At 47.4% G+C, this 52069-nt stretch carries 43 protein-coding genes and 2 pseudogenes; 28 read left to right on the top strand and 17 right to left on the bottom strand.

The features are described 5' to 3' along the window. Both LPW36_RS10870 and LPW36_RS10875 read left to right on the top strand, forming a co-directional pair. Positions 1 to 112: IS1 family transposase (locus tag LPW36_RS10870; RefSeq protein ID WP_230607651.1), on the top strand; the 112-nt coding region annotated here is incomplete at its 5' end. Positions 113 to 341: 229 nt separating this feature from the next. Then, a complete protein-coding gene (locus tag LPW36_RS10875) occupies positions 342 to 2852 on the top strand; it encodes an autotransporter outer membrane beta-barrel domain-containing protein (protein ID WP_230609680.1) in 2511 nt (836 codons plus the stop codon). A gap of 80 nt (positions 2853 to 2932) precedes the next feature. Here LPW36_RS10875 and LPW36_RS10880 read toward each other — a convergent pair whose 3' ends face one another. Then, positions 2933 to 4024 carry a GGDEF domain-containing protein gene (locus LPW36_RS10880; RefSeq protein WP_230609681.1) on the bottom strand — a complete coding sequence of 364 codons (1092 nt, stop codon included), beginning with the start codon at positions 4022 to 4024 and terminating at the stop codon, positions 2933 to 2935. A gap of 389 nt (positions 4025 to 4413) precedes the next feature. On the opposite strand from LPW36_RS10880, the gene acrD reads away from it, so the two are divergent. The 7 genes from acrD to recG all read left to right on the top strand — a co-directional run bounded on the left by acrD (position 4414) and on the right by recG (position 14547). Continuing rightward, on the top strand, positions 4414 to 7533 hold the full coding sequence (gene acrD / locus LPW36_RS10885; protein ID WP_230609682.1) for a multidrug efflux RND transporter permease AcrD: 3120 nt from the start codon (positions 4414 to 4416) through the stop codon (positions 7531 to 7533). A gap of 262 nt (positions 7534 to 7795) precedes the next feature. Beyond that, the gene (locus tag LPW36_RS10890) at positions 7796 to 8332 is read left to right on the top strand and encodes a GNAT family N-acetyltransferase (protein WP_230609683.1); all 537 of its coding nucleotides are present in this window, start codon (positions 7796 to 7798) and stop codon (positions 8330 to 8332) included. Between the two features lie 338 nt (positions 8333 to 8670). Then, a complete protein-coding gene (gene gmk, locus LPW36_RS10895; protein ID WP_230609684.1) occupies positions 8671 to 9294 on the top strand; it encodes a guanylate kinase in 624 nt (207 codons plus the stop codon). A 54-nt stretch (positions 9295 to 9348) separates the two neighbouring features. Next, positions 9349 to 9624 carry a DNA-directed RNA polymerase subunit omega gene (rpoZ, locus tag LPW36_RS10900; protein ID WP_230609685.1) on the top strand — a complete coding sequence of 92 codons (276 nt, stop codon included), beginning with the start codon at positions 9349 to 9351 and terminating at the stop codon, positions 9622 to 9624. Between the two features lie 15 nt (positions 9625 to 9639). Next, entirely contained in the window at positions 9640 to 11751 is a 2112-nt protein-coding gene (gene spoT / locus LPW36_RS10905; protein ID WP_230609686.1) for a bifunctional GTP diphosphokinase/guanosine-3',5'-bis pyrophosphate 3'-pyrophosphohydrolase, read from the top strand. A gap of 5 nt (positions 11752 to 11756) precedes the next feature. Beyond that, positions 11757 to 12464 carry a tRNA (guanosine(18)-2'-O)-methyltransferase TrmH gene (gene trmH, locus LPW36_RS10910; RefSeq protein ID WP_230609687.1) on the top strand — a complete coding sequence of 236 codons (708 nt, stop codon included), beginning with the start codon at positions 11757 to 11759 and terminating at the stop codon, positions 12462 to 12464. Between the two features lies 1 nt (position 12465). Continuing rightward, complete coding sequence (gene recG, locus LPW36_RS10915) at positions 12466 to 14547, top strand: ATP-dependent DNA helicase RecG (RefSeq protein ID WP_230609688.1); 2082 nt, start codon at positions 12466 to 12468, stop codon at positions 14545 to 14547. Here the strand turns inward: recG and LPW36_RS10920 are convergent, their stop codons facing one another. Next, the gene (locus tag LPW36_RS10920) at positions 14548 to 15345 is read right to left on the bottom strand and encodes an aspartate dehydrogenase (protein WP_230609689.1); all 798 of its coding nucleotides are present in this window, start codon (positions 15343 to 15345) and stop codon (positions 14548 to 14550) included. A gap of 197 nt (positions 15346 to 15542) precedes the next feature. Here LPW36_RS10920 and LPW36_RS10925 point away from each other — a divergent pair, with 197 nt between their 5' ends. Next, positions 15543 to 16952, top strand: a complete 1410-nt coding sequence (locus LPW36_RS10925; RefSeq protein WP_230609690.1) for a uracil-xanthine permease family protein — start codon at positions 15543 to 15545, stop codon at positions 16950 to 16952. 167 nt (positions 16953 to 17119) lie between these two features. Beyond that, positions 17120 to 18904 carry an AsmA family protein gene (locus LPW36_RS10930; RefSeq protein WP_230609691.1) on the top strand — a complete coding sequence of 595 codons (1785 nt, stop codon included), beginning with the start codon at positions 17120 to 17122 and terminating at the stop codon, positions 18902 to 18904. 90 nt (positions 18905 to 18994) lie between these two features. Here LPW36_RS10930 and fabY read toward each other — a convergent pair whose 3' ends face one another. From fabY to yihX, 4 genes are all read right to left on the bottom strand, one after another. Beyond that, a complete protein-coding gene (gene fabY, locus LPW36_RS10935; RefSeq protein WP_230609692.1) occupies positions 18995 to 19903 on the bottom strand; it encodes a fatty acid biosynthesis protein FabY in 909 nt (302 codons plus the stop codon). Between the two features lie 64 nt (positions 19904 to 19967). Further along, positions 19968 to 20402: a D-aminoacyl-tRNA deacylase gene (dtd, locus tag LPW36_RS10940; RefSeq protein ID WP_230609693.1), complete on the bottom strand. Its 435-nt coding sequence runs from the start codon at positions 20400 to 20402 to the stop codon at positions 19968 to 19970. Then, the gene (locus tag LPW36_RS10945; protein WP_230609694.1) at positions 20399 to 21298 is read right to left on the bottom strand and encodes a virulence factor BrkB family protein; all 900 of its coding nucleotides are present in this window, start codon (positions 21296 to 21298) and stop codon (positions 20399 to 20401) included. The genes dtd and LPW36_RS10945 overlap by 4 nt, the downstream gene beginning before the upstream one ends. Before the next feature lie 122 nt (positions 21299 to 21420). Next, a complete protein-coding gene (gene yihX / locus LPW36_RS10950) occupies positions 21421 to 22014 on the bottom strand; it encodes a glucose-1-phosphatase (protein ID WP_230609695.1) in 594 nt (197 codons plus the stop codon). Between the two features lie 335 nt (positions 22015 to 22349). Here yihX and LPW36_RS10955 point away from each other — a divergent pair, with 335 nt between their 5' ends. Then, positions 22350 to 22754, top strand: a complete 405-nt coding sequence (locus LPW36_RS10955; RefSeq protein ID WP_230609696.1) for a YidB family protein — start codon at positions 22350 to 22352, stop codon at positions 22752 to 22754. A 75-nt stretch (positions 22755 to 22829) separates the two neighbouring features. On the opposite strand, the gene yiaY is transcribed toward LPW36_RS10955, so the two are convergent. Then, positions 22830 to 23981 carry an L-threonine dehydrogenase gene (gene yiaY, locus LPW36_RS10960; protein ID WP_230609697.1) on the bottom strand — a complete coding sequence of 384 codons (1152 nt, stop codon included), beginning with the start codon at positions 23979 to 23981 and terminating at the stop codon, positions 22830 to 22832. A 288-nt stretch (positions 23982 to 24269) separates the two neighbouring features. Next, positions 24270 to 26096, bottom strand: a complete 1827-nt coding sequence (gene typA / locus LPW36_RS10965; RefSeq protein WP_230609698.1) for a ribosome-dependent GTPase TypA — start codon at positions 26094 to 26096, stop codon at positions 24270 to 24272. A gap of 365 nt (positions 26097 to 26461) precedes the next feature. Between typA and glnA the strand changes: the two genes are divergently transcribed. From glnA to LPW36_RS18080, 5 genes are all read left to right on the top strand, one after another. After that, complete coding sequence (glnA, locus tag LPW36_RS10970; protein ID WP_230609699.1) at positions 26462 to 27871, top strand: glutamate--ammonia ligase; 1410 nt, start codon at positions 26462 to 26464, stop codon at positions 27869 to 27871. 148 nt (positions 27872 to 28019) lie between these two features. After that, positions 28020 to 29069 carry a nitrogen regulation protein NR(II) gene (gene glnL / locus LPW36_RS10975; protein WP_230609700.1) on the top strand — a complete coding sequence of 350 codons (1050 nt, stop codon included), beginning with the start codon at positions 28020 to 28022 and terminating at the stop codon, positions 29067 to 29069. 8 nt (positions 29070 to 29077) lie between these two features. Continuing rightward, a complete protein-coding gene (gene glnG / locus LPW36_RS10980; RefSeq protein WP_230609701.1) occupies positions 29078 to 30502 on the top strand; it encodes a nitrogen regulation protein NR(I) in 1425 nt (474 codons plus the stop codon). A 206-nt stretch (positions 30503 to 30708) separates the two neighbouring features. Beyond that, complete coding sequence (locus LPW36_RS10985) at positions 30709 to 30831, top strand: YshB family small membrane protein (RefSeq protein WP_230609702.1); 123 nt, start codon at positions 30709 to 30711, stop codon at positions 30829 to 30831. Positions 30832 to 30883: 52 nt separating this feature from the next. Next, the gene (locus tag LPW36_RS18080) at positions 30884 to 31006 is read left to right on the top strand and encodes a GFA family protein (RefSeq protein ID WP_476738494.1); all 123 of its coding nucleotides are present in this window, start codon (positions 30884 to 30886) and stop codon (positions 31004 to 31006) included. Positions 31007 to 31106: 100 nt separating this feature from the next. Here LPW36_RS18080 and hemN read toward each other — a convergent pair whose 3' ends face one another. Together hemN and yihI are read right to left on the bottom strand one after the other, a co-directional pair. Further along, on the bottom strand, positions 31107 to 32480 hold the full coding sequence (gene hemN, locus LPW36_RS10990; protein ID WP_230609703.1) for an oxygen-independent coproporphyrinogen III oxidase: 1374 nt from the start codon (positions 32478 to 32480) through the stop codon (positions 31107 to 31109). A 204-nt stretch (positions 32481 to 32684) separates the two neighbouring features. Continuing rightward, positions 32685 to 33233 carry a Der GTPase-activating protein YihI gene (gene yihI, locus LPW36_RS10995; protein ID WP_230609704.1) on the bottom strand — a complete coding sequence of 183 codons (549 nt, stop codon included), beginning with the start codon at positions 33231 to 33233 and terminating at the stop codon, positions 32685 to 32687. Positions 33234 to 33929: 696 nt separating this feature from the next. Here yihI and yihA point away from each other — a divergent pair. After that, the gene (yihA, locus tag LPW36_RS11000; protein ID WP_230609705.1) at positions 33930 to 34580 is read left to right on the top strand and encodes a ribosome biogenesis GTP-binding protein YihA/YsxC; all 651 of its coding nucleotides are present in this window, start codon (positions 33930 to 33932) and stop codon (positions 34578 to 34580) included. Between the two features lie 360 nt (positions 34581 to 34940). Here yihA and polA read toward each other — a convergent pair whose 3' ends face one another. Continuing rightward, the gene (polA, locus tag LPW36_RS11005; protein ID WP_230609706.1) at positions 34941 to 37736 is read right to left on the bottom strand and encodes a DNA polymerase I; all 2796 of its coding nucleotides are present in this window, start codon (positions 37734 to 37736) and stop codon (positions 34941 to 34943) included. 718 nt (positions 37737 to 38454) lie between these two features. Here polA and LPW36_RS11010 point away from each other — a divergent pair. Continuing rightward, complete coding sequence (locus LPW36_RS11010; RefSeq protein ID WP_230609707.1) at positions 38455 to 39360, top strand: acyltransferase; 906 nt, start codon at positions 38455 to 38457, stop codon at positions 39358 to 39360. Positions 39361 to 39468: 108 nt separating this feature from the next. Here LPW36_RS11010 and LPW36_RS11015 read toward each other — a convergent pair whose 3' ends face one another. The 3 genes from LPW36_RS11015 to glyQ all read right to left on the bottom strand — a co-directional run bounded on the left by LPW36_RS11015 (position 39469) and on the right by glyQ (position 44282). Continuing rightward, positions 39469 to 40941, bottom strand: a complete 1473-nt coding sequence (locus tag LPW36_RS11015; RefSeq protein ID WP_230609708.1) for a DASS family sodium-coupled anion symporter — start codon at positions 40939 to 40941, stop codon at positions 39469 to 39471. 344 nt (positions 40942 to 41285) lie between these two features. Beyond that, positions 41286 to 43358 carry a glycine--tRNA ligase subunit beta gene (gene glyS, locus LPW36_RS11020; RefSeq protein ID WP_230609709.1) on the bottom strand — a complete coding sequence of 691 codons (2073 nt, stop codon included), beginning with the start codon at positions 43356 to 43358 and terminating at the stop codon, positions 41286 to 41288. Positions 43359 to 43367: 9 nt separating this feature from the next. Then, positions 43368 to 44282, bottom strand: coding sequence for a glycine--tRNA ligase subunit alpha (glyQ, locus tag LPW36_RS11025; protein ID WP_230609710.1), 915 nt, complete (start codon positions 44280 to 44282; stop codon positions 43368 to 43370). A 120-nt stretch (positions 44283 to 44402) separates the two neighbouring features. Here glyQ and LPW36_RS11030 point away from each other — a divergent pair, with 120 nt between their 5' ends. From LPW36_RS11030 to LPW36_RS11045, 4 genes are all read left to right on the top strand, one after another. Continuing rightward, a complete protein-coding gene (locus LPW36_RS11030; RefSeq protein WP_230609711.1) occupies positions 44403 to 44972 on the top strand; it encodes a DNA-3-methyladenine glycosylase I in 570 nt (189 codons plus the stop codon). Next, a complete protein-coding gene (locus LPW36_RS11035; protein ID WP_420844771.1) occupies positions 44969 to 45412 on the top strand; it encodes an N-acetyltransferase in 444 nt (147 codons plus the stop codon). Before LPW36_RS11030 ends, LPW36_RS11035 begins: the two co-directional genes overlap by 4 nt. Positions 45413 to 45691: 279 nt before the next feature. Next, positions 45692 to 45961 (top strand): YMGG-like glycine zipper-containing protein, encoded by a 270-nt coding sequence (locus tag LPW36_RS11040; protein ID WP_218467554.1) that lies wholly within the window; start codon positions 45692 to 45694, stop codon positions 45959 to 45961. Between the two features lie 19 nt (positions 45962 to 45980). Beyond that, the gene (locus LPW36_RS11045) at positions 45981 to 46640 is read left to right on the top strand and encodes an OmpA family lipoprotein (RefSeq protein ID WP_230609713.1); all 660 of its coding nucleotides are present in this window, start codon (positions 45981 to 45983) and stop codon (positions 46638 to 46640) included. Positions 46641 to 47024: 384 nt separating this feature from the next. Here the strand turns inward: LPW36_RS11045 and LPW36_RS11050 are convergent, their stop codons facing one another. Both LPW36_RS11050 and LPW36_RS11055 read right to left on the bottom strand, forming a co-directional pair. Beyond that, positions 47025 to 47645: a cysteine hydrolase family protein gene (locus LPW36_RS11050; RefSeq protein WP_230609714.1), complete on the bottom strand. Its 621-nt coding sequence runs from the start codon at positions 47643 to 47645 to the stop codon at positions 47025 to 47027. Further along, positions 47611 to 47778 carry a hypothetical protein gene (locus LPW36_RS11055; RefSeq protein ID WP_230609715.1) on the bottom strand — a complete coding sequence of 56 codons (168 nt, stop codon included), beginning with the start codon at positions 47776 to 47778 and terminating at the stop codon, positions 47611 to 47613. Before LPW36_RS11055 ends, LPW36_RS11050 begins: the two co-directional genes overlap by 35 nt. Here LPW36_RS11055 and LPW36_RS11060 point away from each other — a divergent pair. From LPW36_RS11060 to LPW36_RS11070, 3 genes are all read left to right on the top strand, one after another. Then, entirely contained in the window at positions 47777 to 48766 is a 990-nt protein-coding gene (locus LPW36_RS11060; RefSeq protein ID WP_230609716.1) for a GlxA family transcriptional regulator, read from the top strand. The two genes, LPW36_RS11055 and LPW36_RS11060, sit on opposite strands and share 2 nt — an antisense overlap. A gap of 81 nt (positions 48767 to 48847) precedes the next feature. Beyond that, positions 48848 to 49822, top strand: coding sequence for a glyoxylate/hydroxypyruvate reductase GhrB (gene ghrB, locus LPW36_RS11065; RefSeq protein WP_230609717.1), 975 nt, complete (start codon positions 48848 to 48850; stop codon positions 49820 to 49822). Between the two features lie 287 nt (positions 49823 to 50109). Next, positions 50110 to 51360 (top strand): valine--pyruvate transaminase, encoded by a 1251-nt coding sequence (locus tag LPW36_RS11070; protein ID WP_230609718.1) that lies wholly within the window; start codon positions 50110 to 50112, stop codon positions 51358 to 51360. A 31-nt stretch (positions 51361 to 51391) separates the two neighbouring features. Here the strand turns inward: LPW36_RS11070 and LPW36_RS17975 are convergent. Further along, positions 51392 to 51543, bottom strand: a pseudogene (locus LPW36_RS17975) (CHC2 zinc finger domain-containing protein); the annotation flags it as partial. Here LPW36_RS17975 and LPW36_RS11075 point away from each other — a divergent pair. After that, positions 51534 to 51734 (top strand): annotated as a pseudogene (locus tag LPW36_RS11075) (helix-turn-helix domain-containing protein); the annotation flags it as partial. The pseudogenes LPW36_RS17975 and LPW36_RS11075 sit on opposite strands and share 10 nt — an antisense overlap. Positions 51735 to 51792: 58 nt before the next feature. Beyond that, a complete protein-coding gene (locus LPW36_RS11080) occupies positions 51793 to 51948 on the top strand; it encodes a SymE family type I addiction module toxin (protein ID WP_230609720.1) in 156 nt (51 codons plus the stop codon). Positions 51949 to 52069 lie beyond the last annotated feature (121 nt).

Below are 52069 nucleotides of genomic sequence, written 5' to 3' on the forward strand. Positions count from 1 at the left end.
TTTGCGAACCCATCTTAAACGGTTGACCCGCAAGACTATCTGCTTCTCAAAGTCAGAAGAAATGCACGATAAGATCATCGGATGGTATCTGACGATCAATCATTACCACTAAATCTGCGTCACGACCGAATTTCAACAAAGCATTCGTTATTGCCGTTGAAGGTTCAAATTCCAGAGTAAACATTGAAGATAGCAAAATTCTCGCCAATCTTTCCATTACCGGAAATAGCAACACATTAAATTTTAAAAATAGCGAGGTACTTTACAATATCTCATTGAATGGGAATAATAATACTTATAATTTTGACAATCTTACCTCGTCGGATCAAATACCTAAAACGTTGATTATTTTTGGTGGAAATGCATTAGAAAACAATAATAATACCACAACAGTATCAAACACCATTCTGAATACATCCAACGAATCCACTTTCGATGTCCTTTATTTAAATAAATCAGGCAGTAACAATACGTTCAATATCATCAACAGTACTTTCCATGATGATAACCCAGCTACCTCTAATGATTCTGCACTGGTTGTCGTATCCGGAGGCAGCGGTTCACATAATAACGTGACCAACTCCACCATCAATACGGGACAGGGTTATATCTTTCTCGATTTAACACCACAGGGAGGAAACTCCTTTATTACCAGTAATAGTACCCTGACCGGTGCCATCATGGCGGAAACCGATCAGTCCTCAACGGTTGGTTTGACTGATAACAGTATTTGGAATTTAACCGGAGAAAGATCAGCCAGTAGCCGGGTACACATCGAAGATAGCCAGGTTAATATTGGCAGCTCTACGTTAACGACAAATGAACTTAAAGCGACCAACAGTAAAATTGCGCTGGGTAATGCTGGCTCGCTTAAAGTTACTACTGATAGTTATATGCGGACTTCTCAAGTCACTATGGCAGATAACAGCCTGTTTGATGTTAGCGGTCTTCTCACTTTAGATAGCGCCACGCTGACCACCGGAACCGGCAGTAAGATCAATTCAGGTACGTTGAGTATTATCAATGGGGGAAATCTGACGCTAAACAGCCAGTCAACCCTCAGCTCTTCCGGAGGATTTGACTTAAATGACGGTACATTAAATGTTCTGTCCGGTAATTCACTTAGTACCACCGATGTGGCATTAGCGGCAAACAGCAATCTGAACCTGACCACCGCAACCCTGGCTGCAACGGGAAATGCGTCGCTAAATAACTCTGCGCTCACCGCCGTCTCAGGCAGCACGCTAAATACAGTAGCATTGGCATTAGCAGAAAACAGCAAGTTGAATTTAACCGGCTCGGCCCTTAATGCTCAGGGAAATCTTAGTCTGGATAACAGTGGAATAAATGCACAATCTGGCAGCACGCTGAATATTGCCGATCTGGCAATGACAGCAAACAGCCGCCTGAACTTGAATGCCTCCACGTTGAATTCTACCGGGAATATCGCACTGAATAACAGTTTGCTAACCATGGATTCCGGTAGCCACCTCACCACCAATAATGTGACGTTAACCAATAACGCCACCCTGCTGATGTTAAGAACATCTGACGTTACGGCCAAAAGTATTCAGCTCAATAACGGTAATCTGGCTATCGGTAATGGTCAGGTCACCACTGAGTCATTGAGTAGCGGAAGTGGTGAAGCCAGCAGCCAAATAGCACCACAGGCACTTAGCGACAGCAATGCCAGAATACGTATCAACGTTGATGGTCATCTGACCGCTAACAGCGCAACCGGCACTTACAATACCACTATCGCCAGTATTGGTTCCGTTGGTCAATATGATGGGCGAGAAATGATAACTACCAATGGCGGAGGAGCCATTTTTGATGATGGCGATGGCTACGACCTTGGTATCTTCCGCTACGATTTAGTACAGCAGGGCAATAGCTGGTATTTACAGGAAAGAAAACACGATCTTTCCTCTTCGGCCCGTACGGTTACCAGTTTAAGTCAGGCATCGTTAACCAGTTGGAATGCCGAAACTGACTCTGTTCACCAGCGTATGACCGTCTCCCGCCGAGATAACGATCAAGGATCCGCCTGGGGCAGCTATCTGGGAGCACACACCAGCACTCAACTCTCTAACGGAGAAAAAGCCAGCCAGAGCGTTAATGGCTTTAGCCTCGGTGTAGATAAACGCCTTAACACAAATTTAGGTTCCTATTTACTGGGCGTGGCCGTCAGCCGCGGTATTTCCAATATTGACCATATGGTAAACAGCAGTTACGGCAACAGCCATGACGTCAATATGCAGGCTTACTCTTCTTACAGCAATCAGTTGGGATTCTTTGTTGACGGGCTGTTTTCCTACTCCATTATCAACAGCAAAATTACCACCGTCTCGCTGGATGATGAGCATTCTGATGGCAGTCTGGACACTCACGGATTTGGCGCATCGCTGAAAGGGGGATACCACTATATTTTACCGAATACGGCGTTTATTGAGCCTTACGTTCGCGCTTCAATGCTTAACATCGCTGATAAAAGCTACTCGTTGGATAACGGCCTTCGTGTTAGCAACAACCAGTACAAATCGTTACAGGGAGAGTTAGGTGTAGATATCGGTAAAAGTTTTGCACTGGGCGATGCTCTGGAGCAAACCCTGCGCCCTTATGTAAAAGTGGCTTATCAACAAGAGTTTAAAGACAATAACACCATCGATGTTAATGACTATACCATCAGTAATAATATTGATGGCTCCGGTGGAAAAGTCGGTGCAGGGCTGGAATATACCATTAAACGGAATTTCGGCGCTTATGTCACGGCTAACTATGGCTCTAAAACTGGCGATACCGGAACCGACACCCATTTAACTGGTACCGCTGGCCTGCGCTATAACTGGTAGTAAGAAAACATCCGGGTTACATACGAATCAGCCCATCGTTTAAATCCGACGGGCTGATTTTTATTACACAGAAATGACTTTTACATTCCGTCAGATACCGCCACCTGATTCTTGCCCGCCTGTTTAGCACGGTATAACTGCTGATCAGCAGCTTTATAGAGTTGTTCCGCCGTTAATAAATTGCCCGGTAAAAACATCGCGACACCAATACTGATAGTCACCGGAACATGCTGACCATCGGCGCTGATAAACTGATAACCATCAACCTGCTGACAAATATTCTGCGCCCGCCCCACCGCTTCCTGAACGTTAATATTGGGGAAAAGCAGACCAAACTCGTCACCGCCCAACCGACCAATAATATCGCCGAATCGTACCTGCCCTTTCAGCATATGTACCAGATCTATCAGTACCTTATCTCCCATATCATGACCATACCGATCGTTAATGCTTTTGAATGCATCAATATCCATCATCATCATGGCAAACGATGAATTCTGATAGCGGGTAATTTTATGTACCCGCTGCACCTCTTCAAAGAAATGGCGGCGATTAATGGAATCAGTGAGTACGTCAGTTTCAGCAATGGTTTCGATGGTCTGGAAGGTTTCGCCGCGAATACGCTCACCAATAAACCCCCAAAACAGGGCCAGTACCAGCGCCCCTAACATATTGACCATCGCTGCGGGACTATAGGAAAACTCTGACCAACTTTTCAGGTGAATCAGCACAATAGTAACGATGGTTAAGCTATATCCCAGGCCAAACAGCGCTCCCTGACGACGCCCTAACAGCAAAAAAGCAAATCCGGGCGGAATGATCAGAAAAGCACTGATTTGTGCCCGCCCCTGAAACAGCCAGAACAGCGAAATCACTAAGGCAGAGGGCAGTAAAACCGTAATCCACAGCGTCTGATTCAGGTTTCCCCTAAACCATAGATCGGCCAGCGACAACAAGCACAATGCAATACAGATCGTATTAAACAGTGCCCCCAAAGGCAGATCGCTGATAAAAAGGTGAATAGGGATAAAGATCAATGCCCCGATGATAGTACAGGCATGCGTGCCAATAACATGCCGGGTCTTCCTTTCATCATCAAGACAGCTGAACGACGTCGGGTATTCAATTCGGCCAGAGAATCGTTTAGCAATTTTAATGATGAGCTCTATCATATTCACGTTATCGGTAAGAGATGGATATATTCAGGGCTACGGGCTACGTCACTCATCCTTAAGGCGTTTTATTATCATAAGTGTAGCCTCAAAGGAGTAGAAAAGCATTTCAATGCAATGAGCTAGCTTAAACGCCGCGCTGACTTATCAATATCAAAAGGCCACACCCAATACCAATCAGGCATTAGTTCGAAGCAACATCCCCGATTATTGATTCTCACCTCCCTTCTATCATAAGCACGCTACCCAACACTTCTTTACAGTATCTCCATCTTTTCTCCACCTTTCCCTCTCATTAACAGGTTAAAATACATTAATATTGCCGTTCTTTTCCTCACGGTTCACCAGATTCAGAAAAACAGAGAGTAGACGTATGAGAGGCGCTGTTCATGGCTAACTTTTTTATCGATCGCCCAATTTTTGCCTGGGTTATTGCGATTATTCTCAGCCTGTCAGGACTGCTTGCACTCAATTCTCTGCCGGTGGAGCAATATCCTAACCTGGCACCGCCAACAGTAAGAATTTCTGCCAGCTATCCCGGCGCCTCCGCCCAAACGCTGGAAAACTCGGTCACTCAAATTATCGAACAGAGCATGACCGGGCTGGATAACCTGCTGTATATGTCATCACAAAGTAGCAGCACCGGTAGTGCCTCAGTGACCTTGACCTTTATGGCAGGGACTGACCCCAATGAAGCCATGCAGCAAGTGCAAAACAAGTTAGAAAGTGCCACCCGAAAGCTCCCTCAGGATGTACAGCAACAAGGGGTTACCGTATCAAAATCTGGCGACAGCAGCCTGATGACGGTGGCATTTGTCTCCACGGATCACAGCATGGATCGGCAGGATATTTCCGACTATGTCGCCAGTAATCTGCAAGACCCTCTGAGCCGAATTAACGGGGTTGGTAGCGTGGATGCCTATGGTTCGCAGTACGCCATGCGCATCTGGCTCGATCCCAATAAGCTGGTCAACTACAGTCTGACCACCAAAAATGTGGTTGATGCCATCTCATCCCAGAACCAGCAAATCGCCGTTGGTCAGGTTGGCGGAACGCCATCAGTGAAAGGGCAGGCATTAAATGCCACTATGAATGCTCAGGCCCAGTTAGAAACTCCGGAACAGTTTCGCGCCATTACCTTAAGGGTTAATCAGGATGGTTCTGTTGTTACGCTGGCTGATGTCGCTACCGTAGAGTTAGGCTCAGAAAAGTACGATTATTTAAGCCGTTATAACGGAATGCCCGCTTTTGGTATGGGGATTAAGCTGGCTTCCGGTGCCAACGAATTAGAAACGGATAAGCTGGTAAAACAGAAAATAGAGGAACTGGCACCTTACTTCCCTCACGGTTTAAAAGCCGAATATGCCTATGAGACAACACCCTTTGTTCAGGCATCAATAAAAGACGTGGTAAAAACGCTGCTGGAAGCTATTTTACTGGTGTTCCTGGTGATGTATCTGTTTTTGCAGAACTTTCGCGCCACGCTGATTCCAACTATCGCCGTACCGGTGGTATTGCTGGGTACGTTTTCCATTCTGTATGCCTTTGGTTTTAGCGTAAATACCCTGACTATGTTCGCCATGGTGCTGGCCATTGGATTGCTGGTGGATGATGCCATCGTCGTGGTGGAAAACGTAGAGCGGGTAATGGCGATCGAAGGGCTATCCCCCAGAGAAGCGACCCGAAAATCGATGGGACAAATTCAGAGCGCACTGGTTGGTATCGCACTGGTACTGTCTGCCGTTTTCGTTCCGATGGCCTTTATGGGAGGCACTACCGGAGCGATTTACCGGCAGTTTTCCATCACTATCGTTTCCGCTATGGTGTTGTCCGTACTGGTTGCCTTAATTCTGACCCCGGCCCTTTGCGCCACCATGCTTAAATCGATTCCTCAGGGCCATCTTCACGCTAAACGCGGTTTCTTTGGCTGGTTTAACCGCTCCTTTGACCGTACCGCCAGTAAATACGAGCGAGGTGTGACCAACGTTATTCGACGCAGCAGCCGCACTCTTCTGGTTTATATCCTGATTATTGGTGGTATGGCCTGGTTGTTTATGAAGCTTCCTACCTCCTTTCTGCCGCTGGAAGACCGCGGCGTGTTTATGACTCAAATTCAGCTACCGGTGGGTGCCACTCAGCAACAAACGTTAAAAGTGGTAGAGAAAGTTGAAAAATACCTGCTGGAAGACGAGAAGAAAAACGTTCGCTCGGTGTTTTCTATTGTTGGTGCCGGCCCGGGTGGCAACGGACAAAACGTAGCGCGAATGTTTGTTCGCTTACAGGACTGGGAAGATCGAACCTCCTCAGAAGACAGTTCTTTCGCCATTATTGAACGCTCTACAAAAGCCTTTAGCCAAATTACCGAAGCGCGGGTTTTCGCCAGTAGCCCTCCGGCAATCTCCGGATTGGGTAGCTCATCCGGTTTTGATATGGAGTTAGAAGACCATGCCGGTCTGGGCCACGATGCATTAATGAAGGCCCGCGATACCCTGTTGCAACTGGCCGCTAAGGAGCCCAGCCTGACCCGGGTTCGCCATAATGGTCTGGATGACAGTCCACAATTACAGGTTAATATCGATCAGCGAAAAGCTCAGGCGCTGGGGGTTAACATTGATGATATCAATAGCACCCTGAGAACCGCCTGGGGCTCCACCTATGTTAACGATTTTATCGACCGTGGGCGGGTGAAAAAAGTCTACGTTCAGAGTGATGCGCCCTATCGTATGCAACCAAGAGATATTAACCATTGGTATGTGAATAACAGCAATGGTGCTATGGTTCCCTTTTCGGCGTTTGCTTCCACCACATGGACCTATGGTTCACCCCGGTTAGAACGCTATAACGGCAGTTCCGCAGTAGAAATCGTTGGTGAGGCATCACCGGGTATCAGTACCGGTACGGCGATGGATACGATAGAGAAGTTAGTTACTCAACTACCGGAGGGTTTTGGTCTTGAGTGGACCGGTATGTCCTATCAGGAACGTTTATCCGGTTCTCAGGCTCCGGCGCTGTATGCTATTTCACTGTTAGTGGTATTCCTCTGTCTGGCTGCGCTGTATGAAAGCTGGTCAATTCCATTCTCCGTTATGCTGGTGGTTCCGCTGGGGGTCCTCGGTGCCGTTTGCGCTACCTGGCTGAGAGGGCTGGAGAACGATGTTTACTTTCAGGTGGGGATTTTGACCATCATTGGGCTATCGGCGAAAAACGCCATTCTGATCGTCGAGTTTGCTAATGACCTGAATCGTAGCGGTAAAGATCTCATTTCCGCGACCCTTGAAGCCTGTCGCTATCGGTTACGCCCTATTCTGATGACATCGCTGGCCTTTATGTTCGGGGTTCTGCCAATGGCTATCAGCAACGGCGCAGGTTCCGGCAGCCAGCACGCCGTTGGTACTGGCGTATTGGGTGGCATGGTAACCGCTACCTTTCTGGCCATATTCTTTGTACCGGTCTTCTTTGTTCTGGTGCGAAAAAGATTTCCTGGAAGGAAGTCAATCACTGAAAAGTAATGAGCCTCGGGGCGACGGTATAAGATACCCTGATTCAAAAGATGCTTTATCGCTCTTAATGAGCCAGATAAATCAGCATGCGAATATTCCGACCGTAAAAGCAATGAGCTCAAATCTACTGCGAGTACGGTCGGAACCCATATTTAGCGGCAAAGTACGCTCTATGGCGACATAAAGATAAACTCCCGATCCAAACCTCTGCCATAATCGGGTATACTGGTTCCTGTGTTTACCCATCAAATTAATTTATATAGGCTTTTTCGTGTTTTACCATATTCGCAGTATGAATCCGTCTGATTTGGACGCCATTCTTGATATTCAGGCATCGGTTTACCCCTCCGATATTCTGGAAAGCCCCGAGTTCTTTGAAAACCGACTGGAACTGTCCGCAGAAACCTGCTGGGTTGCCGCTACGCCAGAGCGTTTGTTGGGCTATCTGATCTCTTATCCATGGATTCGCACTTTCCCCCCATCTCTTGATGGCATGTTAAATAACTTGCCTGTGGAAGCCGACAGCTGGTTTGTGCACGACTGTGCAATCTCCCCTGTTGCACAGGGATTGGGTGTTGGTAAAACACTGTTTAACTCCGCAAAAGAAAATGCGGTGGAGCAGGGATTTCAACATACCAGTCTGGTATCTCTGGCTCAGGCAAACAGCTACTGGCGCAGTCAGGGTTATCTGCCCGTTGATCAAACTCCTCAACTCAGCGAAAAGCTTGCTGCTTATGGCGAGAACGCCTGTTATATGTATCAGGACGTTAATCACCCCATTAACGATAATTTAAGCCAGAAGCTCTGAATACCCGCCGCTTTAAACGGCTCAGTCAACGCTAATAACGATAGATAAAGCATTAAGTTCTCCCTCCAGGTAAAAGAACCTATTTCAGCAGGAAGCGAAAAACAAAAACAGCACCAAACGTGTACCCTGGAAGCCAGCGCGCACCAAGTATTTACCTTTTCTGCAACGGATAATTATTTTGTGAAAAGGCTCGAAATACCTTTAATTATCCCAATAATAAATAAAATTGATCCGTTATGGTGTGACAAGGATGTAAGCCAGACGGCAGCGGTGTATACTATACAGGGATTTTGCACGCTTCTTTTCTGATAATTCAACGACAGTAAACAGACATCATAATGGTTAAAGGTACTCTTTATATTATTTCAGCACCCAGCGGTGCAGGAAAATCCAGCCTTATTCAGGCGCTGTTAAAAACGCAACCGACTTACGACATGCAAGTGTCTATCTCTCATACCACCAGAGAGAAACGCCCTGGTGAAGCGGAAGGTGAGCACTACTATTATGTCTCTGTGGATGAATTTCAGCGTTTAATCGCAGAGGATGCGTTTTTAGAGTACGCCGAAGTTTTTGGTAACTATTACGGCACATCCCGGCCAAAAATTGAACGGGTGCTCTCGCAGGGAATTGATGTGTTTCTCGACATTGACTGGCAGGGAGCCCGTCAGATTCGGGAAAAAATGCCGCACAGCCGCAGCATTTTTATCTTACCACCGTCGAAAGATGAATTAGTCCGTCGCCTTCAGGGCCGTGGGCAAGATAGTGATGAAATTATTGCTAAACGCATGGATAAAGCAGTACAGGAAATTTCTCACTATGATGAATATGATTATCTGATCATTAACGATGACTTTGATTTGGCATTACACGACCTGAAAGCAATCATTCGTACTGAACGTTTGCGTTTAGACCGCCAAAAAATGCGAAATGAAGCATTAATCAGCAAATTATTGGCAGACTGAAGCAGGTTTCAGTATTATGCCCAGTCTTTTCTTTATCTGTGGAGCTACATACTTATGGCACGCGTAACCGTACAAGACGCTGTTGAAAAAATTGGTAACCGCTTTGACCTGGTGTTGGTCGCGGCACGTCGGGCTCGTCAAATTCAGACTCAGGGTAAAGATCCCCTGGTTCCTGAAGAGAACGACAAGTATACCGTTATCGCACTGCGTGAAATTCAAGAAGGTCTGATTAACTCTCAGATTCTGGATTCTCACGCTCGTCAGGAACAGCAAGAGCAGGATGCCGCAGAAATGCACGCTGTCACCGCGATTGCTGAAGGTCGTCGTTAATCAAGGCTGCCTATTTTGTACCTGTTTGAAAGCCTTAATATACTGGCTAAACAATACTTGCCGGATGAGCAAATTGAGTGCCTCAAACAGGCATACGTTGTTGCTCGCGATGCCCATGAAGGGCAATCACGTTCCAGTGGTGAACCTTACATCACTCATCCCGTTGCTGTGGCCTGCATTCTGGCAGGCATGCGGCTGGATTACGAAACGCTGATAGCCGCGCTGCTGCACGATGTTATTGAAGACACATCCGTTACCTATCAGGATGTAGAACAACGCTTTGGAAGAAGCGTTGCCGAACTGGTGGACGGCGTATCCAAACTGGATAAGCTGAAGTTTCGCGACAAGAAAGAAGCCCAGGCAGAAAACTTTCGCAAAATGATCATGGCGATGGTGCAAGACATCCGCGTCATTTTGATCAAACTGGCCGACCGTACCCACAATATGCGTACTCTCGGTTCTTTGCGTCCGGACAAACGCCGACGCATCGCCCGTGAAACGCTTGAAATCTATAGTCCGCTGGCCCACCGTCTCGGTATCCATCACTTAAAAATCGAGCTGGAAGAGCTTGGTTTTGAAGCCCTCTATCCTAACCGTTATCGCGTACTAAAAGAGGTGGTGAAAGCCGCTCGCGGTAACCGTAAAGAGATGATTCAGAAGATCCTGTCGGAAATCGATGGTCGTCTGAAAGAGGCGGGTATCCCCTGTCGCGTTAGCGGTCGGGAAAAACATCTCTATTCCATCTATCGGAAAATGCACCATAAAGAGCAGCGTTTTCACTCGATTATGGATATCTATGCGTTTCGTATTATCGTCAATGAAGTCGATACCTGCTATCGGGCACTGGGTCAGGCACACAGCCTGTATAAACCGCGTCCCGGCAGAGTGAAGGACTATATTGCCATTCCAAAAGCTAACGGCTACCAGTCGCTGCACACCTCCCTGATTGGGCCACACGGTGTACCGGTTGAAGTACAAATTCGTACTGAAGACATGGACCAGATGGCAGAAATGGGGGTCGCGGCCCACTGGGCATATAAAGAGCAGGGTGAGTCCGGAACCGCGGCGCAAATCCGCGCCCAGCGTTGGATGCAAAGCCTGCTTGAGCTACAGCAAAGCGCCGGTAGCTCGTTTGAGTTTATTGAAAGTGTGAAGTCCGATCTGTTCCCGGATGAGATCTACGTGTTTACGCCAAAAGGCCGCATTGTAGAGCTTCAGGCTGGCGCAACGCCGGTCGACTTCGCCTATGCGGTACATACCGATATCGGCCATGCCTGCGTAGGGGCTCGCGTCGATCGCCAGCCTTATCCACTGTCGCAAGAGTTGCATAACGGCCAAACCGTCGAAATTATTACTGCGCCGGGCGCTCGCCCAAATGCTGCCTGGCTGAACTTTGTGGTCAGCTCCAAAGCTCGTACTAAAATCCGTCAGATGCTGAAAAACCTGAAACGTGATGATTCTATCGGGCTGGGGCGTCGTCTGCTGAACCATGCATTAGGTCAGGGGCGTAAAGTCACCGATATTGATCCGAAGAACCTGAGCCGCGAGCTGAAACGCCTGAAGCTGGCAACCCTTGACGATTTGCTGGCGGAAGTGGGTTTAGGCAACGTGATGAGCGTCATGATTGCCAAAAATCTGCTTAATGATGGTTCCAGCAGCGATGATGAACCGGCGGTGAATGGGCGTAAGCTGGCGATTCGTGGCGCGGACGGTATCCTGCTAACCTTTGCCAAATGCTGTCGCCCGATTCCTGGTGACCCGATCATTGCCCATGTCAGTCCGGGTAAGGGTCTGGTTATTCACCATGAATCCTGCCGCAATATTCGCGGTTATCAGAAAGAACCAGAAAAATTCATGGCCGTTGAGTGGGCAGAAGATACTGAGCAAGAGTTTATTGCTGAGATCAAAGTCGAGATGTTTAACCATCAGGGCGTACTGGCCAATCTGACCGCTGAAATTAACTCGGCAAAATCCAATATTCAAAGCCTGAATACGGAAGAGAAAGACGGCCGGGTTTATATCGCCTACATTCGTTTAACCACGCACAACCGCGTTCATCTGGCTAATATTATGCGTAAAATTCGCATTATGCCGGATGTGATTAAAGTCACCCGCAACCGAAATTAATTGCTATGTCGCCCGAACGTTACGCCCGGATCCGCCATATGCTTGCTACCAGACAGATTGATTTAACCGTCTGTCTGGAGCAGGTACATAAACCTCACAATGTCTCTGCCATTATCCGCACTGCGGATGCCGTTGGCGTACATGAAGTTCACGCTGTGTGGCCCCATGAACGCATGAGAACTCAGGTTGCCAGCGCCGCTGGCAGCAATAGCTGGGTGCAGGTCAAAACCCATCGCGATATTCATTCCGCCGTTAGCCATCTGAAGCAGCAGGGAATGCAAATTCTGGCCACTAATCTGTCAGAAAAGGCAGTGGATTTTCGCGAAATCGACTACACCCTACCAACCTGTATTCTGTTAGGTCAGGAAAAAACCGGTATTACCGCCGAAGCGCTGGCACTTGCCGATAGCGATATTATTATTCCCATGATTGGTATGGTTCAATCATTAAACGTTTCCGTAGCCTCAGCCCTGATTTTGTATGAAGCGCAACGTCAGCGTCAGGCCGCCGGTATGTATCAACGGGAAGGTAGCCCTCTAAGTTATCAGGAGCAACAGCGCTTTTTGTTTGAAGGTGGTTATCCGGTATTGGCTAACGTAGCTAAACGCAAAAACCTGCCGCGTCCGCATATTGATGACAACGGCGAAATCGTTGCCGACGAAGCCTGGTGGACCGCAATGCAAGCGCTGAAACCGAAAACTCAAGAGGCCTGAGATGAAAGGCCGCCTGTTGGATGCCATACCGCTGAATACCCTTTCGGGGGTTGGTGCCAGTCAGGCTGCAAAACTGGCTAAAATTGGTCTGTTTACCATTCAGGATCTGCTATTTCATCTTCCTCTTCGCTATGAAGATCGCACCAAACTCTACCCTATCGGAGACTTACTGCCCGGTTTACACGTAACCGTGGAAGGAGAAGTGATCCGTAGCGATATCGCCTTTGGTCGCCGCCGGATGCTAACCTGCCAGATTACCGATGGTACGGGAGTGCTGACCCTGCGCTTCTTTAACTTTAATGCCGCAATGAAAAATAGCCTGTCGGCAGGCAAACGGGTGAAAGCCTATGGCGAAGTAAAACGCGGCAGCCATAACGCCGAAATAATCCATCCGGAATACAGCATTCAGGGCGATTATGGCGCTATCCAACTGGAAGAGACGCTAACACCTGTTTACTCCACCACTGAAGGGGTTCGTCAGGCAACGCTGCGTAAACTGACCGATCAGGCATTAAAGCTGCTGGAAACCTGCGCTATCAGCGAACTACTGCCTTCAGAACTTAGCGGTAAACTGATGAGCCTGCCGGAGGCGTTAAGCGTACTGCATCGCCCGCCACCGGACACTCAGCTTACCGATCTGGAGCAAGGGCGGCACCCGGCCCAGCGCCGTCTGATTATGGAGGAGCTACTGGCCCATAATCTGAGTATGCTGGCCGCACGCGCCGGAGCCCAAAGCTATAGCGCCTGGCCGCTAACGGATAATGGCTCCCTGAAATCAAAAATGCTGGTCTCCCTGCCGTTTAAACCTACCGGAGCACAGAGCCGGGTAGTGGCCGATATTGAGCAGGATCTGGCGAAACCGGTCCCGATGATGCGTCTGGTACAGGGAGATGTCGGTTCGGGCAAAACGCTGGTTGCCGCACTGGCAGCACTGATTGCCATTGAAAATGGTAAGCAGGTTGCCCTGATGGCACCAACAGAATTGCTGGCTGAACAACATGCCAATAATTTCCGCCAGTGGTTTGAACCGCTGGGTATTAATGTAGGCTGGTTAGCCGGTAAGCAAAAAGGTAAGGCGCGCCAGCAACAAATGGAGACGATTGCTGCCGGTGAAGTATCTATGGTTGTTGGTACTCACGCCATTTTTCAGGAACAGGTGAAATTCTCCGGTCTGGCGTTGGTAATTATTGATGAACAACATCGATTTGGCGTACACCAGCGGCTGGCACTGTGGGAGAAAGGTGAAGAGCAGGGTTTTCATCCCCATCAGTTGGTGATGACCGCTACCCCCATTCCCCGCACGCTGGCAATGACCGCCTATGCGGATATGGATACTTCCGTTATTGATGAGCTGCCGCCGGGCCGTACACCGGTCACCACCGTTGCCATTCCTGATTCCCGACGGGAAGATATTATCAGCCGGGTAAGAGATGCCTGTAAGCAGGAAGGCCGTCAGGCTTACTGGGTTTGTACGCTGATTGAAGAATCGGAAGTGCTGGAGGCTCAGGCCGCAGAGGCGACAACGGAAGAGCTTAAAATTGCGCTGCCGGAGCTGAATATTGGTCTGGTTCACAGCCGTATGAAAGCGCAGGAAAAGCAGGATATGATGGATGCTTTCAAACGAGGAGAAATCCAACTGCTGGTTGCCACTACGGTCATTGAAGTGGGGGTTGATGTACCAAACGCCAGCCTGATGATCATTGAAAATCCTGAGCGTTTAGGGCTGGCCCAGCTTCATCAGCTGCGTGGGCGCGTTGGTCGTGGTGCCGTCGCCTCCCACTGTGTACTGTTATATAAAGCCCCGCTGAGTAAAACTGCCCAGAAGCGCCTTCAGGTACTACGCGACAGCAATGATGGTTTTGTTATTGCCCAGAAAGATTTGGAGATCCGCGGTCCCGGCGAGCTATTAGGCACTCGCCAGACCGGTATTACCGAGTTTAAAGTAGCCGATCTGATGCGGGATCAAAGTATGATCCCGGAAGTACAGCGCACCGCCCGTTATATTCATCAAAAACACCCACAGCATGCTCAGGCATTGATTGAGCGTTGGCTGCCGGAAAGTTCAAGATACACTCACGCCTGATTATTCATCAGCCAGACCATCACTAACCAGTCTTCGGCAAACCTGCACTGCGCTTAACGCCGCCAGCGTGGACGTTTTTGGATTTGTTGCCAACGGCTGACCATTCAACTCAATATCAAATTCACCAAAGCCCCCGGCGACATGAATTTTGTGGGTATTTTTTTGGGTATGGGGGTCAACAATCATTTGCACCCGGGTTTTATCCATACCAATGCCCATCAGCGCAATGGTTGCCGCCACATTAGCATTCGCCGGAAAAGAGCTGGCCGCTTCACGGGCGCTCCCCTCAAAAAATACCGTTGCCTGAGAAACGCTATCCAGATCAACCCGCTGCTCTGCCGGGCTTCCACGCCAGCTAGCCGGGCTTTTACGAGAAATATAGGTTACGTTATTCAGCCCACCTTCACGGGCAGCGGATAAACCATCCATACCGGCAACGGCACCGGATAAGATAATAAGCTCGCCATTCCCCTGACGGGCAGCCTGACGCAGCCGATAAAATAATCCGGCATCAGCCAACGCCCCGGTAGAAATCAGCGCCAGCTTCCAACCGTGATTCAGTACAGACTCACCATACTCACCTACCGCTTTCTGGCTGGCACACTCCAACACCAAATCCGGCGTCTCCTGACATTCATCAGGATGTGTTAACGGCATTAACTGACCATCAGACAGTTGTAAAATGGCCTGATGGTGATGCGGACGAGCCACAATCCAGCCTACAGTAACGCCCTGAGGTAAACGAGCCATAACTTCATGCGCCATGGCACCAAAACCAATCATCATTATTTTTTTCATTGGAAACTCGCTTTTGTTTCACTATCAATGGAGGTGCTATACAGCCTGCACTATACCTGTCTTTCAAGGTGTTATCGGTAATCAGGGCAACGGTTTGACTAAATGATCATAAGCAAACGATAACGCAAACGGTTGCTATAAATTTGAAAATCATTAAAATGCGCACTTTGCAGCTTCAGAGGTTCTTCACTTTTATCATGACCAGCCTACATCCCGCACACGATGCTGTCAGTAATATCGAAAAAATCAGTCCCCCCACACGCGCTTCTAATAGTGAACTGATTTATCATCTTGAAGATAGTCCACCGCTGCCGCAAACGCTGTTTGCCGCACTTCAGCACCTGCTGGCGATGTTCGTTGCCGTTATCACTCCCGCTATGTTGATTTGTCAGGCCCTTGGCCTACCGGCAAAAGATACACAGCACATTATCAGTATGTCGCTGTTTGCTTCTGGTTTAGCTTCGTTATTGCAAATTCGCACCTGGGGACCGATAGGTTCTGGCTTGTTATCCATTCAGGGCACCAGCTTTAACTTTGTTGCGCCACTGATTATGGGTGGAACCGCACTGAAGAACGGCGGTGCCGATGTGCCAACCATGATGGCCACCCTGTTTGGTACGTTGATGCTGGCCTCCTGTACCGAGATTTTCCTGTCGCGCGTTCTGCATTTGGCTCAACGAGTCATTACGCCGCTGGTTTCTGGTATTGTGGTGATGATAATTGGCCTGTCACTGATTCAGGTTGGTTTAATCTCTATTGGCGGTGGCTACAGCGCCATGTCAGAAACCAATAATACTTTTGGTTCCCCCAGTAATTTACTGCTGGCTGGCGTAGTCTTAGCCACCATCATCTTGCTTAACCGCCAGCGTAACCCATATCTGCGCGTTTCTTCACTGGTGATTGCGATGGCGATTGGCTATCTGCTGGCATGGGCGATGGGTATGCTGCCAGAACGTGCCAGTGTAGAGAGTGAAGTGATTATGGTGCCAACGCCACTGTATTATGGTCTTGGCATCGACTGGACGCTGCTGATTCCTTTGATGCTGGTGTTTATGATTACCTCACTGGAAACCATTGGCGATATTACCGCAACGTCGGATGTTTCTGAGCAACCGGTAGCTGGCCCTGTGTATATGAAGCGTCTGAAAGGTGGCGTACTGGCTAACGGCTTAAACTCTATGTTGTCTGCGGTGTTCAATACCTTCCCTAACTCCTGTTTTGGTCAGAATAACGGCGTTATTCAACTGACCGGGGTTGCCAGCCGCTATGTGGGTTATGTGGTTTCCCTGATGCTGGTACTGCTAGGCCTGTTCCCTATTGTCAGCAGCTTTGTATTAAGCATTCCGGAGCCGGTGTTAGGCGGTGCCACCATTGTGATGTTTGGTACCATTGCCGCTTCCGGGGTACGTATTGTTTCCCGCGAAACCCTGAACCGCCGGGCAATTATGATTATGGCGCTCTCTCTGGCCGTTGGTCTTGGTGTTTCTCAACAGCCGCAGATTCTGCAATTTGCCCCCGAATGGCTCAAAACGCTGTTATCTTCCGGTATCGCTGCCGGTGGTATTACTGCGATTGTGCTGAATCTGGTATTTCCTCACGAGAAATAACCAACAGGATATCTGTTATCAGGCCCACCTTTCTGGTGGGTTTTTGCTTATTTAGCCACATGATTCATAATATGTCTTAACGTATATTTCTGACTATTTTCATTGAGATTGTAGAGTAAATACGGCATAAAGAGACCTTGCTTAATTTTGTCATACGGATTCAGACCATGAGATTTATTCGGAAATCACTGTATACCCTACTGACCCTGATTCTGGTGCTGGCAATTGTTGTCTATTTTATTGCCCAGACTTCTTATGCAGCCAGATGGATTAGCCAGTGGGTAACCGACAATACCCCTTACCAACTCTCACTGGATCATCTGGATTACAGTATTACCTCCCCCTATCAGCTAGTACTAAACGACGTTGAGTTCAGCCAACAAAAGCAGTCACCACTGTTAAAAGCGAAAAAAGTCACTCTGGAGCTGACTTCGTCATTTTGGCAAACGCCAATGTACTTCTCAGCGTTGGAGCTGGAAGACGGCACCCTTAATTTATCGTCTAAAAACACCATTGCGCTGGCCCCCGGCAGCGACCGCTTCCAGCTAAAAAATATGACATTAAATGTCGACGGCCCGGAACTTACCCTGCAAGGGGAGAAGGTTAACGGCGGCATTATTCCCTGGACATTAACCAATAACTTTTTGCCAGAGAAAGATAATCGTTTTGAATTCAGCGCCGATAAACTGGTGGTCAACGGTATCGATACCCATAAAATTCTGGTTCAGGGTGAAGTGAAAGACCATCAGATTCTGTTTAACAATGTCGGGGCTGATTTAGCCAACGGGCAACTCACCGGCAACGGTAAACGTACTGCCGATGGCAAATGGCAGATAGAGAGCCTGCGCCTTAGCGAAGTGAAATATCAGAGCCAACTGGAGCTGGACCAATTACTGGCCCAGCTTAATCAACGCATCAGTAATACTGATATTAGTCTGAACCGTTTAGATCTGATTAATACCAATATTCAGGGTCCGGAATGGGCATTCAGCGACTTCACTCTGTCAATGAAAGATCTGGAGTTTATTAAAGGCCGCTGGCAGGCTACATCCGGCAGTATGCTGATGAATGCTTCCGATATGATCTATAACGATAATCATCTGGTTAATCCAGTTCTTAGCCTTGATTTGGAAAATAACAGTGTCAAAATCAAGCAGTTCAGCAGCCGATGGCAGGATGGTCTGGTGCGGGCAACCGGTAACTGGCAGCGGGACACTCAAACCCTGACGCTGGATGAGGTCGCGTTTACCGCATTACTTTATACCTTACCTAAAGAGTGGCTGACCCAGTTAAAACAGGTTCAACCTGAATGGTTACGTGAGCTGCACGTTGTCAAACTGGCGGCAAACCGTAACATTCTGATTGATATTACCCCTGACTTCCCGTTCCAGTTCACCTCGATTGACAGCAATGGCAGTAATTTATATCTGGTGAAAAACCGTCAGGTTGGGCTCTGGGGAGGTACGTTAAATTTTAACGCCTCCGATGCTACGTTAAATAAAATTGACCTGCGTCATCCATCTTTTAATCTGAACGCTACGCCAGAAACTATCACTATCAGCGAAATCAGTGCATTCACTAAAGAGGGGTTAATTGAGGCAAACGCCACATTAAGCCAACAGCCGGAAAGAGCGTTGAGTCTGACCCTTAATGGACGTTCCGTACCGGTTGATATTTTACAAAGCTGGGGATGGCAAGCTATTCCACTACAGGGCAATGGAACCATCGCCCTACAGCTACATGGTGATTTGATTGATAAGCAGAGCGGAAAACCCGAGTTGAAAGGCAGTCTGAAAATGACCAGTGATACCGGACAACAGTTAACTCAGTATCCGGCGGGACAGAAAGATATTCCTGAACAACCTCAGGCTATAACACCAGCGCCGACTATTGATCCTCCGGTAGCGCCGATACCAGAGCAGGATACGCCGGAAGCGTCGCCGTTTGGGTAATTTGAGCTAATTATTGATCTCTTTCCGGCCGCATACATAAGGCAGTACAGTCACTATGTATTGACGGTCGGAATCGCTACTGACGCGGAATTATTCCTGCCCTTCAGGCAAAACCATATAGGTTCCTTCAAACACACACCCGACATCCTGCTCGCCGGACACGGTAACTTCCAACTGAACTCGGGCTTTACGACCGCGGGCAAGGCGATCTAAATCCCCTTTCATGGAGTCAAGGCTGGCGACCGCTGTGGGTCGTCCAATAACTGGTTTCTGATAGCGAATATGGGCATCCACCAGCACGATAGAGCCTCCCAACTGGCGTTCCTGCAACAGCAACCAGATTAATCCCCAGCCGGTTAGAGTGGCTAAAGAGAACTGGCTTCCGGCAAAAATCGTATGATGAGGGTTGGTATTCACCCCCTCCGGCATGGTGGTAATAAAGCGCTGACCGGTATACTGACTGATTCGTACCCCCATCTTTTCGCTCAGGGGAATATTTTGATACCAGGCATTTTGCAGTTGAGCACACCAGTCGGGGCGATGGAGAATATCATCCAGCGTGGCGATAGGTTTTCTCATCAGAAAATGGCGTACAGGGGTGGTTTGCGGTGTGGTTATCTCACCCTGATTAGTAAATCCCAGCTTATCAAAGAAGGTCACCGTCTCTTCCCGGGCGCTACAGACGATCCGTTTTACCCCCTCCTGACGCGCAATAGACTCCAGCGTCATGGCAATCAGGGTGCCCAGCCCTTTACCGCGCACATTAGCTGCCACGGCCAGAAAGCGAATAGAGCCTTCATTATCGGCATTAATATATAAACGACCAACGGCAACCACTTTACCCTGAGTATCTACCACCATCTGATGGTGGGCTATCATATCGTAACCATCCTTTTCAGAGCCCACCGGTTGATTCAATGGCTTACGCAGCATCTCCCAGCGAAACTGATAGTAGTCATTTAATTCCTGTTCTGTTAGCGGTACTCGCAGGTGGTACATAAAAGCTCTCTTAGTTTTATCTGTTTTATAATGAAACGCTTTATTTTATCGACAATTCCCGGTACTAAACCTGCAAGCTGAAAGTGACCGGCCCATCATTCACTAACGATACCTGCATATCCGCAGCGAAAATACCGGTTTCGGTAGTAATGGTTCGGCGACAGCAGTCTGAAAAGTATTGATATAAACGTTCAGCATCCTGTGGGGTTGCGCCGCGCGAGAAACTGGGGCGCATTCCCTTTTGAGTATCTGCCACCAGTGTAAACTGGGAAACCACCAGCACACTACCGCCAGCCTGCTGTACATTAAGATTCATTTTTCCCTGGTCGTCGCTGAAAATACGATAACCTAATACCCTCTCACACAGACGCTCCGCTTTTTCATTAGTATCATCTTTTTCCACGCCCAGCAGTATCAGTAGCCCTTTATTTATTGCGCCAACCATTTCACCGCCAACTACCACATCAGCACGAGTTACCCGTTGAATTAATGCCATCATTGCTCTGTTGTTCCTGAATCATTATTAGTGTTGTTATTGGCTTCATACTCTTCACGTAGCTTGCGGTACATGCCCAACGTAACCGTCACTTCTGCACCAAAAAGTACAATACACCAACTAAGGTATACCCAGACAAATAAAATCGGAATCACCGCCAGTACACCATAGATCAACTGATAAGCAGGGAACATGGTGACGTACATACCAAACCCTTTCTTCCCCAGCTCAAACAGTAGCGCCGCCACCAGTGCACCAATGGCGGCATCTCCGGCAGGAACCCGTTCCGTCGGTACAATGCAGTACAGTAGCCAGAATGAAACAAAAGAGAGGATCAGTGGAAAAATACGCAATATGCGATCGACAATGCTGCCCATATCACCGTCATGAAACCAGCTCAGAGAAAGAAAATAGGAACTGATTGCCATACTGGCCCCGGCCATTAAAGGTCCAAGGGTGAGCACCATCCAGTACACGGCAAAAGAGTAGATTATGGGGCGTTGGCGTTCGCTATGCCAAATTGCATTAAGTGCCGTATCCACTGAGCCAATCAATAACAGCGAGGTGACAATTAACCCACAAATACCAATTGCCGTCATTTTATTGGAATTAGCCACAAACCTTTCCAGATAGGCCTGGATCGTCTCACTGGCGGCAGGAACAAAGTTATTAAACACAAAAGCTTTAAGCTGAATGCTCACTTCCGCAAACATGGGAAACAGAGCGAACAGAGAAAATACCACGGTAATCAGCGGTACCAGAGACAGCAGGGAAACATAAGCTAAATTACCCGCCATCATTTGCAGGCGATCTTCATTTGCTCTGGCCCAAAGGAGCTGAGCATAAGCAACGATTGGTTTAATTCTTTTTGGCCCCCGGACATGGGATAGATGTGACATAAAATACTCGCTTTCTCTCGAATCGCCCCTTCCTTTAAGATAGTCGGATAATGACGATACAGGCCAGCTTACTTCACCCATAAGGTAAAGATACCGGCCCGTTTAACATTCAAAAAATTAACTTAATTTGCACCAAAATAATCCGGGATAACTTTCTTATCAACTACATGGACCGCATTAATTCCCAGCGCTTCAGCACCAATAATATTATCGTAATTATCATCAAAGAAAACGGCATGCTGAGGCGCAACACCTTCCTGCTGTAAAACATAGCGATAAATATCAACCTCAGGTTTACGCATTCCCAGTTCCTGAGATAAATAGACACGATCGGCAGAGGTACTCACCTTCGGGTACTGTTCCGGCCAATAACGGCAATGTAACGCGTTTGTGTTCGATAGAACCACCACGCGATTACCTTCTTTGCGCAAGAGACGCATAATCTCCAGCACTTCATCACGTTGACCAATAAAGATGGCTTGCCAGCCTGCTTCAAACTGTTCAAAGCTCAGAGTGAGTCCCATCTCTTCACACAGTTGTGATGCAAACTCTTCATCGCTAATTTCACCACGTTCGTGCTGCTCAAACGGTTTACCCATGGTAAAACGCTCGCTTAACGTCGCTAAAGGTATACCACTTAAGTTACTCCATACTCCCAGTACGCGTTTAAAATCTATATCGACAATCACATTCCCTAAATCAAAGATATACAACATGATGTGCACCTGCATGATTTGATGGTTTGTTCCAATACTACGCTATCACAGTTATCCTGAACTGAGCATCATAAAGCCAGTAAAAACTAAATAAAAATCAGTAAGCTTCATACTTATATTAGTCGGTTAATAAGAAGAGAGTAAATCATCAGCCTCAATTATTTAGTGATAAAAACTAATACATATTGACCAGTTGGGATATAATTCGCATTCGTTCTGTGCGGTGGTTCAAGATTGGTTAATTTGAGTGCAATATGGGCACTGCACAGACAAATTAAGGATGATTAGGGTATAGTTAATACCTACGGTTTCATGTAATTCAGGAGTAACAGGTAATGGGTTTGTTAGATCAATTAGGCGGTATGCTGGGCGGTAACAGCAGTAACAATAGCGGCTCCGTTGACTACATGGCAATTCTTCAGTGGGTTGAACAGCAGGGCGGCATTTCCGGTTTGTTAGACAAATTCCGTCAGGGTGGTCTGACTGAAGTCGTTCAGTCATGGATCGGCACCGGAGCGAACCTGCCTATCTCCGGACAACAAGTTCAGAATATTATCAGTAAAGTCGCTTTACAGCAGTTATCCTCTAAGTTAGGTATGGGCAGCCAGGAAACTTCCGGCCTTATCGCTCAATTATTACCGGATATCGTTGATAAGCTGTCTCCAAAAGGCGAAGAGCCAGTTAATCCGGACTTAATGTCTCTGGGTATGAGCCTGCTGAAAGGCAAACTATTCGGTTAATTCTACTGAATTAAATCGTCGTTGCGGCGCCGGTTTATACCCGCCGCAACGACATTCTTCTCTTTACATCACTAACTACATCGCAACATCAAAAATTTCCATAATCTCATCATGAGTTGCCTGAACGGGGTTTGTCAGCCCGCATGCATCTTTGAGAGCATTGGTCGCTAATATCGCAAAATCTTTCTTTTGCACGTTCAGTGCGCCCAATCCGGATGGAATACCCACCGCTTTTGATAATGCACGGATACTGGCAATACAGGCGTCGGCACCCTGGCGATCGGACATTCCCTTCACATCCACCCCCATTGCCTGAGCAATATCTTTTAGACGGCCCGCGCATACGCTGGCATTAAAAGCGGTAACGTGAGGTAGCAATACTGCGTTACAGACGCCATGGGGCAAATCGTAAAATCCCCCCAGTTGATGAGCCATTGCATGAACATAGCCCAGAGAGGCGTTATTGAAGGCCATTCCGGCTAAAAACTGAGCGTAAGCCATCGCTTCTCTGGCTTCAACATTATCCCCCTGCTCAACGGCAGTGAGCAAAGAGTGGGAAATCATAGTAATTGCTTTTAATGCACAGGCATCGGTAATGGGGTTTGCTGCTGTTGATACATAAGCTTCAACCGCATGAGTTAACGCATCCATTCCGGTTGCTGCCGTCAGACTTTTTGGCATTCCGGTCATCAACTGTGAATCATTCACTGACAGAATTGGGGTAACGTGTTTATCCACAATGGCCATTTTAATATGGCGGTCAATATCGGTAATGATACAGAAACGGGTCATTTCAGAAGCGGTGCCCGCTGTTGTATTGATAGCAATCAGTGGTAGCTGTGGTCTGGCTGAACGATCCACGCCTTCGTAATCTCTGATATCACCACCATTAGTCGCTACCAGCGCAATACCTTTGGCGCAATCGTGAGGAGAACCTCCACCTAAAGAAATAACACAGTCACAGCTATTCTTGTGCAGAATCGCCAGCCCTTCAGTCACATTCGTCGTCGTAGGATTAGGGTGTGTTCCCTGATATACCGTGCTCTGAATACCTGCTTCAGACAAGAGTGTCCGGACTTGATCTACCAGACCAATCTTATTCAGCACGCTGTCCGTCACAACCAGTGCATGCTGATAGCCATAGCTTTGCATAGCCTTAACGGCGTCGTTCAGACAACCTGAACCAATCATATTGACTGATGGAATAAAAAAAGTAGAAACCGACATAGCAAACTCCCTGATAGTTTAATAAATAAGAAACTAATAATGATAAATTTAATAATCAATTGTAGTTATCATATCAGGGCAACTGGCTGTTACTAATATAAAAATCAAACGAAATTGTTACAGGAAAACTATTGATCCTGCGTAAACCCTGTCAGGTACAGGAAGACAGAACTGGCGGGAAAATGAAAAATGAAAAAAGAAAAGGGCAATAAACATTGCCCCTTCAGAGTGACTATTTCGGGCAATATTCATTGCCGCTATTTTAACAACCGATAATCAGGTAACTAATCAGGCTTCTTTCGGGCCGCGGTTAGCACGTTTACGGTCGTTTTCAGTCAGATGACGTTTACGAATACGCACAGAAACCGGCGTTACTTCAACCAGTTCATCATCATCGATGAATTCCAGCGCTTGCTCCAGAGACATCTTCACCGGTGGAACCAAAATGGTTGCTTCATCAGTGCCGGATGCACGCATGTTGGTCAGCTTTTTACCGGTTAAGCAGTTCACGGTCAGGTCGTTAGAACGTGAATGAATACCAATAATCTGGCCTTCATACACTTCTGCACCATGGCCCAGGAATAGCTTACCGCGATCCTGTAAGCTGAACAGTGCGAATGCGACAGCTTTACCCTGACCGTTAGAGATCAATACGCCGTTCTGACGCTGACCAATCTCACCCGGACGCACATCATCATAATGGCTGAAGGTTGAATACAGTAAACCAGTACCCGAAGTCATGGTCATAAATTCAGTACGGAAGCCAATCAGACCACGAGCGGGGATCAGGTAATCCAGACGAATACGACCTTTGCCGTCCGGGATCATATCCTTCACATCGCCTTTACGCTCACCCATGGCTTGCATGACTGAGCCCTGATGCTGTTCTTCAATATCTAACGTTACGTTTTCGAACGGCTCTTGTTTACGCCCATCAATGACCTTGTTGATAACTTTAGGACGAGAAACGGCAATTTCGAAACCTTCACGACGCATATTTTCGATCAGCACTGACAGGTGAAGCTCACCACGGCCCGATACGCGGAATGCATCGGCGTCTTCAGTTTCTTCAACGCGCAGTGCAACGTTGTGTACCAACTCTTTATTTAAGCGGTCGAGGATTTGACGTGAAGTCACGTATTTACCTTCTTTACCACAGAACGGAGAGGTGTTTACACAGAAGTACATGGTTACGGTTGGTTCATCAACAGACAGTGCTGGCAGCGCTTCTACGCTCTGCACATCACAAACGGTATCAGAGATATTCAGTTCACCCAGACCGGTAATAGCAATAATGTCGCCCGCTTCAGCAACTTGCGATTCAATACGCTCCAGACCCATATGGCCCAGTACTTTACCGATTTTACCGTTGCGAGTTTTACCTTCGCTGTCGATAACAGTGACTTGCTGGTTAGGTTTAACCTTACCGCGCTTGATACGGCCGATGCCAATAACACCAACATAGTTGTTGTAGTCTAATTGGGAAATTTGCATCTGGAACGAACCGTCAGTATCAACGTCTGGTGGAGCAACGTGCTTAACAATGGCTTCAAACAGGGGATCCATGTTGTCAGTCATTTCGTTATGGTCATTACCCGCGATACCCAATAATGCAGACGCATAAATAATTGGGAAATCGAGTTGTTCGTCGGTCGCGTCAAGGTTAACAAACAGGTCAAACACCTGATCGACAACCCAGTCAGGGCGCGCGCCGGGACGGTCAACTTTGTTAATTACCACGATAGGTTTCAGACCGTTAGCAAACGCTTTTTTGGTCACGAAACGTGTTTGCGGCATTGGGCCGTCCATTGCATCGACAACCAGCAACACCGAGTCAACCATTGACATTACGCGCTCTACTTCGCCACCGAAGTCGGCGTGTCCCGGAGTATCAACGATATTTATGCGATAACCGTTCCAGGTAATGGCGGTGTTTTTAGCCAGAATGGTGATCCCGCGTTCTTTCTCAAGGTCACCGGAATCCATAACGCGCTCAGTCGCTTCGTTACGTTGATCCCCTAAAGTTCCTGACATTTGTAGTAGTTTATCAACCAGGGTCGTTTTACCGTGGTCTACATGCGCGATAATAGCGATGTTACGTAGATTCTCAATCACAGATTTGCCTCAGGCATTAGAAATAGCGCGTTATTGTACACACTTTAGACGAACTACTAAACAAGATCACAAAGATCTGTCAAAAACAACCAACGACTGGACAGTTTGTGATCTCATTCACGGTAGAAAATGTCTATATAAAAAGCGATTTGCACCAAATTACGTCACAGATCATGGTCAATGCACTAATTTAGTGCATTATTTGGTGCAAAAAATTGTTTTTCGTTCATACTCTGAAGTCATAGCCGCTACAGACTGCTATTTAATGGACCGGAATAAAAACTGGCACGATTATAGCATAACTTTAGCCCATGGCACCGATGCCAAATTATGACTCGATAATAACAGCCAGCGGGAGAACACCAATGTCCACAGAACATGTTTTGACGATGCTTAATGAGCACGAAGTGAAGTTTGTCGATTTGCGTTTTACCGATACTAAAGGTAAAGAGCAACATATTACTATCCCAGCTCATCAGGTTGATGCAGACTTTTTCGAAGATGGAAAAATGTTCGATGGCTCATCTATTGGCGGCTGGAAAGGTATCAACGAATCTGACATGGTGTTAATGCCAGATCCAAGCACTGCGCTTATCGACCCATTCTTTGATGATACGACACTGATTATTCGCTGTGACGTGCTTGAGCCAGGCACCATGCAAGGCTACGAGCGTGACCCGCGTTCTATCTCTAAGCGTGCTGAAGATTTCCTACGTTCTTCCGGTATTGCCGACACGGTGCTGTTCGGGCCAGAGCCAGAGTTCTTCCTGTTTGACGATATCCGTTTCGGCAACTCGATTGCGGGTGCTTATTATCATATCGATGATATCGAAGCAGCATGGAACACCGGTACCAAATACGAAGGTGGCAACAAAGGCCATCGTCCTATGGTTAAAGGTGGTTACTTCCCGGTTCCACCGGTTGATTCATCACAAGATCTGCGCTCTGCCATGTGTCTGACCATGGAAGAGATGGGTCTGGTAGTTGAAGCTCACCACCATGAAGTGGCAACCGCAGGTCAGAACGAAGTGGCAACCCGCTTCAATACCATGACCAAAAAAGCTGACGAAACCCAAATCTACAAATACGTGGTGCATAACGTTGCTCACGCATTTGGTAAAACCGCAACCTTTATGCCTAAACCATTAGTAGGCGATAACGGTTCTGGTATGCACTGCCATATGTCACTGGCTAAAAACGGGACTAACCTGTTTGCTGGCGACAAGTACGGCGGCCTGTCTGAAATGGCACTGTACTATATAGGTGGCGTCATCAAACATGCTAAAGCGATTAACGCACTGGCAAACCCAACCACCAACTCTTATAAGCGTCTGGTTCCAGGGTTTGAAGCACCTGTTATGCTGGCTTACTCAGCGCGTAACCGTTCTGCATCCATCCGTATTCCAGTGGTTGCCAGCCCGAAAGCACGCCGCATTGAAGTACGCTTCCCGGATCCTGCGGCTAACCCATACCTGACGTTCGCGGCACTGCTGATGGCCGGTCTTGACGGCATCACCAACAAAATCCATCCGGGCGAAGCGATGGATAAAAACCTGTATGACTTACCGGCAGAAGAAGCGAAAAATATCCCTACCGTTGCTGGCTCTCTGGAAGAAGCCCTGAATGCTCTGGATGCTGACCGTGAGTTCTTAACCCGTGGCGGCGTGTTCACTAACGATGCTATCGACGCTTATATCGAGCTGAAGCAAGAAGAGATGAACCGCGTGCGTATGGCTCCGCACCCACTGGAGTTTGAACTGTACTACAGTGTGTAATAGCGAAGCGTTATATTGCTGTTATCTACGTTAGGGTTTGAGCCCATCATTTGATGGGCTTTTTTCACCTGACCACATTGCGGGGCTTTTTTTGAAGGTTTAATCGCCGGATCCGATGATGCCCCAATTTAGTGCAAAGGAGCCACTAATGGAAAACCCAGCGCTGCCAGATACCGAGCAAATTCTTAACTCACAGATCACCTGTGTGTTAATTCTGGATTTTTCATTAGCCATTCAATACGCCAACCCTGCTGCCCAGCAGTTGCTGGTGCAAAGTTCCCGTAAGCTGTTTGGTACTCCACTGCCAAATTTGGTTGATTATCTTTCGTTAGATGTCGATCTGATGTGGTCAAGCCTGCGCGAAGGTCAGGGATTTACTGATAACGAAGTCACTATGGTGGTGGATAGCCATCTCCATGTGCTAACCCTCAGCGCTCAACTACTGGCAGATGAACATATTCTGATGGAGCTATCAGCGTTGGATAACCATCGGCGTTTAAGTCAGGAACAGTTGCAGCACTCGCAGCAGACCGCGGCAAGGGAGCTGGTGCGTGGATTAGCTCACGAGATTAAAAACCCGTTAGGAGGACTGCGCGGAGCCGCTCAACTGCTGGCTAAAGCGTTACCCGACCCTGCCTTGGTGGAATATACCAAAGTCATTATCGAACAGGCCGATCGGCTGCGTAATCTGGTCGACCGGCTGCTCGGGCCACAACATCCGGGCCAGCGGGTGGTGCAGAATATTCATCAGGTATCCGAGCGGGTCTATCAGCTATTAGTGCTGGAAAAACCGGATAATGTCACTATCGTCCGCGATTATGACCCCAGTATGCCGGAATTAATTCACGATCCGGAACAGGTTGAGCAGGTGCTGTTAAATATCGCCAGAAATGCTATGCAGGCGCTGGGGCAATCGGGAGGATCTATTACGTTAAGAACCCGAACGGCCTCACAAATGACGCTGCACGGTATTCGCTATCGCTTATGCGCCCGAATTGATATTGAAGATAACGGCCCGGGTATCCCGCCGCAACTACAGGACACCATCTTCTATCCGATGGTGAGCGGACGTGAAGGTGGTACAGGCCTTGGTTTATCCATTGCCCGTAGCCTGATTGACCAGCATCGGGGAAAAATTGAATTTAACAGTTGGCCAGGCCACACCGAATTTTCGGTCTTCCTGCCTATTCGTCAGTGAGGGTTACTATGAGTCAAGGTACAGCCTGGATTGTTGATGATGACAGCGCCATTCGCTGGGTATTAGAACGGGCACTGACCGGCGTCAATATGCAGTGCACCAGCTTTGATTCTGCTGACGAGGTTTTAATCGCGCTGGAAAAACGTGCGCCAGACGTGTTGATATCCGATATTCGCATGCCCGGTATTGATGGACTGGCTCTGCTGCAAACCATCAAGCAGAAGCACCCTTTGCTACCGGTTATTATTATGACGGCCCATTCCGATTTGGATGCGGCGGTCAGCGCCTATCAGTTTGGTGCCTTCGACTATTTACCAAAGCCATTTGATATTGACGAAGCCGTTGCATTAACCGAGCGGGCAATCAGCCACTATCGGGAGATTCGCCAGCCGGAACGGGAAATCCAAAGTAGTCGCCCAACCACCGATATCATCGGCGAAGCCCCGGCCATGCAGGATGTCTATCGCATTATTGGCCGTCTTTCTTTGTCATCGATTAGCGTATTGATTAATGGTGAATCCGGTACCGGTAAAGAGCTGGTAGCCCATGCATTACATCGCCACAGCCCGCGCGCTAACGGTAAATTTATCGCTCTGAATATGGCGGCAATTCCCAAAGACCTGATTGAATCAGAGCTGTTTGGCCATGAGAAAGGGGCATTTACCGGTGCGGGTCAGATTCGTCAGGGGCGTTTTGAGCAAGCCGATGGCGGCACCCTGTTTTTAGATGAAATTGGCGATATGCCACTGGAAGTTCAGACGCGTTTGTTACGGGTGTTAGCCGATGGACAGTTTTATCGTGTAGGCGGTTATGAACCGATTAAAGTTGATGTGCGCATTATTGCCGCCACCCACCAAAATCTGGAGCTGCTGGTAAAAGAGCATAAGTTCCGTGAAGACCTGTTTCATCGTCTTAATGTTATTCGTATTCATCTGCCCCCACTGCGTGAGCGCAGAGAGGATATTCCGCGTCTGGCGCGCCATTTCCTGCTGATCACCGCACAAGAGCTGGGGGTTGAAGCCAAGATTTTACATCCGGATACCGAACTGGCGTTAAGCCAGATGACCTGGTCAGGTAACGTTCGCCAGTTGGAAAATACCTGTCGCTGGCTCACGGTAATGGCCGCAGGAAAAGAGGTATTGCCGCAGGATCTACCGGAAGAGTTGTTTGTTGACGATGAACAGGCTCCGGAATCCCACTCCTCTGCCGCTGCATTTGATGGTCACTGGACAATACTGCTGGAGAAATGGGCAGAACAGGCGCTCTCTTCCGGTAAAGAAGATCTATTGTCCGAGGCCTTGCCTGATATGGAACGTGTGTTGCTATCGGTTGCTTTGCGTCATACTCATGGACACAAACAAGAAGCCGCCCAGTTACTTGGCTGGGGCAGAAATACCCTGACGCGTAAATTGAAAGAGCTGGATATTGAATAACCGGTTCTGACCGGCATGGATGCCGGATTAAAAAACTTTTTAATGTAATACAGCCCGCATTTTTTCTATCAAATTCTGATATTCTTGGCGCAAATCATCAAACCTACACTTTAGATACTTCTGGTGAAAATTTGTACTTTACAGATTTCATCACCTGCGTATTATGGCGACAATATTATTTCTCCAGGTCAGTACGGAGCAGGATCATGCTGGAAAGCTTAGCTAATTTATTCAACTTCAGCACCGAAGTCGGTGCGATGACAGGGCAGTCACCTCAAACCGCTTTTGCAGCTATCTTGTGCGTGATTATGTTTGTTCTATTCTCCTGATTTTCTCTTTTTGCTCTTGCGGGTAAACAGGACTAACAAAAGATAAAAAATAATGGGAAAGGTCAACGGAACATGCCTGTGTGGCAGCGTAAAATTTGAAGTTTCTCTGGAAGATTATCAGGTATCTGCCTGCCAGTGTTCGATGTGTCGGCGCTGGGCAGGGGCGTTCGCCTAACGCCCCTGCCCGGCCACTTACCCTACGGCCAATTAAAACACTGTACTGTTAGTGGACGAAATATACTCCGCGCTAAATTCAAACGTCTTTGGATTTCTATTTAAATAACCCTTGAGAATTGCTGCCGCCGTGCTTGTTGACGCAAATAAACGTCAAAACACATACAAATATTGCGGATCAATAAGCGACCTTTGCCGGTTACGTCGATACGTTTGTCATCTATGGTGACTAACCCATCTTTTTCCAGTGGAACCAGCAGTTTCAGGTCTTCTGCGAAATATTCTGCAAAGCGGATATTGTGCGCTTTTTCGATCGGAGCAAAGTCCAGGCTGAAATTACAAATCAGAGTTTTAATCACATCACGGCGGATGCAATCGTCTTCCGTCATCGCCAGCCCTTTCCACAGCGCATTGCCTTTCTCTTCAACACTGGCGTAATAAGCCTTTAAATCTTTCTGATTTTGAGCGTAAGTATCACCAATCATACTGATGGAAGAGACCCCCATGCCCAGCAAATCACTGTCGCCGTGGGTAGTATATCCCTGGAAGTTACGGTGCAAGTGCCCTTCACGCTGCGCAATAGCCAGTTCATCGTCCGGACGGGCAAAGTGGTCCATGCCAATAAACTGATAGCCATCATTGGTTAATGAACTGATGGTTTCCTGTAGGATCTCCAGCTTTTCATTAGCGGAAGGTAAATCATGATCTTTAATTTTTACCTGAGCAGCAAACCGGCTGGGTAAATGGGCATAGTTAAATACGCTCAGGCGATCCGGACTCAGTTCAGCTACGCGCTGTAGCGTAAAAGCAAAGCTTTCTGCTGTCTGCTTGGGTAGTCCATAGATCAGGTCAATATTGGTCGAGCGGAAACCCAGTGCCTTGGCGCGATTGATCAGGGCGAAAATAAACTCTTCATCCTGTTCGCGGTTTACCAGGCGCTGCACCTCTTTATTGAAGTCCTGAACTCCCATACTCATACGGTTAAAACCTTCTGAGCGCAGGTGGTCCAGAATATTCAGTTCGATTTCTCGTGGGTCAATCTCAATAGAAATTTCAGCATCCGGCTGGAAGTTAAAGTGCTGGCGCAGCATTCCCATCAGTCGGCTGATTTGCTGTTGATTCAGATACGTTGGCGTACCGCCACCCCAGTGCATTTGTGATACCTGACGGTTGCTAAACAGCGGAGCTCGGGCACGAATCTCTTGCTCCAGTACGTCAAGATATTGCTCAACTTTATGTCCCTGACGGGTGACAATCTTGTTACAACCGCAGAAATAGCAAAGCTTGTGGCAAAAAGGAATATGAATATAGAGGGAGAGCGGGCGATCAGGATATCGGGCTACCGCTGACAGAAAATCGCTTTCTCCGTACTGCTCGCTAAACTCAAGCGCCGTAGGATAAGAAGTATACCTGGGTCCGGAATAGTTATATTTCTGAATAAGGGCCAGATCCCAATCAATCATCTGTGTCGACATTTGCTCACTCCATCTTATTTTTTTGTCTCCCCGAACGTTTATTTACGTTTTTTATGGCACTGCCTTTTCTCATTCCGGGGGTTTTGGCTGAACGCCAACTGTGTTTTAGTTGGTTCAGCCACAATAGTCTACCTAATAACCAGACCAGATAACATGCCAGTATCACAGCTGGTAACAGGAATAGTAACTGCATTATTTGGTTATTTATTCTTGTGGACTGTTTCTTTTGAGCAATTTGACAATATCTTCTTTCGGCTCTTGAGGCTCATCCAACAGATCGTCTTCATCATCGCCTAAATCTATGCCTAAAATAGACATCAGCTCATCAATACGGTCAAGGGTATTGTCCACATAGCGTTGTTCTGCTGCTGACAGCTCTTTGCCATCATCAATGGCATCCAGCAACTCATTCAGGCGATCGTCATTTTCTAACAGGGCCAATTCTTGCTCAGGCGGTACACTGGTAGCTTTTGGTGGTTTAGGGGCTTTAGGCTTGGCCACCACAGACTGATTGCCTTCAACTATTAACGGAACCGGCGTTTTACTACCGATGCGCGGGTCTTTAAAAGCTCCGACAGATTTCTGATTTTTCCCGGACTGGGAATCAACATTAGTACGTGCGCCTGCTGAATTTCCCCGATGTTTTTTCGCACGCTTGCGCGCCCGAGCCTCGGCATCAACTTCTTCACGACTTTTACGCTTTACTTTGGCGACTTTGTTGTTGCCTTTGACGGTATTTTGCGGCTGCTTCATAGCGAATTCTCTAAAGTGGAGATATTGGGTCGGAATCTAGCAGAAACCAAGAAAAAAGGCGACAGAGTTATCTGTCGCCTTAATCTCGAACTATTAAAGGAAAAAATATTTCCTAATCTCATCCCTGTGAACAAACAACGTCCCGGTCTATCCTTTTGTTATAATCCAATCCCTGGTAATTGCCCTGGTTCTCTTCCTGGAGAAACATGCTCATCCCTAGTGCTGTCCTTAGCTCTGGCTCTTCCTGAACTACGCCTCTGCGTATCCTGACGTCCTTATCCGTGTTACTATCCTGTATCACGCTACCTAATTCCGTTAGGTATTTCCTTCTTACTCTGTAAACATCATCCTGATGTTTCCATGAGATTCACATCCTGTGAATTTCTATCCTGGTGCATCCCCTTGCTTGATGTGTACTTTACTATGCTGCTCCGGCTAAACAAGTAACTAACTGGTATTAATACTAGGTTTTTTCTGTCCTACAAAATAACAGACTGATAATAAACACATTAAATTATAGGGGTAATGCAAAAAGAGGAGATTGCCCTGCTTTTCTATGGCAAATGTCTCACAAGGATTAGCTGGTTATTACAACAATACCTGCTAGCAACAGGGAAAAATGACAATAAACTCACCCTTTCTTACGGAAGACAGTATAATTGCCAGCCAAATTTGCTATTCGCGGAGACGAACGTTTTGACACTGAAAAACTTTAACTATCATAAGACACATTTCGTCACCAGCGCCCCGGACATTACCCACCTGCCTGCCGATTTTGGTATTGAGATCGCCTTTGCCGGCCGTTCTAATGCGGGAAAGTCCAGCGCTCTGAATACGCTGACCAATCAAAAAAACCTGGCCCGTACCAGTAAAACACCGGGGCGAACCCAGTTAATTAACCTGTTTCGGGTTGAAGAAAATCTTCATTTAGTGGATCTACCAGGCTATGGCTATGCGGAAGTTCCGGAAGAGATGAAACGTAAATGGCAACGCGCACTGGGTGAATACCTGCAAAAGCGTGAATGCCTCAGAGGTCTGGTCGTGTTGATGGATATTCGCCACCCGCTAAAAGATCTGGATCAGCAGATGATTCAATGGGCCGTAGACGTCAACTTACCGGTCATGATTTTGCTGACTAAGGCTGACAAACTGGCTTCCGGAGCCCGTAAAGCTCAGCTCAATATGGTACGCGAAGCGATTTTACCGTTTCAGGGAGATATTCAGGTTGAGATGTTCTCATCCCTGAAGAAGCTTGGGGTTGATAAACTGCGTTTGAAGCTGGATGAATGGTTTAATCTGGATTATGAGCAGAGTGATGAAGTGTTTGATGACCAGCCGGCAGAGTAAATCCCGCCTTTTTCTTTCCTGAATTTCAGATAAAAAAACGCCCCATTCAAACGAATGGGGCGGCTAATATAAAGCCAATCCTATTACAGGGTTGAAAAATAGAACATCTTACCTCTGTACCCTACAGCGCTCACTCTACTCCATTTCTCACACAGGGAAAAGCAATTTTTGTAAAAAAATTACAAACACTTTGATTGTATATCGAGACTGTTATCACAAAAAAACGCAGTTTATGTAGTTTAGTTACATAAGTATCAATACTGAAGGCACAAAAAGTGATTATCTATCAAGGTATCTGGAAATAAAAAGACCCCAATGTTCATCACATTGGGGCCCGTTAAAGCCGCTAAAAATGGTGTATTAGTGCGCTTCGTCCCAGTTCATTCCAACCCCAACATCAACTTTCATTGGTACAGCGAGTTTTACACACTGCTCCATAAGCTGGCGGATAGTTTGCTCTGACGTCTCCAGCACTGATTCATGGACCTCAAACACCAGTTCATCGTGTACCTGCATAATCATTTTCACCAGTGGCTTATCTTGCTTTTGTAGCCAGTTATCCACTTCTATCATGGCGGTTTTAATGATATCTGCCGCAGTACCCTGCATTGGCGCGTTAATGGCTGCCCGTTCAGCCCCTTTACGACGCATACCGTTACTGGCTTTAATGTCCGGCAGATATAAGCGCCGGCCAAACAGCGTCTCAACATAGCCTTGTTCAGATGCCTGCACGCGGGTGCGCTCCATATACTCCAGTACACCCGGATAGCGCTCAAAGTAGAGGTCCATATAACGCTGGGCTTCGCCGCGTTGGATCCCCAACTGGCGCGCCAGACCAAATGCGCTCATACCATAGATCAAACCAAAGTTAATGGCTTTAGCACTGCGGCGTTGCTCCCCGGTCACCTGCTCAAGTGGCATACCAAATACTTCTGCCGCCGTTGCCCGGTGGATATCTTTCCCCTGAGCAAAGGCATCCAGCAATCCTTTATCCCCTGACAGATCGGCCATAATTCTTAATTCAATTTGAGAATAGTCAGCCGCCATAATCCGGTAACCCTGAGGAGCAATAAATGCCTGACGAATACGGCGACCTTCTTCGTTACGCACCGGAATATTTTGCAGGTTAGGGTCGCTTGATGAGAGGCGCCCGGTTGCCGTCACCGCCTGATGGTAAGAGGTATGCACCCGCCCGGAAACCGCATTCACCATAAGCGGCAGTTTATCCGTATAGGTGGTTTTCAGCTTGGCCAAACCGCGATGTTCTAAAATCACTTTCGGCAGTGGATAGTCCAGCGCCAGTTCTGCCAATACCTCTTCATTCGTAGAAGGTGCCCCGCCCGGCGTTTTTTTCAGTACCGGCAATTTTTGTTTTTCATAGAAAATCGCCTGTAATTGTTTAGTCGAAGAGAGATTAAACGGCTCTCCCGCCAGCTCATGAGCCTGCTCTTCCAATTCTTTTAAACGTTGAGCCAATTCAGTCGAATGCTGATTTAAAATCTGTGCATCAATCAGGACACCCGTGCGTTCCATACGTGATAGCACCGAAACCAGCGGCATTTCAATCTTACGGAAAACCCGCTCCAGACTCTGCTCTTGCTGTAGCTTTGGCCACATCGTCTGATGTAATCGTAACGTGACATCTGCATCTTCTGCGGCATAAGGGCCAGCCTGCTCGATGGCTAACTGGTTAAACGTCAGTTGGTTTTTACCTTTGCCCGCCAGCTCATCAAAACTGATGGTTTTATGATTCAGATAGCGACCTGCCAGACTATCCATATCGTGGCGCCCGGCAACACTGTCCAGCACATAGGACTCCAGCATGGTGTCAAACTCAATACCGCGTAAATTAATGTCATAACGAACCAGCATACTTTGGTCAAATTTCAGGTTTTGACCAATTATCAAGGTTTTCTCGCTTTCCAACAGCGGCTTCAGGGCTTTTAACACCTCTTCAGCACTCAGTTGATCCGGAGCACCAATATAGTCATGACCAAAAGGAACATATGCGGCCTTACCGGCTTCAATCGCAAAGGAAACCCCCACCAGATTGGAACTCATATAGTCCAGACCATCGGTCTCAGTATCGAAAGCAAACAGTTCGGCCTGCTCCAGCTGCTTTAACCAGCGGTTAAAGCTATCCCAGTCGAGGATAACTTCATAGCCTTCCTGGGATAACGTGGCGGAAACTTCCGGTGCAGCGGCCGCAGCCTGATAGGCAACCGGGGCAGGTTTACCGGCGGCGCTGCTCTTACTACCAGCTTTCAGCGTGCCGGTGCTTTCCAGCTCTGCCAGCCAGCGTTTAAACTCATAGCGAGCAAACAGCTCACGCAATTCATCCACTTCAGGTTCACGTAGAGCCAGATCCTGCTCGTTAACCTCCAGCCCCACATCGGTTTTAATGGTAGCCAACTTATAAGAAAGGTAAGCGGCATCTTTATGCTGCTCCAGTTTTGCCGCCATGGTTTTCGCTCCGCGAAAACTCAAATCTGCAATTTTATCCAGCTGGCTGTATAAGGTGTCTAAACCACCCAGCCCCTGTAACAATGCCTGAGCCGTTTTTTCACCAACGCCGGGAACGCCAGGAATGTTATCGGAAGAGTCTCCCATTAATGCCAAGAAATCGATAATCAGCTCAGGCGGTACACCATATTTTTCACAAACTTCTTCCGGGCCAAGAATGGTGTTATTCATGGTATTAATCAGCGTAACCTGCGGCGTGACCAGCTGTGCCATGTCTTTATCACCGGTACTGATTAAAACATCACGCCCTTTTGCCGCAGCACTCAGCGCCAGAGTACCGATAACATCGTCAGCTTCCACGCCGGGAATCACTAATAGCGGGATCCCCATCGCTTTTACCATTTGATGCAAGGGTTCTATCTGGGCACGCAGGTCATCCGGCATTGGTGGACGATGAGATTTATACTCAGCAAACAGTTCATCACGGAAAGTTTTTCCCTTGGCATCAAATACCACCACAATATGACTGGGCTGACATTGAGCTATCAGGCTGCGTAACATATTCAATACGCCATACATCGCCCCTGTAGGCACCCCTTCACGGTTAGTCAGCGGTGGAAATGCGTGGAACGCGCGGTAAAGATAAGAGGAGCCGTCAACTAGCACCAGTGGATTTTCTGCAATCTTAGCCATAATAAAATGATTCTTTGCTGTTTGATTCATCAATAGTGGTAAGCATGCCATAGCTGAGACCAGGAAACGAATAGCTTATTTAACTTTAGCGATACAGACAGAAAAAAAGTCCATGCATTGAGCTGAAAAATCTGTGGATAACTCTGTGAGTAAAAGTAAGTATATGTTATACAACAACAGGATAGCCCCCTGAGAATCAGAAATAAACATTAATAAATCAAATAGATATATATAAAATTGAAGTTTACACGCAAAAGATGGCACGATCTTCAACTGTGGATATTTGATTTATCAGTGATTCATATCTGTCAAGAGCTATGGTTCCCTTTTCTGACAATTAACCGAATAATTTTAGTAAAAAATGGGATAAAAGAGAGTTCATCTGAAAGCTACCCGGCACATCAAACTATCTCATTATAAAAACCATCACAACAACACATTCCTTCTAAAATTATCTCTGATGTCCGCTTCATCCTCAGACCAAAAGGTCGGAATAAAGCAACAACCAATACCCTCCGGTATACTTTTCCACCCCTTCGCAAATTTTGTTCATTAGCGAATTTATTAATATGGTAGCCTTACGCCCCGTTATTGTTTCACCCTAACTTATTGCAATAATTTATTTTAGTTTTGGCTTTCTGTTAGAATTAAACAAAATTTGAATAATGATGAGTATTCATTGTATTGAATGCCAGTAGACCCGTAACGAAAAATAGACATGCCAAAACTGTTTGCCCCAATTATTTTTGTCATTACGACAATATTAACCATCGTCTTTACCATGCTCTGTTCCGTGCCTATGGTAATCGCTGGTATCTTGAAACTTTTGCTGCCTTTTAAGCTAGTAGGCCTTGGTGTATCTGCATTCTGTAATTTTATGATGTGGTGCTGGTGTGTTTCTCTGGCGCTTATTTTGAAGATCACTAACCGCATTGAATGGGATATTGAAGGTGCGGAAGATCTCAGTAAGCAAAACTGGTATCTACTGATTAGTAACCATAAGAGCTGGACGGATATCGTCTCTCTGTGTGTCGTTATGCGTAACCGCATTCCAATGAATAAATATTTTCTTAAGCAACAGTTGGCCTGGGTTCCCTTTATCGGTATCGCCTGCTGGGCGCTGGATATGCCCTTCATGCGTCGTTACTCGCGTACTTATCTGCTCAAACACCCGGAAAAGCGCGGTAAAGACATTGAAACCACTCGCCGTTCCTGCGAAAAATTCCGTGACCATCCCACCACCATTGTTAACTTTGTAGAAGGTTCACGTTTTACCGAAGAGAAAAGAGAACAGCTGAACTCGCCTTATCAGCATCTTTTACCGCCAAAATCAGCGGGTATTGCGTTGGCACTCAACGTGCTGGGTGCACAATTTGATCGTATCCTTAACGTCACCCTTTGTTACCCTGAAAACGAAGATAAGACCTTTATCGATCTGTTGAGCGGCCAAATGAAGCGTATTGTAATACGTATCGAAACCCTGCCGGTAGATGACAGTATCCGGGGCGACTATCTGAATGATAAGGTGTTTAAGCGCCAGTTCCAGCAGTGGTTGCACGAGGTCTGGCAGAAGAAGGATCAATTGCTCGATCAGCTAAAAGTACAATTTAATAAGTCGCGGTAATAGATTTCCATTTAAACTTAAACGTTCAAAATCATAAAGGCCCGCATCTCTGCGGGCCTTTATCTTTATCTTTTCGTATTCAATTAGTTTCTGATGAAAACCTGTCTGTCACCAATATCCTAACCACTTCCACCACGCTCCACCGACGATTATCCAGATGGTCAGGTTAACCACACTCAAAATAAATCCGGTTTTCCACCATTCGGTTAGCGATACATAGCCGGAACCAAAGATAATGGGCGCAGTACCCGTACCGTAATGGGTTAGCGACATCATTAATGAGGAAGCAAAGGCGAGAATCAGCCCCAACAGCGCTGGGGGTGCACCAAGCGCTAAACCTGCGGCAAAGAAGGCGGCAAACATAGCAGTTATGTGTGCCGTGGTACTGGCAAAGAAATAATGGGAATAGACATAAACCAGCGTCAACAGAATAGTACCGCCAATCCAGCCAATACCCAGATGATCAATAGCGCCACCAACCGTCTGTGAAAGCCAGCTAATCAGGCCCAGTTTACCGAGGAAGGTCGCCATCATCACCAGCGCAGAGAACCACACTACCGTATCCCAGGCACCTTTATTCTTCAGCAAATCTTCCCAGCTCAGAACACCGGTCATCAGTAAAATAGAGAGACCTATAAACGCCGCAGTAGTAGGATTTACCGCCCAGCCCGCCCCCATAAAGAAAGCCGGAATTCCTGCCCACATCACCAACAGTAACCCAAAGACTGCCAAAGTGATCTTCTCAGACAACGATATCGGCCCCAGCTCACGCAGTTTGTCTTTAGCAAACAGAGGAGCATTTGGCGTGCTTTTAATCTCTGGTGGATATAACCAGTAAATCACCAGCGGAACCACAAGTAATGAAACAATAGCAGGAATCAGCGCAGCGATGGCCCACATTCCCCAGGTGAATTCAATACTGGGGTCCGTTCCCTTAATGATTAACGCAACAATCAGCGGGTTAGGTGCCGTAGCCGTAATAAACATCGCTGATGTAATAGGGTTAATATTGTAGTTCACCAGAGAAAGATAACGTCCAATCTTCTCCGTTGAGCCGGGTTCTGGCTTAGAGTTAAAGCTGTCGGCAATAGAACGCATAATCGGGTGAATAATGCCACCGCCCCGGGCAGTATTACTCGGCGTAACCGGTGCCAGCGTAGTTTCAGCAATTGCCAGCGCGTAGGCAATTCCGAGGGTCTTTTTACCAAACAGAGAAATAAAGTAGTAACCGATACGTGCGCCTAAACCAGTTTTATTCAAACTTTGCGAAACCATAATGGAAATACCAATCAACCAGATAAGTTGATTCGAAAAACCACTTAGCGCATCGTTTAGTGCATCCCCTGGCTTACCGGGATTGGTCACTCCCGTCAGTGCAACCAGCGCAATGGCGACGATTGAGATGGCACCAATAGGCATCGCCTTACCGATAATGGCGGCAATGGTTCCTACAAATAGCGCCAGCAAATGCCAGGCATTCGGTGTTACCCCCTGAGGCACTGGAATAACAAACCAGATGATCAGAGCAATCGCAATCGCAATAAGAGAAGGGACAGGTCTTAGCGGAGTCATTTTATCCATAATATTATCTACTGATTCATATAGAGTGGGGATCTCAGAAACAGAACTGAGACAAATTCAGGCAAAACAGCGCCCTTGTTACACCATCAAATGAGTTAATTTTAGGATCGAAGAACCGGGCGTTTTAATAAAAAAACGCTTTGATATCATGCAATACAAAATCATTTCATTTCACATAATTTAAACAAAACTTATCATACTGATTTTATAAAATCAGAACAGACATATTGTTTAAAAAAGCCAGGTGACTACAAAATTTTAACAACAAAGGGGTAGTTGATTTTCCAACAGGCTGTTTCGACAATATATAAGCCAAAACAACCTGTTGGAATGGGTAGGGCAAATTAGCTGTGTAACAGAGAAATATCCGCCACTTTCAGGAACAGTTCGCGTAATTTACTCAGTAATGTCAGACGGTTAACCCGGATAGCATCATCCTCAACCATCACCATAACTTTATCAAAGAAAGCATCAACGTATTCACGCAGATCCGCCAGCTCAACTAACGCTTCCTGATAACGGCCTTCTTCAAACAGTGGTTCCAGCTTATCGCGTAATACGGCCATTTGCGTTACCAGATGAATCTCTTCTGGCTCTTTGAGTATCGCCACATTAGTTCTTTCATGTAACGTGTCCGTTGCCTTAGACAGAATATTTGATACCCGTTTATTAGCCTCAGCCAGTGAAGCCGCAGCATCCAGCGAACGAAAGTGTGATACTGCCTTAACCCGTGCATCAAAATCAGCCGGTTTGGTCGGACGACGAGCTAATACTGCCAAAATCACATCAATGCTGTAGCCAACGTCCAGATACCAGGTACGGAAACGACCCAGCATAAACTCAACCACATCATCAGTAACATTGGTATTAGTTAGCTTATCGCGGTATAAACGCACGGCTTCTTCCGTTAATGTCACCAGATCTAACGGCAAATTCTTCTCAACGATAATACGCAATACACCCAACGCCGCACGACGCAGTGCAAAGGGGTCTTTATCCCCTTTCGGGTTTTGACCAATACCAAAAATACCCGCTAAGGTATCCATCTTATCGGCAATCGCTACCGCACAGGCAACCAGAGAATTAGGCAGATCGTCACCGGCGAAACGTGGCATATACTGCTCATTCAAAGCGACCGCCACTTCTTCGTCTTCACCATCAAAACGGGCATAGTGCATTCCCATCACGCCCTGCGTGTCGGTAAATTCAAACACCATGTTGGTCATCAGGTCACATTTAGACAGTAAACCTGCACGAGTCGCTTTATTCACGTCGGCGCCAATCTGGCTGGCAATCCACCCCGCCAGCGCCTGAATACGATCGGTTTTGTCACGCACGGTACCCAGTTGCTGTTGGAACAGAACGGTTTCCAGACGCGGCAGGCGATCTTCCAGACGGTGCTTACGGTCAGTATTAAAGAAGAATTCGGCATCCGCCAGACGTGGACGAACCACCTTCTCATTACCGGAGATAATCTGCTGTGGATCTTTAGATTCAATATTGGTCACGAAGATAAAGTTCGGCATTAAGCGACCCTGATGGTCGTACACCGGGAAGTACTTTTGATCGCCCTTCATGGTGTGTACTAATGCTTCCGACGGAACCGCCAGAAACTTCTCTTCAAATTTAGCGGTTAACACCACCGGCCATTCCACCAGTGAAGTCACCTCTTCCAGCAGGCTTTCGCTAATATCAGCAACGCCGCCAAGTTTATCGGCAGCGGCTTCAGCATCACGCTTAATCAGTAGCTTACGGGTATCATAATCGGCGATCACTTTGCCGCGTTCGATCAGAATTTTTGGATACTGATCGGCGCTGCCAATAGTAAACTCCGGCTCACCCATAAAGCGGTGGCCGCGAATAATGCGATCGGATTGGATGCCCAGAATAGTTCCTTCGATCAGCTCACTACCGTACAGCATAGTGACAGTATGAACCGGACGGATAAACTGAGTCTCTTTATCACCCCAACGCATTGGTTTAGGGATTGGCAATTTAGCCAGTGACTGAGCCACCAGATCCGCCAACAGTGCCTGTACCGGCTGGCCTTTAACCTGAGCACGGTACATCAACCATTCGCCTTTATCCGTTACCAGACGTTCAGCCTGCTCAACGGTAATACCGCAACCACGAGCCCAGCCTTCTGCGGCTTTGCCTGGCTTACCTTCAGCATCAAACGCCTGAGAAATGGCCGGACCGCGTTTTTCAACTTCACGATCGGGCTGTGAACTCTGTAATTCCGTGACTTTCAGAGCCAGACGACGCGGCGCAGCAAACCACTCAACCGCACTGTAGGACAAGTTAGCGCTGTCCAGTTCCGCTTTAACATTTGCAGCAAAAGATTCGGCAAGAGAGCGAAGCGCCTTCGGTGGCAACTCTTCCGTGCCGATTTCCACAAGGAAAGTTTGTTGAGTCATGGCGTTCTCTTAAACCTTTTTCTTATCACACATAGGGAAACCTAACGCCTCACGAGAAGCATAGTAAGCCTCAGCAACCGCTTTGGTCAGTGTACGAATACGCAGAATATAGCGTTGGCGTTCGGTTACAGAGATCGCTTTACGGGCATCCAGCAGGTTAAAGCTATGGGCCGCTTTCAGAATTCGCTCATAGGCCGGTAACGGCAGCGGCGTTTCTAATGCCAGTAGCTTCTGCGCCTCTTTTTCATACTGCTCAAAGCAGCTGAACAGAAAATCTGTGTCGGCATATTCAAAGTTATAGGTAGACTGTTCTACTTCGTTTTGATGATAGATATCACCATAAGTCGTCTTACCGAAAGGACCATCGCTCCAGACTAAATCATAAACGCTGTCCACGCCCTGAATATACATCGCCAGACGTTCAAGCCCGTAAGTGATTTCACCCGTTACTGGTTTACACTCCAGACCGCCAACCTGTTGGAAATAGGTAAACTGGGTCACTTCCATTCCGTTTAACCATACTTCCCAGCCAAGACCCCAGGCACCCAACGTTGGGTTTTCCCAGTTATCTTCAACAAAACGAATATCGTGTATGGTCGGATCCATGCCCAGCTCTTTCAGTGAGCCAAGATACAGCTCCTGGATATTGTCCGGAGAGGGTTTGATAATGACCTGAAACTGGTAGTAGTGCTGTAAGCGGTTAGGGTTTTCACCATAGCGACCATCTGTCGGACGGCGTGAAGGCTGCACATAAGCAGCGGCTATTGGCTCAGGCCCTAAAGCCCGCAGGCAGGTTATTGGATGCGACGTACCAGCACCGACTTCCATATCCAATGGTTGGACAATGGTGCAGCCCTGACGCGACCAATAATCCTGTAATGTTAGGATTAATCCCTGAAAGGTTTTATTATCGAACTTCTGCATGTTGGATCCGCGCGCGATAGAGTTTAATTAATGTAGCCAATAAGTATACCTATAGACGACCAGATGTGCAGCTCTAATCCATACCGGACACAGGATTTTGTTAAGAATCAGGGGAAATATATGCAACGTTGCCGTTGGGTTAATCAGGATCCACTTTACATTGAGTACCATGATAACGAATGGGGTAAACCCGTTCGCGATAGTCAAAAACTGTTTGAGAAAATTTGTCTGGAAGGGCAACAAGCCGGACTGTCATGGATTACCGTACTGAAAAAACGCGAAGTTTACCGCCAATGTTTTCACCACTTTGATCCGGTAAAGGTCGCCGCCATGACGGAAAAGGACATTGATAAACTCATGGAGAACCCGGGACTAATTCGACATCGCGGTAAGCTGGAAGCCATTGTGCATAATGCTAAAGCTTATCTGACCATGCAGGCTGCGGGTGAAGACTTCACCACATTTATCTGGTCGTTTGTGAACAACCAGCCAATTCTCAATCATCTTTCGATGAAAAAGCCCGAAGAATTTCCTGCTTCCACCCCGATTTCTGAAGCAATGGCAAAAGCGCTAAAAAAGCGTGGTTTTAAATTTTTCGGCGCCACCACCTGCTATGCTTTTATGCAATCAATGGGGTTGGTTAATGACCATATGATTGAATGTTTCTGCCATCCGGACAATCAGGCGTGATTCGTCGCTATCAGGCACAGGATCTGGATGCGCTAATGGCGTTGTGGTTAACCACCACCATTAACGCGCATCCCTTTATTGAGCAATCATACTGGTATGAAAGTGAACCTTTGGTTCGCGATGTCTATATTCCTGACGCAACCAGTTGGGTCTGTTGTGAAAACGATAAGATTATCGGTTTTATCAGCGTGATGGAGCAGCAGTTTATCGGAGCGCTGTTTGTGGATTTTAGCCAGCAGGGAAAAGGCATTGGTAAGGCACTAATTGATCAAGTAAAAATGCATTACCCCAGATTGTTACTTGAAGTCTACCGGGAAAATACTCATGCGCTTCAATTTTATCTGGCAATGGGTTTTCATATTGTCAGTGAACAACCCCATCCGGAAACCGAACAGATAACCCTCATTATGCAATGGCAAGCCCCATTAATCGCTGCCTGACGACACTCTTTAGCCTTGCAAAGGTAATTAAGTGCCGTGGTAAAACCCGTTTAGCCACGCACTTAATTACTCTTTTCCCCCTTATCAGCCTGCTATAATTGTAAAGGTACAAGCCTGATACCAGTGGCAAAAATTATGTTATTACGCCGTATAACGGCCTTCTTACGGTTGTTAAAGAAGTGTCCTGTAATTGAAAAATTTACGTAAAGAAACTTTCTTTCCGCAAAAATTAAGCTTTAATCTGCTGTATCAGGATGTCGGTTTAACAAGGTACAGATTATGAAAAAGTTTATTGCTGCAGTTGTCGTAGTTACATCAATGCTGTCATTGGCAGGTTGTGCAAATCCATATGGTGGAAGTAATCCCAATAATAACCAGGCGGCAAACGTAGGTGTTGGTGCAGGGGTTGGGGCCGTTGTTGGCGCCGGTATTGGTGCATTATCTTCGTCACACAAAGATAATACTAAGGGAGCCCTGATTGGTGCTGCCGCAGGTGCTGCGGTTGGTGCTGCTTCCGGAGCTATTCTGGGCAACAGCTCAGGTCAGTAATTCTGTTTAAGGTATATGTATGAAAAAGTTTATGATTGCCACGGTTATTGCGCTTAGCGGAACATTAGTCGTTTCGGGTTGTACGACTAACCCTTATACCGGTGAATCACAAGTTGGCGACTCTGGCATTGGTGCCGGTATTGGTGCTGCAGTTGGCGCCGGGATAGGCGCGCTGTCATCATCCAAGAAAGACCGTGGTAAAGGTGTCCTGATTGGTGCCGCTGCCGGTGCGGCGCTTGGTGGTAGTGTTGGTTACTATATGGACGTTCAGGAAGCTAAACTGCGTGAAAAAATGGCAGGTACTGGCGTGAGCGTAACCCGCTCTGGCGATCAGATTATTCTGAATATGCCAAATAATGTTACTTTTGATACCAATAGCAGTACGCTGAAACCTGCGGGTGCTAACACCCTGACCGGTGTTGCCATGGTATTAAAAGAGTACAACAAGACCGCCGTGAATATTCTTGGTCATACCGACAGCACGGGTTCGCGTCAGTTAAACATGACCCTGTCTCAACAACGAGCTGACAGCGTAGCCAGCTCGTTAATTACTCAGGGCGTTGCCGCTAACCGTATTCGCACCCAGGGTGTTGGTCCGGATCAGCCAATTGCCTCTAACAGTACAGAAGATGGTAAAGCGCAGAACCGTCGTGTGACGATCACGTTGAGTCCATTGTGATTGGGGTTTGATGTTTTGTGAGAAACCGGCGCTGTGCGCCGGTTTTTTTATGGCTGGTAAACTATTTTGAGTGATTAAATCGGCAACTGAGGATATTTCGGCCGTAAAAATGATATTGCGTATATCGCCTTAGTGCTCGGCCGAAAGGGCCATATACTTAAGTTTTGAGTGCGTCGGGCCTAGGCTGCCTACGGGCTGTTACAAAACACCTTCGGTGTTTTGCCCTTCGGGCCAGCGCTAGCGCTGTTCAAACAGGCTTTGCCTGTTTGTCGTTGGCTGACGCCAAGTCGACCCCCACGGCACCCTCTCCCTCCGATTAGCTTTTTTAAGCTTTGTTATCAAATATAATGTCAATGTCATCATCTCTATATTTCTTATCTTTTCTTACATTTCCCGAGCTTTGCGGTTAGATGCCAGAATATTTCCCCCGGCTATCCCCTGTTTATTCTCCACTACTTTTAGCCACTCTGCTGTTGATACGACTGCGGCAAACCGTGAATGGAAGACTACGCTGAATACCCGATGGATTTCTTCAGCAGTTGCCTTTCCGGCCTGATTTTCGTAAGGGAGGCTTCCTGTGGCGTCGGACAGAAACTCAACGCTAAATCCTGCGTGGCTGGCATGATAAATAGTGGAGGCATCGCAGTTATGGCTCATATAACCAACGATGGTTAAGGTATTCACCTGTCGGTCTTTTAACCACGCCATCAGCGCGGTTCCGGCAAACGCGTCGGGTAAACGTTTTTCAATCAATAAATCGTGATGCTGACGCTGAATTTCCGGGTGTAATTCCCACCCTTTGCTGCCTTTGGCAAATACCGGTGAGGTTTCCGCCGCACTATTTTGCACTACCACGATTGGTATTCCCTCTTTTTTGGCTACCTCCATAGTTTGGATAATATTGCTTAATGAGATCGCCACCGGTGGATACTCAATGGGTAATTCCCCCGTGAAATACTCGTTTTGCACATCAATAACCACCAATGCTCTTACCGGGTTGTTCATCAATAGTTTCCTCATAGCCGGTTAATACTTCTGCTATTTTGCAGGCTTCCTCACTTATCGGATAGTGACCTGAATGACAGATATCGATAGAATCAGGCCAATTATCTTTGCCTGAAGCCCAGGGAATTCGCATGGAACCGCTGACCACCCCAATCACCATCGCCGTTGCCGCTTATCAGGGCATTAACCCGTTTCATCTCTCTATTCCCCATACGGTATTCAGCAATGTGCTTAATCAGGATGGTACGCCCCGCTTTCGCGTAATGACCTGCGCGTTGGAAGAGAACCAGATAGAAAGCTCAATGGGATTTAGCATCACAACCCAATACGGCATTGAAGGTTTCCAACAGGCCGATATCATCATTGTTCCCTCCTGGCACCGCATTGATGTCGCCCCTCCGGAGGAATTTATTGATGTGTTAAAGCAGGCTAACCGGCACGGTGTAAAAATTGTTGGTTTATGTCTGGGTGCTTTTGTACTGGCTAAAGCAGGGCTATTAAACGGTAAGGCTGCTACCACTCACTGGAAATGGGCCAATGCTTTTAGTCTGCGTTATCCGGAAGTAGAGCTACGGGCGGCTGAACTCTACATTGATGAAGGAAATATTCTGACTTCTGCCGGTATGGCCGCCGCCATTGACTGCTGCTTACATATGTTACGGCAAATTTGCGGGGCAGAAATCGCCAATCAGGTTGCCCGCCAAATGGTGGTGGCACCCCATCGTCAGGGAGGACAGGCTCAGTTTATCGAAATTCCACTGCCGGTATCGCGACAGGATGACCGTATATCTCAGGTGCTTAACTGGGCAGCCCAACACCCTGAGCTCCCACACTCTATCGACTCACTGGCACAGAAGGGAGCGTTAAGCCGTCGCACCTTTACCCGACATGTACGACAAACCACCGGCACAACGGTGATGCAATGGCTGTTGAATCAACGTATTGCTAAAGCGCAGCGGATGTTGGAATCCGGTAACCATTCTATGGAGAAAGTCGCAGCAGAATCCGGCTTTAATACGGTGGCCTCTCTGCGCCAGCACTTTACTAAAGCGTTGAACATTTCGCCTTCATCCTACCGGAAACAATTCAAAATAAAGGCAGAACAATCAGCCAATAAATAAACCAAAAACCGGTCATGGTTTATTTATCAGTTATGGTAATGTTTGGTCACTGATAATCCATCCTATCGCAGAGGACAGGACATGAAGCCATCGATCGTCTCCTATAAGAAACTGCCCGCAGATTTACAGGACAAACTGGAACAACGTTTTTCCGTTACCGCTTTTGATTCCATTACTAATGAAAACCGCGCCGATTTTATTAAAGCCCTTGGTAAAGCTGAAGGGATTATCGGTGCCAATGAGAATATTGACCGTAAACTGTTAGAGCAGGCACCGGTACTCAGAGCGGTTTCCACCATCTCTGCAGGCTTTGATAACTTTGATGTTGATGCTCTGACTGAAAGAAAAATTCCGTTGATGCATACGCCCGGGGCTCTGACGGAGACAGTGGCAGATACCATTATGGCGCTGGTACTTGCCAGCGGTCGACGCATTGTGGAAGTGGCCGAACGGGTAAAAGCCGGAGAGTGGGAAGGCAGCGTTGGCGAAAACTGGTTTGGCACCGATGTTCACCATAAAACAATGGGGATTATTGGTATGGGCCGCATTGGTACGGCGCTGGCCCAGCGGGCGCATTTTGGTTTTGGTATGAAAATTGTTTATAACACGCGTAACCGAAATCCGGAGGCTGAAAACCGCTTCGATGCCATCCATATGGAACTGGATAAACTGCTATCCGTCGCCGATTATGTCTGCCTGATATTGCCGTTAAACCCACAAACCCGCCATTTGATTAATGCAGAGCGATTCGCGCTGATGAAGCCATCGGCCTTCTTTATTAATGCCGGACGCGGCCCGGTAGTAGACGAAGCAGCATTAATCGAAGCGTTACAGCAAGGAACCATTGCCGGTGCCGGTCTGGATGTGTTTGAAAAAGAGCCGCTGCCGACAGACTCTCCACTGCTGTCAATGTCGAATGTGGTAGCCATTCCACATATTGGTTCAGCGACGTTTGAAGCACGCTACGCCATGGCTGCCAGCGCCGTCGATAATTTAATTGCCGCCATGACGGACAGTATTGAAGGCAACTGCGTTAACCCCTTGGTTATTCGCTGACACACAAATCTGACCTTCATCTTACCGTGGCTACATCAAATCACTGTTTTTTTGATGTAGCCACGGTAAAAATGCAGTTTATTTATCAGCATAATACCGTTGGATTAGCCAAATAAACCTGTTGAATACCATATTCAACAGCGGCCAGAACAACACATCTCACCATGTGTGGTAATTACCACAGAACTTCAGATAAAAATCAGCCATCTATTCACCCGTTGCACCAACTAAAGTCTGTCGGTATGGTTAATGGTTATCCCCTCAGCCCATAACATCAATGTATTAACATGACATTTTCATCTTTTGGTAAAAAATTTACCCGTTTTTCCGGTATCACCCAGTTAATGAGTGATTTGAACGAAGGTTTACGCACTCCCGGGGCAATTATGCTTGGAGGCGGTAATCCTGCAAAAATCCCGGAGATGCAAGACTACTTTACTCAGCTTTGCGCCGATCTGCTGGCAGAAGGAAAGCTGACCGAATCAATCTGTAACTATGATGGACCACAGGGGAAAAATACCTTCCTGACCGCGCTGGCAGAGATGTTAAGCGAAGAGCTGGGTTGGCCGATTGAAGCAAAAAATATCGCGCTGACCAACGGCAGCCAAAGTGCATTTTTCTATCTGTTTAATCTGTTCGCCGGTCACCAGTCGGATGGGCAGGTGAAGAAGGTTCTGTTTCCGCTGGCACCAGAATATATCGGCTACGCGGATGTGGGGCTGGAAGAGGATCTTCTGGTGTCCTATAAGCCAACTATCGAGCTGCTGCCGGAAGGCATGTTTAAATATCACGTCGACTTTGACCATCTGCATATTGGCGATGATATTGGCGCTATCTGTGTCTCCCGTCCAACCAATCCAACGGGTAATGTATTAACCGATGAAGAGGTGATGCGTCTGGATGCGATTGCCCATCAGAAAGGGATCCCGCTGATTATTGATAACGCCTATGGCGTTCCCTTCCCCGGCATTATCTTTAGTCAGGCTACACCCTTATGGAATTTGAATACTATTCTGTGCATGAGCCTGTCTAAACTGGGCCTGCCTGGCGCCCGCTGCGGTATTATTATCGCTAATGAAGAAATCATTCAGGCCATGAGTAATATGAATGGCATTATCAGCCTGGCACCGGGCAGTATTGGCCCGGCACTGGCTTTAGAGATGATTGAACGCGGTGATTTACTTCGCCTTTCAGAGCAGGTGATCCGCCCTTTCTATCAGCAACGCGTAGAGCAAACGCTGGCGATTATCCGCCGTTATATTCCGGCAGAACGCTGTCTGATTCACAAGCCCGAAGGCGCCATCTTTCTGTGGTTGTGGTTCAAGGATTTACCCATCAGCAGCCAAACCCTGTACCAACGGCTGAAAGCCCGTGGCGTACTGATGGTACCGGGACATTACTTCTTCCCCGGTCTGGAGCAGGAATGGCCTCATACCCAACAGTGTATGCGAATGAACTATGTGCCGGAGCCGGAGTTAATAGAAAAGGGAATTATTGTTTTGGCGGAAGAGATTGAGAGGGCGCACAGAGAAGGATAAATCTGCCCTTTAAAAAATAGATAAGTAAGGGCAGTACCGACTCGCCTGCATTACAGCCGAAGCAGTGATGCAGTTTTTTGACGGGATGATAACACAGGATGGGGTTTTCTCCCGGTGGAACGGGCACAGGCAGGCAAGGCTGTCGGGTCCCTGACGCTTCAGTTTACGGTCCTGTGATTCAGCTGGCTAAGGTATTACACGTTTCTCTGGATGGTTTGGTGTTTGATGAGCATGAACGCGGCCCGTCTGATGATTTGGCTTTGCAGTTCGAAGCGGTCAGCGGGATGCCCGAAGAGGAGCGCAGAATTATTAAAGCGCTGCTGGATAGAATGATTTTGAAGTACCAGGCTAAACAGATTACTGAACGCGGCTAAAACAGGCGGCAACCTGCCCTAACCGCTAACCACAACCAACTAGAGGAGCTAGTTAATCATGGCTAACCGCGATTGTAAGTCACAACCTGCCGTTAAAGCAAAACCACCACAGCCCCGTCATTACCGCGTGGGATATGTCCCCAATGGTGGTAAAACTCAACCCAGCCCGAAGCTGATTATCAGCGGGAAGTGGCTGGAGGCGTTGGGGTTGTAAGTATCCCATCAAAACGACCCATTCACTTTTAGAGATCTTCTGACATACTGATTATGTCCCCTGAGGAGATCACCATGCGTAAAATCCGATTCACAGAGCACCAGATAATCGCCGTCCTTAA

It is taken from the genome of Limnobaculum eriocheiris, assembly GCF_021010575.1.
GTDB lineage: Bacteria > Pseudomonadota > Gammaproteobacteria > Enterobacterales > Enterobacteriaceae > Limnobaculum > Limnobaculum eriocheiris.

Coding starts and splice junctions, on each gene's coding strand:
- dtd (WP_230609693.1), bottom strand. CDS start 20,402: ATGATGGCATTAATTCAACGGGTAACTCGTGCTGATGTGGTAGTTGGC.
- LPW36_RS11015 (WP_230609708.1), bottom strand. CDS start 40,941: ATGGATAAAATGACTCCGCTAAGACCTGTCCCTTCTCTTATTGCGATT.
- LPW36_RS10930 (WP_230609691.1), top strand. CDS start 17,120: ATGAGATTTATTCGGAAATCACTGTATACCCTACTGACCCTGATTCTG.
- LPW36_RS10925 (WP_230609690.1), top strand. CDS start 15,543: ATGACCAGCCTACATCCCGCACACGATGCTGTCAGTAATATCGAAAAA.
- LPW36_RS11010 (WP_230609707.1), top strand. CDS start 38,455: ATGCCAAAACTGTTTGCCCCAATTATTTTTGTCATTACGACAATATTA.
- LPW36_RS11080 (WP_230609720.1), top strand. CDS start 51,793: ATGGCTAACCGCGATTGTAAGTCACAACCTGCCGTTAAAGCAAAACCA.
- acrD (WP_230609682.1), top strand. CDS start 4,414: ATGGCTAACTTTTTTATCGATCGCCCAATTTTTGCCTGGGTTATTGCG.
- LPW36_RS10945 (WP_230609694.1), bottom strand. CDS start 21,298: ATGTCACATCTATCCCATGTCCGGGGGCCAAAAAGAATTAAACCAATC.
- LPW36_RS10880 (WP_230609681.1), bottom strand. CDS start 4,024: ATGATAGAGCTCATCATTAAAATTGCTAAACGATTCTCTGGCCGAATT.
- polA (WP_230609706.1), bottom strand. CDS start 37,736: ATGGCTAAGATTGCAGAAAATCCACTGGTGCTAGTTGACGGCTCCTCT.
- LPW36_RS11055 (WP_230609715.1), bottom strand. CDS start 47,778: ATGCGAATTCCCTGGGCTTCAGGCAAAGATAATTGGCCTGATTCTATC.
- LPW36_RS10920 (WP_230609689.1), bottom strand. CDS start 15,345: ATGAAAAAAATAATGATGATTGGTTTTGGTGCCATGGCGCATGAAGTT.
- glnA (WP_230609699.1), top strand. CDS start 26,462: ATGTCCACAGAACATGTTTTGACGATGCTTAATGAGCACGAAGTGAAG.
- LPW36_RS11070 (WP_230609718.1), top strand. CDS start 50,110: ATGACATTTTCATCTTTTGGTAAAAAATTTACCCGTTTTTCCGGTATC.
- trmH (WP_230609687.1), top strand. CDS start 11,757: ATGTCGCCCGAACGTTACGCCCGGATCCGCCATATGCTTGCTACCAGA.
- rpoZ (WP_230609685.1), top strand. CDS start 9,349: ATGGCACGCGTAACCGTACAAGACGCTGTTGAAAAAATTGGTAACCGC.
- LPW36_RS11040 (WP_218467554.1), top strand. CDS start 45,692: ATGAAAAAGTTTATTGCTGCAGTTGTCGTAGTTACATCAATGCTGTCA.
- recG (WP_230609688.1), top strand. CDS start 12,466: ATGAAAGGCCGCCTGTTGGATGCCATACCGCTGAATACCCTTTCGGGG.
- LPW36_RS10955 (WP_230609696.1), top strand. CDS start 22,350: ATGGGTTTGTTAGATCAATTAGGCGGTATGCTGGGCGGTAACAGCAGT.
- LPW36_RS11030 (WP_230609711.1), top strand. CDS start 44,403: ATGCAACGTTGCCGTTGGGTTAATCAGGATCCACTTTACATTGAGTAC.
- LPW36_RS11060 (WP_230609716.1), top strand. CDS start 47,777: ATGGAACCGCTGACCACCCCAATCACCATCGCCGTTGCCGCTTATCAG.
- gmk (WP_230609684.1), top strand. CDS start 8,671: ATGGTTAAAGGTACTCTTTATATTATTTCAGCACCCAGCGGTGCAGGA.
- glyQ (WP_230609710.1), bottom strand. CDS start 44,282: ATGCAGAAGTTCGATAATAAAACCTTTCAGGGATTAATCCTAACATTA.
- fabY (WP_230609692.1), bottom strand. CDS start 19,903: ATGTACCACCTGCGAGTACCGCTAACAGAACAGGAATTAAATGACTAC.
- glnG (WP_230609701.1), top strand. CDS start 29,078: ATGAGTCAAGGTACAGCCTGGATTGTTGATGATGACAGCGCCATTCGC.
- LPW36_RS11050 (WP_230609714.1), bottom strand. CDS start 47,645: ATGAACAACCCGGTAAGAGCATTGGTGGTTATTGATGTGCAAAACGAG.
- yiaY (WP_230609697.1), bottom strand. CDS start 23,981: ATGTCGGTTTCTACTTTTTTTATTCCATCAGTCAATATGATTGGTTCA.
- yihI (WP_230609704.1), bottom strand. CDS start 33,233: ATGAAGCAGCCGCAAAATACCGTCAAAGGCAACAACAAAGTCGCCAAA.
- ghrB (WP_230609717.1), top strand. CDS start 48,848: ATGAAGCCATCGATCGTCTCCTATAAGAAACTGCCCGCAGATTTACAG.
- glnL (WP_230609700.1), top strand. CDS start 28,020: ATGGAAAACCCAGCGCTGCCAGATACCGAGCAAATTCTTAACTCACAG.
- hemN (WP_230609703.1), bottom strand. CDS start 32,480: ATGTCGACACAGATGATTGATTGGGATCTGGCCCTTATTCAGAAATAT.
- LPW36_RS18080 (WP_476738494.1), top strand. CDS start 30,884: ATGGGAAAGGTCAACGGAACATGCCTGTGTGGCAGCGTAAAATTTGAA.
- LPW36_RS11045 (WP_230609713.1), top strand. CDS start 45,981: ATGAAAAAGTTTATGATTGCCACGGTTATTGCGCTTAGCGGAACATTA.
- glyS (WP_230609709.1), bottom strand. CDS start 43,358: ATGACTCAACAAACTTTCCTTGTGGAAATCGGCACGGAAGAGTTGCCA.
- yihX (WP_230609695.1), bottom strand. CDS start 22,014: ATGTTGTATATCTTTGATTTAGGGAATGTGATTGTCGATATAGATTTT.
- LPW36_RS10985 (WP_230609702.1), top strand. CDS start 30,709: ATGCTGGAAAGCTTAGCTAATTTATTCAACTTCAGCACCGAAGTCGGT.